This window comes from Streptomyces sp. NPDC007896 (assembly GCF_042959425.1).
Classification (GTDB): Bacteria; Actinomycetota; Actinomycetes; order Streptomycetales; family Streptomycetaceae; genus Streptomyces.
Genome location: NZ_JBIBKX010000025.1, coordinates 56,625 through 112,938, shown reverse-complemented (window position 1 = coordinate 112,938; position 56,314 = coordinate 56,625). Strand labels below are relative to the sequence as shown.

Genomic DNA, 56,314 nt, shown 5'->3' with positions numbered 1-56,314 from the left:
CGCCGGCCTGCGTACCGACGGCCACCACCACGGCGGGCACGAGGAACGCGAGCCCGGTCGCGACCGCGCGGTACCCGTGGACCGTCTGGAAGTAGAGCGTCAGGAAGTACGGCACCGAGCTGAACGTCGCGCTGAACAGGGCGGTCACCCCCATCGCCGCGAGCAGGCCGCGGTGGGCGAACAGCCGTGCCGGTACGAGCGGATCACGGGACCGCCTCTCCACGACGGCGAAGAGCGTCAGCAGGCAGACCGACAGCACCGCGCTCGCGAGGGCCGCGGGCGTGTCCCAGCCCTCCGCGGGTGCCTGCACCAGCAGGAACACCAGGAGCGTGATCCCGCCCGTCGCGGTCAGCGCACCCGCCACGTCGAAGTGCCGTGAGCGGTCCCACGGACCGTCCGCGGGGAAGAGTAACCGCCCTGCCACCGCGAGGGCTCCCGCCACGGGCACGTTGACGAAGAACACCGACGGCCAGCCGAACGCCTCCACCAGGACCCCGCCGAGGAGGGACCCGAAGCAGAGCCCGCCGGCTCCCGCGGCACCCCACACCGCCAAGGCACGGTTCCGGTCCGGCCCTTCGTCGTACAGGGTGGTGATCAGGGACAGCGTCGCAGGGAACAGCAGGGAGCCGCCGATGCCCTGGACCGCCCTGACGGCGACCAGGACGCCGGGCGTCTGGGCCAGGCCGCCCACCAGGGACGACCCCGCGTACAGCAGCGCCGCGACGACGAACATCCGACGCCGGCCGAGCAGGTCGGCGGCCCGGCCGCCCAGCAGCAGGAAGCCTCCGCTGGCCACGACGTAGGCGCTCACCACCCACTGCAGGTCGTGGTCGGAGAATCCCAGCCCGGCGCCGATGTCGGGCAGGGCGACGTACACGATGTTGTAGTCGAGCGAGATGACGAGCTGCCCCAACGCCAGAACAAGCAGAGGGAGTCCGATTGACTTTCGGAGCGGATCCTTTGCCGACTCTGTCGTGGACATCATCGATCACCTCCCTCGGGATCACAGTTTTCGGAATTCCCGCGGAATGAATTTCCGGCAGACCGACGGTTTTCCGTCACCGTAGCAGCCCGATTCGGACTTGGGAATGGGCAACTTCTCGACGCTCATTGCGTATTCATGGAATATCAGGGCAGCACTGGGAACCGACAGTCGAAAGCTGCCGGGTCGACGAGAACAGGTAATTCTCCAAACGAATTCTTTACCCCCGCGTCAGTTCTCCCCCATGAGCCGACGGATCTCGGTGATGAGGGCGACCAGCGCCCGGCGCTCCGGAACGGTGGTTTCCGGATGCCAGAGGTCGATGAGCAGGCAAGTCCGCGTGCCGGTACCGGCGTTGCGTGCCTCGTGCTCGAAGGAGTAGTCGAAGAGCAGGCACTTGCCCTCTTCCCAGGAACGCGTCTCCCCGGCGACCGTGATGCTGCACCCGTCGGGGATGTCGACGGCGAGATGCAGGTTGATGCTGAAGTTCCACAGGTCGCAGTGGGGTTCGATGACGGCACCCGGCAACAGAGTGGAGAAATGACATTCCAGGAGAGGGCATATCTTTCCCGTGTCGACGGCGACGTCTTTCAGCACCCGATAAGCGGTGGGAGCCGTGGCGGCCGCCTCTTCGACGAGACTTCCGTCACGGAAGAGGTAGAGGGCCTGCCAGTTCTCCTGGCGTGTCAGATAGTGCTCGTAGTCCGAGAACACCTCCCGCCGCCCCGCCCATGCGGCATTCAACTCCTTCTTGATCGCGTGATGACTGGCCTCCAGTTCATGGACGACGGGGGCCAGTTCGGGGTAGGCGTACGGGTCGTGCCAGGGAGTGGCGGATAGCCCCGGCATGATCCACTTGGCTGCTCTCTGCAGCGGATGTCGTTCACTCCCACCCGGCTCCAGCATCTGCTCGACCCGAGCGATCGATTCCGTACCGAACTCGCCTCTGATCGCGGCGAAGGCGTTCCCTATCTCTGGCGTCATGCGGTTCTCCGGAGTTCGGCGGCCGGGTCACGGGGATGCGGTGGACGCCCGCAGTGCCGTTCCCCGGCGCTCGAACGTCACGATCGCCGCCGTGTACATGGCGGCAACGCTTCGAATCTCGCCTTCCAGCAGATGTCTGCGTTCCACGTGTGCCGAACCACCTTCGCCCGAAGTTCCACGCTTCGACCTGCCGACCTCACACGGTGGTCAGCGGGTGTCGAGCTGCGCTGTCGAACTAGTAGTCGGTCGCGGGTGGGCTCGAGTTCCCGTGTTCTCCGGGCCGATTTCCCTTGCTTCGGCGACACTTGACGACCCCTCAAGAGCCCCGGGCGGCCTGACGAACAGCTAGTCGCGCCGACGGGCCTCCGCCGCACCGCGGCCTCTGCGGTGAGCCGCCGTGGGCCCGAGACCGCCGAATTCACCAACAGGTGGAGCAACCCGCTCAGCACCAGCCCCGAGGCACAGCCCACCAGGGCTCCTGGGACACCCTTCACGACGAATCCCAGCCAGGCGTAACCGCCCGCCAGCACGGCCAGGGTGGCAACGCCCAGGGGCCAGGCCCCGCCGATCCTCGTCCAGCGGTGTTCGGCCCGGGTGGTCTCCTGTTCCCACGGCCAACCCCGTGGTGCCCCTTCTCTCGGCTTTCGCGCGAGACCCCGCACGTGATCACCCCTCCCCCACCGCGGTCCGCGCAGTTCCGCAACCACGTTCGATCCGGGCTCCGGAGGGGTCCTTCCCCGCCGCCAAAGGGCGGAACCGGTCAGCTCGATGGGAGCCGGGAACCAGTGGGGAGCGCGCCCCGACCCCGGACGTATGGAGCCGAGAAGCCTGAGGTCAGGGCCGGCCTGATGCCGGGACGGGTGCCGGTGTCCCCCGCTCGCGGTGGCCACCGGCACCCATTTCGTCACGCGGCGACGACGGCAGGAACGCGCGGCTCCTCGGCCTCGACCAGGAGTTCGACGAGGGTCGCCCGGGCTCGTGCCACCCGCGAGCGGATCGTCCCGACGGGACAGCCGCTGGCCTCGGCGGCCTCCTTGTAAGGAAGTCCCGTCAGCTGGGTGAGGACGAACGCCTCACGGCGCTCGGGGGGCAGCGCGTCCAGCAGGTCGAGCAGCGCCACACCGTCGTCGAAGCCGGGCAGACCGCTCGGCTGGGCCCGCTCGGCCCACATCGTCCAGTCGTCCGTGTCGGCCAGCCGGGGCCGCGTGGCGGCGTACCGCCAGTTGTCGACCACCGTGCGACGCGCGATGGACAGCAGCCACGTACGCGCCGAAGAGCGCCCCTCGAACCGGTGCAGGCTGCCAAGCGCCCGCAGGAACGTGTCCTGCGTCAGATCGTCGGCGAGCTGGCGGTCGGAGGAGAGGTACGTGATGTAGCGGACGACGTCGGGGTGCAGGGCCCGCACGAATCGGTCGACGGCGTCGGGGTCACCGGCGCGGGCGGCGAGGGCCCAGGCGGTGGCCGGATCGTCGGGCGATGCCGTCGCGCCGGGCCGATCCGCCGCGTTGTGCCCCGCGTCGCGCTTCCCTCGCGACGCGGGGACGACAGGAGTGATCACCTGATGTCCTTCTCGGTTGTCCGGGATCCGGCACCGCGGCACGGCGGCACGCGCGACCGCGCGCTGGTACGCCGCCGGGCGTGAGTTCGCCGCTGCGGAAACGTCCCGGTACGGGAGGTGGGATGGGGCCGTACGACGTGAACGGCCCGTGCCCGAAGCCCTGGCACCGACGACGCGGCGCCCATGGGGACGGCTTCGGGAAACCAGCTGTCTCAGGCGACAGCGATCCCGGCCGGAGGCCCCCGAGAAATGATCGTGTGCGCGAGCGGCAGCCGCGGCACTCGCTCCGAACGTTCGCGCGTCGGCCGCAGGCGCGGCCGGCGCGGCGGGGCGGGCAGCGCGAGCGACAGCCGCAGCGGAGCCGCCAGCCATCCCGCGACGGCACGCAGCACGCGGAACGCGGCCCTCTCGCCATAGGCCAGCCACAGCCCGCTGAGCACGGCGGCCAGGGCGTGGGCGGCAAGCATGCCGAACGACGACGTGCCGCCCATGCCGTGAGCCAACTGACCGAGGTGCCCCGCATGCTCCGAACGCCCCATGGGCATGGACCCCATGGAACCCAAAGACCCCATGTCCATCGCGTCCATGGACACGGAGCCCATGGACCAACCGCTCATGCCGTGCGTAACGGAGCCCGTACCGGCGCCCGATGCCGCCGACTGGGCCGACGAGAAGGCCGAGTGGAGCGCCCCCTGTGCGACGACCGCGGCGGACACCACCAGCGCGAGCCCGCGCTCACGGCCCGCCAGACACCAGCCGGCGCCGGTCGTGGCGGCGAACCCGGCGGCCATCGTCCACCAGGGCACGGTGGAGCCCGACATCAGTACGTGACCGAGGGCGGCGAGCAGCACGCAGACCGCGGCGAACACCACGGCCCGCATCGTGCGCGCACCCCACCCAGCAGTCATGACGGCCTCATCCTCGCATCTGGGCTTCGCTCATCGCGGGTGGGTACGCACAGCACCCGGGCCCGCCACTCACCCTGAAGAGAGTGATACAGGACACGGCGCCCCGCCGGAACTCGACGGGCGCTCGAGCCGACCTCTACGGCTGAGGGATCACGTGCCGTCCTGGCCCGGACGGACCACCACAGCCAGGGTCTTCACAGCCCCGCTGCGTTCGAAATGCAACGTGAACGAGACGAGATCACCGGCCTGTCGGCCCGCCTTGGCCGGGACCGTCACATCAAGCCCGTACGGGGACATGGCGAGGCTGCCACCGGCCGGGACGACGACCGACGCCACCGTCTGCGCGGAGGCGGAGCGAGCGCCGGTCATGCTGTGTCGGCTGAGGATGCCGGCACCGTCGACCCCGCTCGACGTCACCTTCAGCAGCCGGTCCGCCGAGCCGCCGCTGTTGGTGATCCGGAAGAAGGCCGCCGTGTCCCGGGCGTCGCCGTAGGGCAGGTACACCTGTCCCGCGGTGACCGTGATACGGGCCGGGCTGCCCGCGTTGCCGTACGCGGTCCACGTGCTCAGACCGCCGAGGGCCAGGCCGCACACGGCGACGGGCGCGAGCGCGGCGAGCAGGGTGTCGGTGAGCCGGCGGCGTGTCGGACGCCAGGCCTGTTGTCCGGTCATCGGGTACGCCTCCGGGCGGGTGAGGGCCGGCGGCCGCGCAGCCGCAGGCTGTTGCCGACCACCAGCACCGAGCTGGCGGACATGGCCGCCGCGGCGAGCATGGGGTTGAGCAGGCCGACGAGGGCGAGCGGCACGGTCACGACGTTGTAGCCGAAGGCCCAGACGAGGTTGACGCGGATGGTGCCCAGGGTGCGCCGGGCCAGCAGGACGGCGTCCGCGAGGGCCTCGATGTCGCCGCGTACGAGGGTCACGTCGGCGGCTGCGATGGCCACGTCGGTGCCGATGCCCATGGCGATCCCGAGGTCGGCGCCGGCCAGCGCGGCGGCGTCGTTCACGCCGTCGCCGATCACCGCGACCCGCCGGCCCTGCTCCTGCAACTCCCGTACGAGCTGGGCCTTGTCCTTTGGCGTGCAGCGGGCGTGCACCTCGTCGATGCCCAGGGTCTCGGCAACGGCCCGGGCAGGCGCCTCGCGGTCACCGGTGGCGAGCACGGGCCGCACGCCGAGCCGCCGCAGCCGGTCGACGGCACGGTAGCTTCCGGGGCGTACGACGTCCCCGATCTCGATCAGCGCCTCGGCCACCCCGTCCACGCGGACCAGTACGGGCGTGTGTGCGGAGGCTTCGGCCTCCGGCAGGGCATCCGCGAGCGCGGCGGGCAACTCGTCGTCCGGGGCGAGGACTTCGACCAGCCGCCCCTCGACCCGGCCGCGCACCCCCCGCCCCGGCAGGGCACTGAACTCGCTCACGTCCGGCAGCCGCTCCTCGCGCAACTCCCGCCGGGCGTAGGCGCAGACGGCCCGGCCGAGCGGGTGTTCCGACCCCTGTTCGACGCCCCCGGCCAGCCGCAGTGCCTCGTCGCGGCCGAGTCCGTCCGGTACGGCCGTGACCCGGACGACGCTCATGTGGCCGGTGGTGAGCGTGCCGGTCTTGTCGAGGACGACGGCGTCGAGGTGCAAAAGCCCCTCCAGCGCCTGCGGGCCGGTGACGAGGACGCCCAGCTGGGCACCGCGGCCGGTGGCGGCCATCAGAGCGGTCGGAGTCGCGAGGCCCAGCGCACAGGGGCAGGCCACGACCAGGACGGCCACGCACGCGGTGACCGCCGCCTGCGGATCGGCGCCGGCACCCAGCCAGAACCCGAGCGCGGTGACGGCCAGCGCCAGCACGACCGGCACGAAGACACCGGCGACCGAGTCGGCCAGCCGCTGGGCGCGCGCCTTGCCGGCCTGCGCCTCGGTGACCAGACGGGTGATGCGGGCGAGCTGCGTGTCGGCACCGACGGCCGTGGCCCGTACGAGTAGCAGCCCACCGGCGTTGACGGCCCCGCCGACCACGGCCGCGCCCGGCCCGACCTCTACCGGCTCGCTCTCCCCGGTGACCAGGGAGAGGTCCACGGCCGAACTGCCCTCCACCACCTGTCCGTCGGTGGCGACCCGCTCGCCCGGCCGTACGACGAAGACCTGACCGCGCTCCAACTCATCGATGGGAACGAGCCGTTCGGAATCTCCGTCCCGGACCGACACGTCCTTGGCGGCGAGTTCGGCCAGCGATCGCAGCGCCGCCCCGGTGCCACGCCTGGCCCGCGCCTCCAGGAACCGCCCCGCCAGTACGAACAGCGGTACGCCGACGGCCGCTTCGAGATAGATGTGCGCGACGCCGTCCGAGGCGGAGGGAACGAGGCTGAACGGCATCCGCATCCCGGGATCACCGGCGCCCCCGAGGAAGAGCGCGTACACCGACCACGAGAAGGACGCCACCACGCCCAGCGACACCAGCGTGTCCATGGTCGCCGCCGAGTGCCGCAGTCCCCGTACCGCCCGCACATGGAAGGGCCGGGCGCTCCATACCGCGACCGGCGCGGCCAGCATGAAACACAGCCACTGCCAGTCGCGGAACTGCAGCGCCGGCACCATCGAGAGCACGAGCACCGGCACCGCGAGCACCGCGGTGACCAGCAGCCGGTCGCGCTCCTGCCGCGCTTCCTCGGTCTCCCGCCCGCCCTCACGCGGCTGTTTCTTGGGCGGCTCGGGGACCGCGGCCGTGTACCCGGCCTTTTCGATCGTCGCCACGAGTTGCCCGAGGCCGACCTCCGTCGGATGGCTCACGCGAGCCCGCCCGGTGGCCAGGTTCACGCTCGCCGTCACTCCGTCGAGCTTGCCGAGCTTCTTCTCGACACGGGTCACACACGCGGCGCAGGTCATGCCGCCGACGGTCAGATCGGTCGTCACCAGGGTGCTCACCGGTTCGGCGCCCATCAGCCGTGTCCCCCCTGCATGTCGCCCATGTCGTCGTCCACGACTCCGCCTCCGCCACCATCGCCGCCGTCGCGGCTCGTGCCGCTGCCGTGCATACCGGGTGCGACAGGACCGGCGCCGGCACCCACCGCGTAGGACACGGTGAAGATCAGGGCCAGCAGCAGGAGGAAGCCGCAGAGTACGGGCGGGGGCGCCGCCTTCCGCAGGACCGCACCCGCGCCGGTCAAGGAGGATTGCCGGGACTCATCCATCAACCGCGTCTCCAGGTCACGTCGGACGGCGTCGGTCGGATCGCGCCGTACCGGTTCAGGAGTCGGATCGGCCACCGGCCGGGTTCCGGAGGAGACATGTGGCGCCCGTCACGCGAGGACGGACCGTCCGGTACGCCACGTCGGCGGACGGACGGTCTGCCCTGCCGACGGATGTGCGTCGGCAGGGCAACGGGCCTACTCGGCCCGAGATCCCGCGGAGCGGCTGCGCAGGACCGCGAACACGGCCGCGGCAAGCCCCAGCACACCCACGATCAACCCGCCGATGCCGAGCCCGCGAGCCGTCGAATCGCTGCTCGACGCGGTCGACTTGGAGCTGTCGGAGCTTTTCGGGGTCGCCGACGAGTCGGTCGAGGCACTGCCGCCCTCGCCCTCCGCGCTCTTGGCCGTGAGCTTGAGCACCGGCGCCGGGTTCTCCGGCTCCTCGCCACCGGACGCCTCCTCGATCCAGCGAACGGTCTTGCCGTCGGAGTACGTCTGCAGCGTCTTGAAGGTCAACTGGTCCGTGTCGTCGGGCAGTTGACCGAAGGCGACGTTGAAGTCCTCGTACTGGCCGGCCCCGATCTTGCCGCCGGTCCAGCTGATCTCGGAGACGGCTTCGGTGATGGTGCCGTCGTCGGTCTTGACGGGCGTCTTGAGCTTCGTGGTCGTCACCTTGGCGGTCCAGCCGTCCTGGGGGGTGACGAGCACGCCGAGGACGGGGTGGTCGGTGGGCAGGAAGACCTGGACCTTGGTGGTACCTGCCGTGTTCTCCTCGTTGGGGACGCGGAAGGTCAGAACACCGTCGGTGGCGCCCTTGGCGTAGCTCTCGGGGTGGACGGTGACGTGTGCGGAGGCGACGCCGGCGGCGGTGAGGACCCCGGCGGCGGCGAGAGCGGTGACGAGGCCGGCGCGGCGCAGAGTGGTGCGTGTCGTGGACATGAGTGAGTGGATCTCCGTACTGACGAAGCGAGGTCGAGGGTCAGATCGCGTACGACGTCCCCGTCGGCGGTCCGCGCCGGTGCACGGCGTACCGCAGCCGCATCCGCCACAGCGTCCACGTCCCGTCGGCAGCCCGGCGCCCCGATTCCGGTGCGTTCGAGACGCGCCGGAACCCTCTGATCGCCTGCCACCAGGCGCCAATGCCCGGCACGAACGCCACCGCCCAGCGCAGCAGCGACCACAGCGCGGCCTCGCCGCGCCGCAGCCACCAGGTCAGCACAAGGGCCGCCGCGACATGAGCGGCGGTGGCGTGCGGCGTCAGCGCGTGGGAGTCGGGATGCGAATGGGACATGCGCATCCCGTGCATGACCATCACGGCATGCGGCCGACAGGCGTCGAACGCCAGGTGCAGCCCTCCTTGGGCCGCAAGCGTCCCACCGCCGATGCCGACCAGCGAGCGCTCCCGCCCGCCCAGCAGACAGCCGACCACGAAGACCGGCACGGCGCCGACGACCTGCACCCACACGGGTGGCGCCGCGCCCATGGCCAGCAGGTGTCCTCCGGCGGCGAGCAGCACACACAGCACGGCGAACACCGCCGCGCGCAGACTCCGTACCGCCAGGGACACCCTCACGCCACCCGATGCCGCCATGCAGCCATGCAGCCAGAGGATCTCTCCCCTTCACCGCGCATACGCACCACCGCCACGTCCTACCTGGTCAGACCTGCCCCCCTTTACGAGTCGGACGCGGACACCGTTCAGTTCCCGGCTCGGCTGAGATCTTCCGCGCATCGCGCCGGTGTAGCCCCTGCCGGCTGAAGGTCCGCAGCCGTAGCACCCGGTGGGAGGTCGCGCCATGTCCGCCGTCGAGGGACCTTCGGCGCCAAGGAATCACTGGTTCGGGACGGTGGGTAGGTCATGCCGTGCCCTCGCGCCTGCCCGCCCGAAAGGTCGCGGCCATCGCACGCCGTCCGCCGCGGTCACCGCCGGCGCGCCCAGGAGTGCGAGTACGGCGGCCGGCACGAGGACGGTCCAGGGGGCGCGCTCGGCATAGCGCTGGTTCTCGGCGAGCAGCAGGCCCCGTTCGGGGGACGGGGGCTGGGCGCCGAGACCGAGGAAGCCCGAGGGCGGCGAGGGCGATGCCGGGAAGCCGGAGCAGCGCGTGCCTGACCGGCGGTACGACGGCGGGGAGCGGGTCGCGACGCAGGAGTTGGAGCGGGCCGGCACCCAGGGCGCGGGGGGCGAGCACGTGCGTGGTCGCCCGTTCCTGTCGGAGCAGAGCGGCGGTGTGTGCGGCCGGCAAGGCCCAGGCGACGGCGGCCACCGCGAGCGCGGGCGTCGCCGAATCGCTCCCCGCCACCGCCGTGACGAGGAGCGCGACCAGGACCGGCGGCAGGGCGTTGACGGTGTCGGCGAAAGGTCCCGAGAAGCGGGGTACGAGGCCGAGCACCAGACCGGTCAGCAGGGCGACGGCGCTGATCGCGAGGGCGAGCGTGTCAAACGCGCCGTGGGCGATGTGCGCGAGGACGTCACGGCTCAGCGCTTCGGTGCCGAAGGGGTGCGCCCAGGAAGGGGGTTGAAGACGCAGGGTCGTATCGAGGGCGAGCGGGTCGGTGTCGAGCAGGGTGTTGCGGGCGGAGATGAACGCGTCGAACTTCCCTGCCGGCACATCACTTTCGAGCCGTGAGTACTCACGTACCGTCAGCTTGATCTTGAAGCCTGCCTTCTCCAGCTGCTGCTTCAGCACCTGGGCAATCTCCGGCAGCTCGGGCCGGTTGTCGTAGGTGGCCAGGGAGACCGAGACGCCGTCGGCTTCCGCAGCCTTCGGCCGCCCGGCCGGCTTGAGGCGCTTGCTCTCGGCCCAGGTCACGGCAGGTCCGAAGACACCCACGCCGGGGTCGGCGCGCCCCGCGCAGGGCGTTCGTGCGCGCCGTGCCGTCGTCCAGGAATAGCCGCGACCCGCCCCGCGTTGCCGCGGACATGACGACGAATGCGCCGCGGCCCGAGGTACTGCGATACACCGCCTTCTCCAACGCCCCTGACGGCGGAAACCCGGCCGGCGTCGTTCTGGATGCCACCGCCCTGGACGACGGCGACATGCTGGCTATCGCTGCCGACCTCGGATACTCGGAGTCCGCGTTCCTGACCGCGCCCCCGGAGAGTCTCGGCGGCCAGGAGGGACGGGCGTACAGCATCCGTTACTTCAGCCCCAAGGCCGAGGTGCCGTTCTGCGGGCACGCCACCATCGCGACCGCCGTCGCGCTCGCCGAGCGGATAGGACCCGGGGAGCTGGTATTCGCGACGCGCGTCGGCGCCGTACCGGTGGAGGTGGCCGAGGAGGGCGGGACCGTCAGGGCCACACTCACCAGTGTCGAGCCGCACATCGAGGAGATCGCCGACGCCGACCTCGCGGAGGCGCTCGCCGCGCTCGGCTGGCCGGCCGCCGATCTCGACCCGGCCTTCCCGCCCCATATCGCGTTCGCCGGTGCCCGCCATCTCGTTCTCGCGGCGGCGACACGCGCGCGCCTCGCTGATCTCGCGTACGACTTCGCGCGCCTCGAAGCCCTGATGCACCGCTTGGACCTGACCACGGTCCAGTTGGTGTGGCGAGAGTCGGCCACCGTCTTCCATGTCCGTGACCCGTTCCCCGTCGGCGGCGTCGTCGAGGACCCGGCTACCGGCGCCGCGGCCGCCGCGTTCGGTGCGTACGCCCGTGAGCTCGGCCTGGTCCCCGAGGACGCCGTCCTCACCCTGCGTCAGGGCGAGGACCTGGGCCGCCCTGGCGAACTCACGGTGACGCTGCGCGCGGGTGACCCGCGCGTCCGTGTCAGCGGCACGGGAGCTCGCATCAGCTGAAGCGCCAGCCATGACGCTGGGCAGACACAAGTCTGCCCAGTCGTCACAGAGGCGCTCCTCACCCTTTTGATCACGTTTCGGACAGGCTCGTTGATGAAAGCCGGAAACCGGGACCTCAGGAAACATCCTTCCGCAACGACGCGATGAGGCGGTCAAGGTCTCCGCGTGCCGTGTACGTACGGATCGGGTCGATGTAGTCGCGCGACTCGACAATCCGACCGTCCCGGACACGCATGACGAAGACGCAGGGCACCTTGGTCATGGAGTCGTCCGGCAACGTGAACTCATAGGCGAACTCGGCGACGATCACTTCAGGATCGGCGGTCTCGTGAACGACGACATCGACGACCCGCCTCTTCGGCAAGGACTCCCGAACTTCCGGCGGCACCGTGAAGTGCCCCTGGAGCGCACGCCGACTCGTCAACGGCTCGGACTCCGGCGTCGCCATCGGATGCCGGACATCGGTGACCTCGCCATACAGGTCAGGCAACTCGTCGACGTTCCCGCCAGCGACCCCATGAACAAGCCGGAGAAACACCTCACGCGGACTCAGACTCACAAGACCTCCCCAAGTAATGCGTATAGGCGGCTAGTGATCATTGTCGCGTGATCCAGGCCGGTCTTGCGGACTGTTTCGACCAGCAGCACCCCGCCTGCCCGACCAGCCGGGCGGGCGGCAGCGGCAGCGGCAGCGGCAATGAGGGGCATGGCACCCGCAGGGACCTGGACCTCGACGTACGGGCGGCGCGGCGGACGTCATTTGACAAGGCGAATCCGCGAAGGTTGTCATGAACACATGCTGCGATGCCTTGGGACCTGCTGCACTCGCCGAGCCGAGGGCTCAGATCTGGGCGCCGGTCGCAACCCGTCACTGGGCGCGGCGTGCGCGAAGACCGTGGGTGCCACCTCCAGGGCAATGGGTGGGCGGCTGCCATGGGAGTACGGTCATTGACCGGGCGCCGCGAGCTGCTCGACACCGCCCGGGCCGAGTTGACTGCCCGCCCCGGAGTGCTCTTCCACGGTCCCGCGGGGATCGGCAAGTCCATGCTCGTTGCCGCCCTCATGGCGTCCTTGGCCGCGCATGACCGGCCGGGCGGCACGGTGCTGCACTGCTCGCCCGCGGAGGAGGACGCCCGGCTCCCGTTCGTCGGCCTCATCGACCTGTTCTCGCGGCTGCCGGAGAGCTGCCTGGAGGCCCTGGCGCCCGCGCCCCGGGCGGCTCTGAGGGAGGCCCTGCTGCGCGGCCGGGAACCGGTCGGCGAGCAGAGCCGTCTCGCCGTGCGCGTCGCCGTCCTCGAAGTGCTGCGTTCCCTCGCCGCCACCGACCCCGTTCTGCTGGTCGTCGACGGACTCCAGTGGCTCGACGAGCCGAGCGCCGCTGTGCTCGCCTTCGCCGTACGCAGGGTCGAGGGCCTCGACATACGGATGGTGGCCACCGAGCGGGTGGCCGACGGCGAAGAGCCCGAACGGCTGCGCTGCTGTCCGCCGGGCACGGTCGAACTTCCCGTGCCGCCGCTGGCGGAAGGCGAGGTGGCACACCTTGTGCGCACCAGCATCGGCGGCGACCTACCACCAGCGGTGCTGCGCGCGATCCAGGACGCCGCTGCCGGGAACCCGTGGTACGCACTGGAGTTGGGGCGGGCCGCCACGCGCGACGGAGGGCCCGTCGGCTTCGGACGGGCGCTGCCCGTACCCCGAAGGCTGCGTACCCTGCTGCTGGAGCAGGCGCGTACGCTGCCGGAAGCAACGCGGCACACCCTCCTCGTCACGAGCGCCGCCGCCCGCCCCAGCCTCACTCTGCTGCGGGCCGCCGGACTCCATGACCCCGCCGCGGACCTCGCGGAGACCGAACGACTCGGTGTCGCGACGGCCGACGCCGACGGGACCGTACGTTTCCGCCATCCGCTGATCCGGGCCGCTGTCTATGCCGACGCCTCGGAGTACAGCCGTCGGCAGGTGCACGCCCTGCTGGCTCGCGCGGTCACCGAACCCGTGGAGCAGGCCCGCCACCTCGCTCTCGCCCACCCGCACGAGGACGAGACCACCGCCCGCACACTGATGTCCGCGGCCGAGTCCGCCCGCCGCCACGGCGCACCCGATGCCGCCTTCGAACTGGCCGAGCTCGCTGTCCGACGCACCCCCGGCGACCGCTCCGCGGATCGCGCCGACCGGCTGCTGACCGCGGCCGAGTACGCCTGCGACGCCGGACAGCTGGAGGAAGCGGGGCAGGCGGCCGAGACCGTGCTCGCCGAGTCGGGCTCGGCGCGGCAGCGGGTGCGGGCCCGGCTGATCATGCTGCGCAACGCCGGGCAGGCGCTGGAGGGCGCCCATGAACTGATCGAGGAGGGCCTCCGGGACGCTGCCGGCGACCCGGAGGCCGAGGCCTGGCTGCACCACTGGGCGGCGGTACGCGGCCTGCTGTGCGGGGAGTTGGAGGAGGCGGCCCGGCATGCCCGGCGCGCTGCCCGGCATGCGGCCCGGGCGGGCGACACGGACACCCGGATCGGGGCGCTCGCCACCCTCGCCCGGGTGCAGTCCCTGGCAGGGGAAGCCGTCGCCGCCGGCGCCGCGCTCGAGGAGGCGCTCACGCTGGTCGGCGGCGCCGACGCCGGCCCGGAGAGCTGGGGACTGATCCGGATGCGGGCGATCCTCGCCCTGGACTCGGACAAGGTGACCGAGGCACGGGACCAGGTCGCCGGACTCCTTGCGGAAATCGGCGAGTTCGCCGGGGTCGAGGAGGTCATGGCGACCTTGGTGTCGCTGACCCGTATTCAGGTGCGCTCCGGGCACTGCCGGGAGGCGCTGCGCACCGCCGCCCGCTGCTCGCGCGCCATGGCCGAGACGGGCGTACAGGCGGCTCCGGCGCTGTACGCGGCGGCGCTCGCGGCGACCGCGGGCGGCACCGCCGACGATGCGCGCCACCTCGCCGAGCAGGCGGTACGGGCCTCGGAGGCGGACGGCGACCGGTTGTTCCTGCTGCGTGCGCTGGCGGTGCTCGGGCAGGCCGAATTGCTCGTCGGCGACCCACGGGGGGCCGCGGCCGCGGTCGAGGCGCTGCAACGCGCCAAGGAACTCGGGGAGGCCATGTCCGCCGCCGACCCGCCCTTGCTGCACTGGTACGGCGATTTGGCCGAGGCCCTGGTCGTCCTGGGCGAGACGGACGCGGCCGGGGCTGTGATCCGCGAGGCCCGCACGCGTGCGTCCGGCGATGCGCCCGGGAGCGTCATGGCAGCTCTGGAGCGGGCGGAGGGGCTGCGTGAGGCGGGGCTCGGCCAGGCGAAGGAGGGGGCGGTACGGCTGCGTTCGGCCGTGGACCGCCTGCGTCAACTTCCTCTGCCCGTGGAGCTGGTGCGCACTCTGATCGCGCTCGGCGCGGTCGAGCGCCGCGCGCGCCGCAGGAACGCGGCGCGAGCGGTCCTCGGCGAGGCCCTGGAGACCGCGACACGGATCGGCGCCGCTCCGCTGGCGGCGCGGGCCAGGGACGAGCTGGCGCGGCTGGAAGCCGGAGAGCGGAGCGGTGAGGCAGGCGCGGGCAGGCCCGAACTCACCCCCACGGAAGCCAGGATCGCCGGACTGGTCGGCGGCGGGGCCACCAACCGGGAAGTCGCCGCGGAGCTGTTCATCAGCGTCAAGACGGTGGAAGGTGCCCTGTCGCGGGTCTACCGCAAGGTCGGGGTGCGCTCGCGCACCGCGCTCGCCCATGCGATGGCGGTCGCCGTCATCGCGTCCGGGGCGGCCGTGGATTCCGGCGACGACGACCAAGTGAAGCCCCCGACCCAGGCGGTGATGACGAGTCAGGCCGGCCGGGTGCGGATTCCCCGGCGCCTCGACACGCGCCGTTGATGTGACATCCGCAGTTCACGCGACATCCGCAGTTAACACGTGACGCAAGGGTTCCCCCGCTTATGCGGGTGGGGCTGATGTTCCTACGGTGAAGCCGTTCCGCTTCCGGGACACCACCCCCACTCTCCGGAGGACCTCAGTGAAGTCACGCCTGAAACTGCTCGGCCTGGTCGCCGTGCCGGCTCTGCTCGCCGCCGCCGTCCCCACCGCTTACGCCGCCGGCACCGCCCAGCCGCACTCAACCCGCGCGGCGATCACCGGAGATGTCCTGAAGGGCCTGAACCACAACGCGACCCACACCGGCAACGTCGCCGCCGGGAAGCGGATATCGGTGGCGATCAGCCTGGCCCCCAGAGACGACAAGGCGCTCGACACCTTCGTCGCGAAGGTCAGCAACCCGCGGTCGAGCTCCTACGGCCACTACTTGACGAAGCGTCAGTTCGCGGCCCGCTTCGGCCGGACCGACGCCGAGATCAAGAAGCTCAAGGACTACCTGCGCGCGCAGGGGCTGACCGTAGGCACCGTCCACTCGGGGAACCTCCTGGTCGACGCCAGCGGCACCGCCGCCCAGCTGGAGAAGGCCTTCGGCACCAAGCTGTCGACCTGGAAGGACGTCGCGTCGGGGCGCTCGTTCTACGCCAACGACAGCGCGCCGACCCTGCCGACCGCCATCGCCTCCCTCGTCAGCGACGTGTCCGGCCTCAACAACCGCGCCCAGCTGCACCACCAGGCGCCCTCCACCGTGACCCCGCACAACGGCCCGGGCGGCGGCTACACCCCGGCCCAGATCAAGGGCGGCTACAACGTCTCCGGTACGTACACCGGCAGCGGCCAGAAGATCGCGCTCCTCGAGTTCGACGGCTTCCAGCAGTCGAACATCACCAAGTACGACACCAACTACAGCCTGGGCTCGCCCACCCCGACAGTGCAGAAGGTGGACGGCGGCTCCGGCGCGCTCGGCGACGGCCAGGTCGAGGTCGAGCTGGACATCGAGGTCCTGCACGCGATCGCCCCGAAGGCGAACGTCACCGTCTTCGAGGGGCCCAACTCCGACGCCGGTGAAGTCGACACCTACCAGGCCATCGTCGACAGCGGTATCCCGACCACGTCGATCAGCTGGGGCGCCGCCGAGAGCGCGCGCACCACCTCCAACATCAACGCCGTGGACGCCGTCTTCAAGGCGGGCGCCGCCGAGGGCCTCGGCTTCTACGCGGCCTCCGGGGACGCCGGCTCCGACGACGCGGGCGACGGCGGCACCTCCGTCGACTACCCGGCGAGCGACCCGTACGTCACCGGCGTCGGCGGCACCAAGCTGACCGTCACCTCGGCCAACGCCTGGAGCAAGGAGGTGGCCTGGTCCGGGGGCGGCGGCGGCAAGTCCTCCGTCTTCAAGATCCCCAGCTGGCAGACCGCGGTGCAGAAGAGCGCCGGTGGCGGCTACCGCCAGGTGCCGGACGTCTCGGCCCACGCCAACCCCAGCCCCGGTGTCTCGATCTACTCGCAGGGCTCCTGGTCCTCGGTCGGCGGCACCAGCGCCGCCGCGCCCGAATGGGCGGCGTTCGCGGCGCTGTACAACCAGCAGGCCACGGCGGCCGGGAAGGCCAACCTCGGATTCGCCAACCCCGCCCTCTACACGGCGAGCGGCACCGGCTTCCACGACATCACCAGCGGCAGCAACGGCGACTACTCCGCCGCCACCGGCTGGGACTTCACCACCGGATGGGGCTCGTACAACGCCGCGACCCTGGCGAGCAAGCTGCTCGGCTGACCCCCAGCGGCTGAAGGCCAACCAGTAGAGCGCGGGCCGGGATCACTCCCGGCCCGCGCTGCGGGTCTGCCTGCGTCCCTGCGGCCCGAACCGTCCCGACTCCGTCGCACATGAGTCCGCTCGTGGGCCCGGCTCACGAAGTAGGCTGCGCGGCAAGCCTTTCAGGGGGGCCGCCATGGCGAAGGTCACCATCAGGACGTGACAGTGGCCGCGCGCCGGCTGGTCATGTGGTCCGGCTCGCCGCCTCCGACGGCACCAGCTTCGGACGGGACGGCTGTCCGTCACACCACGCTCACCGGATGCCGCACCACCGCGTCGAACAGGTAGCCCTGTGTGTTGGGCACGGCGATGTCCGGCTGGGTACGGCCGGCCGTGTCCGTGGCGCGGGCCAGCAGGTGGGTGGCGCCTGGGGCGGCGGGCTGCCAACTGAGTGACCAGCGGGTCCAGGTTCCGGCACGGGGCCGGTCGTGCAGGCAGGCGTGCCGCCAGTTCACCCCGCCGTCGGTGCTGACGTCGACCTTGGCGACGGCGCCCGCACCCGACCACGACCGTCCGTGCAGTACGTGCCTGCGGCCCGCCGTGAACGTGGCCCCGCTCGCCAGCTCGAAGGCGCTCTTCGTGGCCTGCCGGGTGAGCGGCCCACTGCCACCCTCCGGGTAGGAAGGGCCGAACAGCCGGTAGAAGGTGGTGTTCCAGGGCGAGTAGAGCGGCTGCGCGGACACCTCGATGTCGCCGACCCACTTGATCGACGCGATCCCCACCCAGGAGGGCACCAACACCCGCACCGGGTAACCGTGGTCGTACGGAAGCGGCTCACCGTTCATCTCGTACGCGAGCAGTACATCGTCCAGCGCCTTGGCCAACGGCAGCGGACGGCGTACCCGGCCCAGACTCTCGCCACCGCTGACGTACTCGGCGTCCAGGCCGCGCGGCTGCACGTCCGCGGCGTACGGGGACAGCCCGGCCCTGCGCAGCACGTCGGCCAGGCGCACCCCGCGCCAGCGAGCGACGCCGATCGCTCCCAAGGTCCACGGGGTGCCGGTGACCGTCTCGCCCTGCTGTGTCGTGTAGGAGGAGCGGCCGTTGCCGGCGCACTCGACAAAGGCCGTACGGGTGACGGCCGGCATGGCTCGCAGATCGTCGTACCCGAACTCCACAGGCCGGTCCTCGCCGGGCGTGCCGCGCAGACCGCTCCCCCACAGCCTCAGCCGCCAGTCGTCGGCTTCCAGGACGGGGGTGGCGGTGTGGTTGCGTACGAAGAACAGCTCGTTGGGGGTGTGGTGGCCGGTTCCCCGCAGCGCCTCCCAGCGGGTCTCGGCGTTGGTGCCGCGCGCGATGAACCACTCGGGCGGCAGGGGCTTGACGATGGGACCGTCGGCGGCGTGGGCGGGCCGTGTGGCGCCGAGCGCGGTCCCGGCGGCGGTGGCGGCGAGCAGGGTGAGCAGCCGACGGCGGGTGACCCCGTCGGCCCTGGCCTCACCGGCGAGCCACTGGCGCAGTCTGCGACGGTCGTAGTCGGTCTCGTGGTGGTGACCGGCGGGGGTGGGTGAAGGCATGGCGGGTCCTCGTCATGAGGGGGGCGATGAGCACGAGAGGGGCCGGCGCGGGCCAGGGCACGGGCATCCGCGGGTGGGGCCGGTGCGTGCACAACTGGCCTGTTCAGCCGAGCTGTTGCCAGAAACGTGAGGGGGTGCGTGATCAGCCGGTCGTCCGACACAGCGCGGTGGCCACCCGGAGGAGGTCCACGGCGCGGCGGCGAGTCAGAGGCTCTGACAACGGCATGGCGGGATGCAAGCATGTGGGGCGGAAGGTGTCAACGGAGCCCTCGGACGACCTTCCGCCAGGCGCGAGCGCCGTCGCCGTGGTCACCCACGGCGTAGTGCCGGTTGGCGCGACGCCCGCACGGCCCATGGCCGAGGCACCGAGGAACGTTCGCCTCGACCGCGGCCTTCTTGCCACCCTGCGCACGGCTCTCGGCGTTCGAAGCAGGTTGCCGCACTTGTACACGAACTCAGCTCCCGGCGAGGGCCGTTCAGGTCCACAGCGATGATCGTCTCGGATGCTGGCAGTCCGTTGACGCCTTCGAGTCACCCATGCTTGCATCGCCGCATGCCGCGCCAGTCGCTGACCTGCCGCCGCTGCGTCGACCTGGTACGTGTCGCAGCCGCGCTCTGTTGCGCCGCCATCCGCTGACCACCCGTCAGTCCGGGCGCTGAACGCCTCGCGCGTCACGCCGAGTTCCTGAGCTCGCCCCACCGGTGCGCCGCCGAAAATGTCTGCGCCCCGAACCCTCCTGTCGACTGTGCGAGGAGACACTCATGCCCGTACCCGGGGAGTCCTGATCGGCCTTGCCGTCGGCGCCTCGCTCGGTCTGCTCCTTGGCGGCCTGGTGGGCCTCTCCTGGACCGCTCGGGCCGTCGTGACCGGGCTGGACTCGGGCTCGCACAGGACTGGCTGCTCCTCGCGATCCGGCTGCTGGCCCTCCTCGGCAAGGCGAGCGACGCCCTTCTGAGGGCGGCGGAACACCACGTCGTACGCCGGTGGAGCCAGCGCCGCGGCGGCCGCACCCGAACTGCCACCAAAACCCATCACAGGAGGACACGTCATGCGCGCGATCGGATTCGAAGAGAACGGCGGGCCCGAGGTCCTGCGCACGGTAGAGGTGCCGATCCCTGAAGCCGGTCCCGGAGAGGTGCTGGTCCGGGTGGCCTACGCGGGAGTGAACTACGCCGAAGTGCAGCACCGCCTCGGCGACTTCGGCCCGCCGAACCCACTCGACATCCCCGGCATGGAAGCCTCCGGGCATGTCGCCGCGCTCGGCGAGGACGTCAGCGGACTCGCCGTCGGAGACCCGGTCGCCGTGTACCTGCCCGACGGCGGCGGCTACGCCGAGTACGCCGTCGCCCCGGCCCGCTTCACCTTCCCGCTGCACACCTCACTCGGCGAGATCGACCTGCGGACCGCCGGCGGGGCCGCACTCGTCCTGCCCACGGCCTATGGCGTCCTCGCCGGAGCGGCCCGGCTCCACCCCGGCGACAGCGTCCTGATCCATGCGGCGGCCGGAGGCGTGGGTTCCGTCGCCGCCCAGATCGCTCGCGCACTCGGCGCGGACACCGTGTACGGCACCGTCGGCAGCAGCGACAAGGCCGAGTACGCCAAGCGTTTCGGATACGACGCGGTCTTCCCACGGGAGGACTTCCCCAGCGCGGTGCGCGACGCGACCGGCGGGCGAGGCGTGGACGTGGTTCTCGACCCCGTGGGCGGCCCCACGCGCCTTGCCAGTCTGGACCTGCTGGCCCCCTTCGGCCGTGTCGCCTTCTACGGCGAAGCCGCTCGCCATCCCGACCTGAACCTGCCGCTCCTCCCAGTGTGGAAGAACAATCGCGCGCTGACCGGCTACAACATCGGTGACGTCTCCCGACGCGCCCCCGACCTCCTGCGAACCCATGGTCTGGCAGCCCTGGAACTCGTCGCCTCGGGAAACGTGCACATCGATGTCACCGACATCCTTCCGCTGGCTGCCGCGGCCCGGGCACACGAGCGGATGCAGGCGGGACGCAACGTGGGGAAAACTCTGCTGGCCGTATGAAGGGGCGGCTGAGGCAGCCGGGAATGTGGCCGCGGCGGCGGTAGCAAGTCGCGGAGGACCCATCGAAGCCGTCCGACGGCAGCACGCACACCAGCGTGCCGGGACGCTCGCCGCGGCTGATGGCTTCCACTCCGTCGAGGCCGGTCCACATCTCGGGACGGGGTACGGGTGGGAGCGACCCCGCAACCGGCACGGACACCGCGCGATCCGCGCAGGGACCATGGCGAGGGGTGATCGGCGCCCAGCAAGCCAGCCTCTGACTGCTCGTGCCGAGTATGTGTCAGTCAGCCGATCCGCTGGCTAGCCTCACGCGTACTTGGCTCCTGCATCGCGGAGCAGCCGCTCGAGGCCGGCGTCGTCCGGGCGGCGTCCCTTGAAGTGAAGGCGCGCTGGTGAGCTGAGCAGCCGGAGTGTGATGGTCGCGGCCGGTGCGGGGCTCACGGCGGGACTGGTCATCGGAAGCGTCCCCCTGCCGGATCACCCCCAGCGATGAGGAAGTGGCCCCACTCGACGCCCGGCCTGGACTCTGGACTTTATGTCTACACCCTGGACTTTTAGTCTACGCTTCGGCGTGAAGGTGTACGGCGGTGTGGAGGTGGGCTGATGTCCGATCGAGCAACGGATGCGATCCTGGCCGCTCTGATGCCTGTCGTCGAAGGGCTGGCGGCGACGTTCGGTCCTGCGTGCGAGGTCGTCCTGCACGACTATCGCCGGGGCGACCGGTCCGTCGTCGCGGTGGCCGGGCAGGTGACCGGCCGACAGGTCGGTGGGGCGCTGAGCGAGATCGGCCTCTCCATGCTGGCCAAAGGCGACGATGCAGCCAATGACCTCAACTACGTCACGCATACCCCGGGCGGTCGTGTCGTCAAGTCGTCGACGATGCCGCTGCGGGACGAGAAGGGGCATCTGTTCGGTGCGCTCTGCGTCAACCTCGACGTGACCGCGCTGCGCCAGGCCGGCGATCTCCTCTCGGCGCTGGCCGGAGCCGCGCCCGCGCAGATCCCGACCACAACGTTCGCCAACGACTTCGACGAGGTGGTCGATGTCATGGTCCGCGCGGAGGAACTGGCTCGGGGAAAACCGATCGACAGCCTCACCCGGGGTGAGCGGCTCGACCTGCTCCGCGCCTTCGACGAACGCGCGGTGTTCGCCGTGCGGAACGCGGTCCCACGGGTTGCCGCGAGGCTGGGAGTTTCCCGGTCTGCCATCTACGCGGACCTCGCGAAATGCCGCGGAGCCGTGATCGAGGGGCCGGAGAGGGAAGAGTCATGAATCATGATCCGACAGGGGGCGCCCCGTCTGCGGGCACTCTGGACGAGCCCGGAACACCGTTCCTGGCGCTGGACCCGGGCAAGGCCGAGGCGAACATCGCCCGACTGCGCGGACACCTGGACGCTCTGGGTGCGGAACTGCGCCCGCACGTCAAGACAGCCAAGTCCGTGGACGTCGCGCGGATGCTGTTCAACGGCCGGCCGGGGCCGATCACCGTGTCCACACTCGCGGAGGCCGAGGCGTTCGCCGAGGCGGGCTTCACCGACATCCTCTACGCGGTGGGAATCGCCCCGGACAAACTCGGCCGTGTGATCGCCTTGCGTGAGCGCGGGGTGGATCTCGTCGTGCTGCTGGACAGCCTGGAACAGGCCGCCTACGTCGCCCGCGCGGCCCGCTCCGGCGAAACGCGGGTCCCCGCGCTCATCGAAGTCGACTGCGACGGTCACCGCGGCGGTGTCCTGCCCGCAGACCCGGCCGCCAGACAGATCGCGCAGGCTCTCGTGGACGGCGGAGCCGAACTGCGCGGGGTGCTCACCCACGCCGGCGAGTCGTACTTTGCGGACGGCCCGGTGGCGCTCGCCGCCGCCGCGGACAACGAACGCCGTTGCGCCCTCAAGGCCGTCGAAGACCTGCGCGCGGCCGGCCACCAAGCCCCTGTCGTGAGCGTAGGTTCCACCCCGACCGCGCACTTCGCGACCGACCTCACCGGAGTGACCGAGGTCCGGGCGGGGAACTTCGTCTTCTTCGACCTCGTGATGGCCGGCATCGGGGTGTGCACCATCGATGATCTCGCGATGACAGTCGTCACCACGGTCATCGGACATCGCCCGGACAAGGGATGGATCGTCACCGACGGCGGATGGATGGCGACCTCACGCGACCGCGGCACCTCCGTCCAGCGCGTGGATCAGGGGTACGGTCTCGTCGCGGACCTCGACGGCCGCCTGTACGAGGACCTGGTGATGACTGACGCCAGCCAGGAACACGGCATTCTCTCGATCCGTCCGGGAAGTGGCGCCGAACTGCCGGACATCACGGTCGGCACCCGGGTGCGCATCCTGCCCATCCACGCCTGCGCGACCGCCGCGCAGCACGACGTCTACCACGTGACCGCCCCTCGGTCCCGGACTGTGCGCTCCCGGTGGCAGCGCGTCCGGGGCTGGTGAAGGAGAGACCGTCGTGCGTTTCATATCCGAGGCCGAGTCCGCCGCCCTCATCAGCGAAGAGCTCGCCTTCACCGCTGTGCGGGAGGCGCTGATCGCCGCGGCCGAGGGGGCCGACTCCTTTCCCACCGTGCTGGGACACGGGTCGGATTCCGAGAACCGATTCACCGTCAAATCGGCCGCGTCGCGGGAACTCGCCGGGGTGAAGATCGGCAGCTACTGGCCGGGCAACGCGGACCGGGGCATCCCCCGGCACAACTCGATCGTCCTGCTCTTCGACCAGACCGTCGGCCGGATCGCCGCCACGATCGAGGCCGGAACGGTGAACGCCTACCGCACGGCCGCGGCCGACGCCGTCGCCGCCGACGCACTGGCGCGTGCCGACGCGTCGACGCTGGCAGTCTTCGGGACGGGGCACCAGGCACTGTACGAATGTGCCGCCGTGAGCAAGGTCCGTCCTTTTGACACGATCCACGTCGTCGCCCGGTCCGCCGAGCGCGGTGAGCGGTTCCTCGCCGAACTCTCCCGCAAGGGCCTCTACGGCCGGCTCACGACGGCGCGCGAGGCGTGTCTCGACGCCGATGTCATCGTGACCGCCACCACCGCACGCTCCCCCCTCTTCGACGCGGACTGGATCAGGCCGGGAACTCACATCGCCAGCATGGGCTCGGACGCGCACGGGAAACAGGAACTTCCGCCCACGCTGCTGAAAAAGGCCCGCCTGTTCTGCGACCTGCCCACCCAGTCAGTGGCCATCGGCGAGTTCCAGAACATCGCGGACCTCGTCGCCGACGGCACCCTGCGACTCGACGCGCTCGGCGACGTCCTGACCGGCAAGGCCGAGGGGCGGTGTACACCCGAGGACATCACCGTGTTCGACAGTTCCGGCATCGCGCTGCAGGACCTCTGCGTAGCGACGGCGCTGCTGAACGCGGTCCCGAACGCCCCAGAGGCGTGCACTGACAGCAGCGGATGACACCCGCGCAGCGTCTGAAGCTGTTCCGCAGTCTCGCTGAGCGCGGCGTCTCCCGCGCCTCCGCGACTACCTCGCCGACTTGAGAGCCAGGTCCACCGCGTCCGTCACGGACGGCATGCAGCCCGCCAACACCACCCCGGATGGAGCACAGGCATGACCAACACCCCGCCAGTAGCCCTGGATGACGTCCGCGACGCCGCCGCGCAGATCAAAGGCGTCGCGCACCGCACCCCCGTACTGCGCTCCCGCACCCTGGACGAACTCGTCGGCGCGGAGGTCCACCTCAAGTGCGAGAACTTCCAGCGCATCGGCGCGTTCAAGTTCCGCGGCGCCTACAACGCCGCCTCCCGACTGTCACCGGAGCAGCTGGCCAAGGGCATCGCTTCCTACTCGTCGGGCAACCACGCCCAGGCCGTCGCCCTCGCCGCGCGGGAACTGGGCACCAGGGCAGTGATCCTCATGCCGGAGGACGCCCCGCAGTCCAAGGTGGACGCCACCGCCGGCTACGGCGCGCAGATCGTCACCTATGACCGCTACACCGGTGACCGGGACGCCATCGGCCAGGCCCTGGCCGCCGAACACGGCATGGCGCTCATCCCGCCTTACGATCACCCGCACGTCATCGCCGGGCAGGGTACCGCGACGCTGGAACTGATCGAGGAGTCCGGTGAACTCGGCGCGCTGGTGGTCCCGGTCGGCGGTGGTGGCCTGATCGCCGGCAGTGCCACCGCTGCCAAAGGTCTCCACGGCGGGATCCGGGTGATCGGAGTCGAGCCGGTGGCCGGAGACGACACCAAGCGGTCCCTGGAGGCGGGCAAGCGCGTCTCCATCCCCGTGCCGCGAACAATCGCCGACGGTCAGGCGATCGAGATTCCCGGCGAGCTGACCTTCTCCATCAACCAGCGACTCGTCGACGAAATCGCCCTGGTCACCGACGATCAGATCCGTGACGCCATGCGGCTGGCCTTCGAACGCCTGAAGATCGTCATCGAGCCCAGCGGCGCCACCGCACTTGCCGCCCTGATCGCCGGCCACATCGACCAGCTCCCGCCCCGGGTCGGCCTGATCATCTCTGGCGGCAACATCAACGCGCAGCGCTTCGCCGAACTGTGCGCAGAATGACCAGGCCATCCACCCGTGAGCCGCAAGGCGACCTCCCGGCCTCGGCCAACGCCGTTGATCGGCTCGCGGTCCAGCTACGGGGCCGTTCGGCGAGGCCGGCGAACGCGTGACGGCGTCAGGTAAGTGACGCTCCGTCACGCTTCACGCATCTCTTGCCTGCACCAGATTCAGGGAGCGCAGGGCGCGTCCGGCTCCACGTGCGGCCCGCGGTTCGGGCCCGAGGAGGGGCACCACTCACAGCTTCCCCTCCGAGGCGCTCCGGCGCTCCTCGCACCGCCGCACTGCCCCGGCCGCCGCAAGGGATCCCGCGGCCGCCCTTGACGCGAACCGGTGGCAAATCATGGCAATATTCCGGGACATGCAAGTATATTTCCGACGACTGCCCCGAGATGTCACCGCCAGACGGGCCAAAGGGTGAGCAGGGACGACCGCGTCGCGGTGTCGACCGGGATCGCCCGACTGCACGCGTCGCCCGGACTTGCCGGGCCCGGCCGCCTCGGGCTGGTGACCAACCACACCGGCGTCCTCCCCGACCTGCGCCCCGCCGCGCCCGCGCTGCTCGACGCCGGCGCGCGGCTGATCGCCCTGTTCGGTCCCGAGCACGGGCTGCACGGGACCGGTCAGGCCGGCGAGAGCGAGGCCGCCCAGGCGGACCCCACCACCGGCCTGCCGGTCCACGACACATACCGGTGCAGCGGCGAGCGCCTCGACAAACTGCTGGTCGACAGCGGCGTCGACGCCCTCGTGTACGACCTGCAGGACATCGGGGCCAGGTTCTACACCTACGTGTGGACCATGTTTGACCTGATGGTCTCGGCGGCCCGTACAGGCGTACGGTTCGTGGTCGCCGACCGGCCGAATCCCCTCGGTGGACTCGTCAGCGAGGGCCCTCTGCTCGACCCGGCGTGGGCCAGCTTCGTCGGGCGCGCCGCGGTACCCGTCCGCCACGGCCTCACCTGCGGCGAACTCGCCCGGCATCTCAACAACTCGTCCGTGCCCCAATTGGCGAGCAGCGCCGCTGACTTGACGGTGATCGAGGCTGCCGGCTGGCAGCGCGCCATGGACGCGGAGGCCACCGGCCTGCCGTGGGTCGCGCCCTCGCCGAACATCCCGACGCCGGCCACTGCCACGCTCTACCCCGGCACCTGCCTGTTCGAGGGGACGAACCTCTCGGAGGGCCGTGGTACCACGCAGCCCTTCGAGATCGTCGGGGCCCCGTACATCGACGCGCGGTTCGCACCCTCGCTCGCCGAGCTCGCCCTGCCTGGAGTGCACTTCCGTGATCTGCGGTACGTACCGACCTTCCACAAACACGCCGGACGGCCGCTGCGCGGGGTCCAGCTCCACATCACCGATCGCAAGGTGTTCGCGCCCGTACGTACCGCCGTCGCGATGCTCGCCACGCTGCGGCGGCTGTACCCGGACGACTTCGACTGGCGCACCGCGGACGGCGACGTGGAGGGGACCGGCCACCGTCACTTCATCGACCTGCTGTGGGGGTCCGACCGGTTGCGGCGCGCCGTAGACGCGGGCGACGATCCGCTGCCGCTGTGCGATCCGCCGGCGCCGCCCGGCCGGTGGGCCGGCGACGACGTACTGCTCTACTCCTGAGACCTCCTGGTCCGCCGCCGCGACGCGTTGCCCGTCGCCGATGCCGCGGGCGACGTTCGACGCCGCCCGCGAGCTGCGTATGGAAGGACAACCCCATTGATGACGACAACCCCGTCGATGACCGATCGCACAACGACATCCCGGGTCGAGGTTCGTGGCTTTCGCGCCGGCGACGGCCCGCGGTTGGTGGAGGCGTGGCGCCGAAGTGCGCCGGCCGACGCCATCACTCCGGACCGCTTCCGCACGCTGGTGCTGCTCGACGCCAACTTCGATCCGGAGGGGCTTCGGGTCGCCGTCGACGGCGACCGTGTCGTCGGCGCGGCCTACGCGGTGCGCCGTCTGACGCCGATGACCGGGACCGACCTGGAGCCGGAGCAGGGCTGGATCCCGTTCTTCTTCGTCGACCCGGCCGTCCGTGGGCGCGGCCTCGGCCGCCGGCTGCTGACCGAGGCCCTCGACTGGCTGCACAGCCACGGCCGCACCCGGGTGGACTTCTCCTCGTACACGCCGAACTACGTCCTCCCCGGCCTGGACGCCGAGGCATACCCGGAAGCGGCCGGACTGCTTGAGTCCCTGGGCTTTCGCACTCTGTACGAGGCGGCGGCGATGGACCGCGGCCTGGTCGGCTATCGCATCCCGGAGGATGTCGCGTGCCGCTTGGACGAACTGACGGCGCAGGGCTACCGCTTCGCCACCCCGTGCGACGACGACCTGGTGGACCTGTTCGCGCTCGCCGGGAACCACTTCGGCCCGGACTGGGCGTGCACGATCCGGCAGTGCCTGGCCGCGGGCACGCCGCACGACCGGATCGTCGTCGCCCGGGACCCCTCGGGCCGCCTGGTCGGCTGGGCGATGCACGGCACGTTCGATTCGGTGGACGAGCGGTTCGGGCCGTTCGGCGTGCTGGAGGAGATGCGCGGCACCGGACTCGGCAAGGTCCTGCTCCACCTCGTCCTGGAGCGGATGCGGGCGCGCCGTGCGCACTCCGCGTGGTTCCTGTGGACCGGCGAGCAGTCCCCGGCGGGCCACCTGTACCGCAAGAGCGGTTTCACCACGACCCGGGTGTTTCGCGTGCTGCGCCGTGAGGCCGCCCGATGACGCCGTCACACCGCACCGGCGGCCTGAGCCGCCGTCACTTCGCGCTCGCGCTCTCCTCGGCGCTGCTCGCGTCCGGATGCGCCGCGCCGTACCAGGGCACCGGGCAGCCCGGGGATCCGATCGTCCTCACCCTGCTCTCCCACTACGCGAGCGGGGAGCTCAAGGAGGCACTGCAGGGCCCGGTCGACGAGTGGAACGCCACTCATGACCGGGTCAAGGTGCGGACGAAGGCCGTCGAGTTCACGGACCTGCTGACCACGTTCATGGTCCGGCAGGCCGCGGGCCAGGGCGCCGACATCCTCCACCCGTACTGCCTGTGGAACGGTCAGCTCGTCCAGGCCGGCGTCCTGCGGCCCGCTCCGTCCGAGCACGCCGAGGAGATCAGGCGCGGCTACGGCGAGGCCACGGTCGGCGCGTCGTCGGTGGGGGGCAAGGTCTATGGCTACCCCACCGAGGTGCAGACGTACGCCCTTTACTACAACAAGCGGCTGCTGCGCGAGGCCGGTATCGAGGGCCCTCCGCGCACCTGGCGGGAGCTGGAGGAGGCGGCCTACCGGACCGCCAAGCGGGACCGGTACGGCAACACGCTGGTCCAGGGGTTCGGGCTGTCGACCTACGACGACTCCACCACCGTCGGCCAGACGCTCGCCCTGCTCAACGCCGCCGGCGGAACGTTCGTCTCCGCTGACGGCAGAAGCACCGCCATCGACTCGCCGGCCGGCCGGGCCGTGTTCGATCTGGAGCACCGCCTCGTCGTCAAAGGTGCGAGCGCCCCCGGCGTCAACGTCTACAAGGCGTTCCAGTCCGGGCAGGTGGCCATGGTGGTCAGCGCCGGCTGGTGGACCGGAAGCCTCAAGACCCAGATGGGCCATGACTACCACGACGTCGGCGTCGCGCCGCTGCCCGTCCCTGAGGCGGACGACAAGCTCGCCACGCTCTCCACCGGCTTCATGCTGGGGGTCAACGCGACCAGTAAGTACCCGCGCGAGGCCTGGGAGTTCCTGCGCTGGCTCAACACCGAGAAGGTGCGCGTGAAGAGCGCCAAGAAGGGTGCGACGGCGACCCGGATGAGCTCCCTGCAGGTGTCGGTCGGCTCCCTGAGCGGCCGCGCCGACGACATGCGGACACTCCTGAGCGAGGGCGGCGATCCGAACCTGCGCCCGTTCCTGGACGCGCTGGCGTACGCGGTGCCGGAGCCGAACGTGCCGGGCGCGCAGCAGGCCAAGTCGCTGCTGCGCAAGAACATCGAGGCGTTGTGGACGGGTCAGCAGTCGGTCGACGAGTCACTGCGCACCATCCGCCGTCAGGTCGATCAGGAGGTGTCGCGGTCATGGTGAACGCCTTGGCACCGGAGACGACCGAGCGGGTGCACAGCCCGCGGGACGCCGGGTCCACCGGGTCCGCCATCGACGGCCGCCGCCGGACCCGGCCCCGGCGCCGCCAGGCCCTCGTCGCCTATCTCTTCCTGGCGCCGACGTTGCTGTTCTTCGCGGTCTTTCTGATCCTGCCGCTCGGCTTCGCGCTGCTGCTGTCCATGTCTCGCTGGGCCGGGTTCGACCTCGGCGACATCGATCCGGTCGGGCTGGACAACTTCACCGGCCTCTTCGTGGACGGATCGACGTTCCTGGCGCCGATCCTCACCAATACGCTGCTGTTCGCCCTGGGCACCGTGGCCCTCGCGCTCGCCGGCTCCGTGCTCGTCGCCACCTGCATCGACAAGCTGCGGTTCCAGGGGCTGTGGCGCACCCTGTACTTCCTGCCGATCGTCACGACCGTCGTCGCCATCGGCAACGTATGGAAGTACATGTACGAGCCGGGCGGCCTCGTCAACGGCGTCCTCAACACCCTCGGGCTCGGCTCGGTGACGTTCCTCCAGGACCCGGACACCGCGTTGCCCTCGGTCGTGGTCGTACAGGCCTGGGCCTCGGTCGGCACGGCGATCCTCATCCTGACCGCCGGGCTGAAGTCCATTCCCGAGTCGTACTACGAGGCCGCCGCGCTCGACGGGGCCGGCCCCGTCACCGTCTTCTGGAAGATCACACTGCCGCTGCTGCGGCCGTCCCTGCTGTTCGTGTGCATCACCCAGTTCATCACCGGCCTGCAGTCGTTCGCGCTGATCATCGTGATGACCAAGGGCGGCCCGGGTGACGCGACCAATGTGGCCGCGCTGGAGATGTACCGGCAGGCCTTCTCGTACGGCGGCTGGGGCACCGCGAGCGCCGCCGCCTTCGTGCTGTTCGTGGTGGTCCTCGTGGTCACCCTGGTGCAGTTGTGGATCTTCCGGCGCAAGGGGGAGGACGCATGATCCGCCGCCGTTTCCCGTGGTTCTCGTATCTGGTGGTCGTGACCGGCGCCGTACTCACGGTGGTGCCGTTCCTCGACATGGTGATGACGTCCTTCAAAGGGCCCGGCGAGTCCGGCACGCTGCCGTACCGGTTCCTTCCCGAGGCCTTCGACCTGTCCAACTACCGGGCGGCGATCGACCAGCTCAACCTGCCGGTGCTCTTCCGCAACAGCGTGATCGCCACCGCCGTGATCACCGGATCGGTGCTGCTCACGTCGTCGCTCGCCGGCTACGCGCTCGCCAAACTCCGCTTCCCCGGACGGCACTTCATCTTCCGCCTTGTGCTGTCGACCATGATGTTCCCCCCGTTCCTCTTCTTCATCCCGCACTTCCTGATCCTGGTGCACTGGCCGCTGGCGGGCGGCAACGACCTGTTCGGGCGCGGCGGCGCGGGCCTGACCGTCAGCATCACGGCGCTCGCCATGCCGTTCCTCGTCAACGGATTCGGGATCTTCCTGATGCGCCAGTTCATGGTCTCGATCCCGGACGAGGTCCTCGAGGCCGCGCGCATCGACGGCGCCGGCGAGTTCGCCGTGTGGTGGCGGATCGTGGTGCCGCAGACCAAGCCGGTCATGGTAACGCTCGGACTGCTGACCTTCGTCGACGCCTGGAACGAGTACATCTGGGCGCTGCTCGTCTCGACCGCCAACCCGGACGTGATGACCCTGCCCGTCGGCATCCAACTCCTGCAGGACTACGTCGACCCGACCCGCACGATGCCCATCGTCATGGCCGGCCTCGTCCTGAGCATCCTGCCGGTCCTGATCCTCTTCCTGCTGCTGCAGAAGTACTACATCCGCGGCGTCATGCTCAGCGGCCTCAAGTGAAGAGCGCATCCGCCGACCCCCTGGCCGCCCTCCCCGGCGTCGGCAGGCCGCCTCAGGTCGCCAGACCTATCGTGGAGGGGAGGAAGGGGCGACTGCACATCCTCGATGTGTACGCCCAGGGCTGCAACGTCAAGGAGCGCGTCATGTCGCGCAGCAGCAACGCCGCCGTCCTGGAGGGCTTCGGATCAGCGGTGAACACTGACCACCTCGGCGAGCTCGAGGAATACGTGGCGCCCGACTCTGTGGACCACGACCCGGCCCCAGGACAGGTTCCGGGACCGGAAGGTTATGAGGAAATGTTCGCCACGATGAGGCGGGCCTTCCCCGATCTGCACATCGAGGTCGAGCACGTCATGGCCACCGACGACGAAATCGCGTTCGCATACACCATCACGGGCACACATCTCGGTGAACTGATGGGGCACAGTGCGACCGGAAAGACGGTGAGTTACCGGGGCATGCAGATCAGCCGGTTCGCCGACGGGAAGATGGTCGAGCGCTGGGGTAGCAGCGATGAGCTCGGCATGCTGCGGCAGCTCGGTCTCACCTGATCACCGCACGTCCATCCGTAGACGAACCTCGCACCCAAGAGCTCGTGCGCGTCACCCAGTTCGGCTCACCACCGGCGGGTCGGGGGGTTGTGCGGTCGGCCTCCACTCGGGCCGAGCCGACTCTCCCATCCGGTCGTTGGCTCCCAGGGGCGGGCGCATCGCGCCTGTGGCGGAACCGGTTGCGCGATCCCGCCGGGGCCACCGCGTTCGCGCCGGTCAGACCTTCCGGGCATGTCCTGCGGGTCGAACTGACCCGCTGTGATCTGGGCGAAGTCGGCCTCGATGTCGTCTTCGGAGGAGAAGTCGACCGCGTCGTCGTGCCAGCGGTAGGTCGAATCGGCCATGCGATCGTTGAAGCCGGTGTCGTAGGGGCCGGGGTTGATGGTCTGGACGGTGATTCCGGTGGGCGCGAGCTCGTCGCGCAGGGTCGCGGCGATGGCTTCGAGTGCGTGCTTGCCGGCGCACTGGACCGCGCCAAGACGGTAGGTGTGTTCCGGCGGAACGTAGCTGTCCTCGGCGGTGTGCCAGAGGAAGAACGGAGGCGACGACGGAGTCACCAGCGCGTCCAGTGAGGTTGCGCGGCGCAGGTCCGGCGAGGCGTCCTCACCGAGCAGGATCATCCGTGAAGGCCGGTAGGTCTCGGTCTCCATCGACGTGATCGCATGGCCGAGGACCGCGAACTGTACGGATGCGTCCTTGGCGGCATCCGGGGCGAGCGCGGCGAGGCCCGCGAGGTGTCCGCCCGCTGAGAAGCCGATCACTCCGACGTGTTCGGCCCCGTGGTGCCGAAGCCTGCGGATATCCGTCCGCAGGGCCTCGAGCGGCGCGGGATGCCGCGCGTGCAGTGGGTACCGGAAGACACTCGATTCCACACCCAGCCCGTTGAGCCAGTCGACGATCGGCTCCGCTTCGTTCGGGGCATGAGTGGCACAGCCCCCTCCCGGCAGGACGATCACATGGGTTGCTTCGGCTGGGTCCTCGAAGGTGGCATTGACGGCCGACCGCGCCGTCGGTGGCGAACTGTTCACGACAGATCTCCCGGTTCCGCGTTCATGGGACAGCTCGGTTCTGAGGGGTTGCCCGATTGAGCGACCCGGAGTTCGGTGACGAAGGCGGTGATGTGCGAGGCGACCTCGTCGGGGACTTCCAGCGGCGAGAGGTGACCGGCAACAAACACGCCCTGGCCAAGGAGCTCGCCGAGACGATCACGCGGGCGCCCTCGACCGCGAGCAGCAGCTCGGACTTGTGAAGGAGATTTCCGCCCTCATCGCCGAGGCAGCCGGAGACGCCTCCCTCGCGGGGCGCACCTGGGTGGCCCTGACCGAGGCGGTTCCAGGCGGCTGGGGAATCGGCGGGCACGCCTACACCAACGAGGAGATCGTGCAGACCGTCAGACCTACATTGGAGGTCAGACCTACGGCGACGACTTCCCCGAGGAGCGCTGAGACCCACTACGGGTGCGCGCGGCGGCAACTCCCGGCGCACCCCGTGTCAGCCTGGGTCGGCGGGTTTCCCTGCGGTACGGCCCCACAGCCTCACTTGATCTGAATCATGATCTGAATCAAGCGGAGCGGTCGCAGAGTTCGTCGACGTACGCGCGCGCGTCCACCTCGGGCAGCGTCCAGGGCAGGAAGATGGCCCTGTAGATGATGGGCGCCACCAGCAGGTCGATGACCTGGTCGCCGCTGAAGGTGCTGCCGGGCCGTGCGGCGAAACCGACTGCTTCTGCCCGCCGGTCCCGCAGGCAATCCGACTCGTTCTCACCGGCCGCGGCGGCCCCACCGCGCAAGAGGGAGGCGTTCACCGAGATGCTGTAGTGACTGATCAGCTCCTGTGCCCATGTGGTCAGATCGGCACGCAGGTCTCCGGTGTCGGGAAGACCGCGGTCCGGGTCGAGCCGGTAGGTCGCCAGGTCGTTGATCATGGTCCGCGCGTCGCCCCACCGGCGGTAGATACTCGAGTGATTCACTCCCGCACGCTCGGCGACCATCGGGATGGTGACGGCGTCACTGCCCCGTTCGGCAATCAGTTCCTCGACGGCCTTCCTGATGGACGCCAGCACCAGGGCACTGCGGCCGCCGGTGCGCCGCCGCGGAGACGATTCTGCAACCATGCCCTCCACTATAACGCACAAGACTTTGCATTAAGTCTCCTTTGCGTCACGCGCCCTCTCAGTCGCCTTGCCGGTCAGGCCGAGTCGCTCGCATCCGAGGCCGCCCGGCCTGGCCATGGTTCCGCCCTGCTTCACCCCTCCAGCAGCGGGTAATCGGTGTAGCCGGCGGCATCCGGACCGTAGAAGAGGTCCCTCTTCGGTTCGGCGAGCGGCGCATGAGAGGCGATCCGGGCCGGCAGATCCGGGTTGGCGATGAACGGCTGCCCGTACGCGACCAGATCCGCCAGGCCGTCGTCCAGAATCGCGTTCCCTCGGTGCTGGTCGAACCCGACGTTCGCCATGATGGTGCCTTGATAGATCTTCCGGAAGTGCCGGAACATGCCGTCGCCGGCCAGCTCCTCCAACGGTCCTCCGGTGGGGTCGACCATCATCCCCATGAGCAGGAGATGTGACAGTTCATAGTCGTTGAGCCGTCCGAGCACGTACTCGCTCTCAGCCAGCGCCTCGACCCCGGAGACGAATTCTCCCGTCTCGGACCAGGCAGGTCCGGCTTTCACACCGACGCGCCGAAGGTCGACGAACTCGCCGACGGCCTCGATGATCTCGAAGAGGAAGCGAGCGCGGTTCTCGATCGAGCCGCCGTAGCGGTCCGTGCGCACATTGGTGCGGGGATTCAGGAACTGGCTGATCAGGTAGTTGAAGCCTGCCTGCAGCTGCACACCGTCGAATCCCGCCGCCATGGCGTTGCGAGCCGCCGTCGCATAGTCGGCGACCGTCCGACGGAGGTCGTGAGCCGACATCGCCCGGGGCTCCACGGTGGGCTTGCGGCCAGTCGACGTCGGGGCCAGCAGCCCCGGGTTGACGGCCGAGGGCGCAAGAGGCGGGCGGCCGTCGAAGAAGTCGGGGTGAGAGGCGGACCCGGTGTGCCACAGCTGAGCGAAGATGACCCCACCTGCGAGGTGGACCGCGTCTGTCACCTGCTTCCACTGGGCGACCTGCTCATCGGTGAACAGCCCCGGAACGTCATGCCATCCGACCGCGTCGCGGCTGATCCACACACCCTCGGAGATGATCAGACCAGCTGACGCCCGCTGAGCGTAGTACTCGGCATGCAGATCAGTGGGCAGGAGGTCGCGATTGCGTGCACGACTCCGCGTCAACGGGGCCATGACCAGGCGGTTCGTCAGAGAGACGTCGCGCATCCGATAGGGCAGAAGCAAGGACTGTGTCGAACTCATATTTGGCTCCTGACGCAAGGGCGGGACAGGAAGATCCCGGGGGAGGCGATCGGCGGCATCTCGTGCGGCGCCACATCGACCCTTAAGGCACGGGCATGTGCTTTAGCTCGATCGTAACACTCATCCACCCTAAAGCAAATATCTGTGCCACAAGGTGGCCTCTGCCGCGGCTTCATCGACCGATAGCCGCCGGGCCGACCCGCGGGGTCGACCTGGACGGCTACGCATGGGGGACCGCACCGCGACTCAACCGCTCGAAGCGAATCAGAGAGGCTGGTACGAGCTTCAACCGCGAGCTCGTGTTCCGCGCCCAATGGCTGTCGTGCCCCGCACCCTTAGCGTCGTGTTCACGGATGCGATCCGATCGCACGCACCCACAAGGAGCGAAAGATGAACGCGACTTCGTCCGTGGACACCCCAGAGCTGTCACCCCTTGAGGTTCCCGACGTGCCCCGAGGCCCGCCCGCCCAGCACGCTGTCGACATTGCAGTCCGCTACCGGCCCGCACGATCACAGGCCACAGGCGACTGGATCGACATCATCGCGCTGCCTGAGAATCGCGTGGGTTTGACCATCGGCCGCATTGCGGGCTCCGGCCCACATACCCGGGCCGCGATCCCCCTGCTCACCTGCCTGTATGCGATCTACGACCCGGTCTCCCGGCACTGCGTGGTGGCCGGGCCGGGCATCGGCCGCCCGCCGTCATAAGCCCCGATGGCCAGGTGGACTTCCCCGATGCGCCCGCCGGGCCACCCCTCGGCCTGGGTAGCGGGCCCTTCGCCACTGCGGAGTGGGAGGTGGCCGAGGACAGCCAACTGGTGCTGTACGGCCACGGTCTGATGGAACGTCGAGTAACGGGCGCCGATGCCGGTTTCGCGCTGCCGCGCGGGGCCCTGAGCCGAGCTGCCGCCCGAACCGACGCCGTGGGCCCGGAGGAGACCTGCGCGGCCGTGCTCGACGCACTGCCCCCAGTCCGCCCCCGTGGCGCCGTCGCGCTGCTGGTCGCCCGTACCCGCGGCATGTCACCTGATCAGGTCGCGGACTGGGATGTGCCCGCAGGGCCGGCAGCGGTGGCGGACCTGCGCACCGCGGTCACGCACCGGCTTGCGCATTCGGGCCTGGACGACCTTGCCCTCACGACCGAGTTCATCCTCAGCGAGCTGGTCAACAACGCCATCCGCTGTACCACTGACCCCATCCACCTTCGGCTGCTTTGTGACCACACCCTTACGTGTGAAGCGTTCGACTCGAGCTCCGCATCCCGCCCATCCGCGTCAAGCGTCCACCACGGACGAGGACGGACGCGGCCTCCTGCTTGTCGCCCGGCTCGCCGAGCGTTCACACGGCAGCCGGACAGGCCCTCGCGACCCCTGCCCGGATTGACGAGGGACCAGTCTCCTCGCGTCGACCTTGGCGCGGATACGCCGTTGCAGACTCCGGCCTATCCGCCTCGAGCTGTTGTTCTCACGCGTGCGGCACGACGGCGCCGCGGCCCTCACCGAGCCGTGCTGCGAGGCTGACGGCCAGGGAACGTCTGACTAGTCGGTACAAGAACACCAAATTGTCAAGAAATGTGGTACTCCGCGCCCAGTGGCTACACCTCTGCTTCCTCCTAGCGTCGTACGTACTGACGCCATCGGATCCCCGATCTGAAGGAGCAGAACATGAAGGCGACACAGAGTTCAGCGGTCGACCCGGGCCAGGCCGTGCCGCCCGGCGCTTCCCCGAGCGGCAACGGAGAACGGTCCGGGGTGGAGCCGCCGGTACTGGGCGGACCGGAGCACTCCGACTACTACCTGCTGGACAACCTGCTCACCGACGAGCAACGGGCCCTGCGGAAGAAGGTCCGCGCGTTCATGGACCAGGAGGTCACTCCGATCATCAACCCGTATTGGGAGCGGGCCGAGTTCCCCTTCGAGCTGGTGCCCAAACTGGCGCAGCTGGACATCGCGGGCTTTCAGATCGCCGGCCACGGCTGCCCCGGGATGAGCAACCAGACGGCCGGCCTGGTGATCCTCGAACTGGCCCGGGGCGATCTGAGCATCTCGACGTTCATGGGGGTCCACTCGGCCCTGGCCATGACGTCGATCGGACTGCTCGGCTCCGAGGAGCAGAAGCAGCGCTTCCTGCCGCCCATGGCGCGCCTGGAGAAGATCGGAGCCTTCGGCCTGACCGAGCCCGCGCACGGCACGGACGTGGTCAAGCTGGAGGCGACCGCGCGCCGGGACGGTGATTCCTACGTCCTCAACGGCTACAAGAGGTGGATCGGCAACACGAGCTTCGCCGACTACGTGATCATCTGGGCCCGTGGCGACGACGGGCATGTGGGCGGCTACGTGGTCGAGAAGGGCACACCCGGGTTCGACGCCCAGGTCATCAAGGGCAAGACGGCTCTGCGCTGTGTCCAGAACGCACAGATCTCCCTCTCCGACGTCCGGGTGCCCGCCGAGAACCGGCTGGCGAACGTGAACACCTTCCGCGACACCGAGAAGGTCCTGCTGGCCTCGCGCTTCTGCGTCGCCTGGGAGTCGATCGGCGCCGCCATCGCGGGCTACGAGACGGCTCTGGCCTACGCCAAGCAGCGCAAGCAGTTCGGGATGCCGCTGGCCGCCTTCCAGCTCATCCAGTACCGGCTCTCCCGGATGCTGGCGGACATCACCGACATGCTGTGCATGCAGTTCCGGCTCAGCCAACTCCTGGACGAGGGCGAATACTCGATGCCCCGGGTCGCGCTGGCCAAGATGCACTACACCGAACGGGCCCGGGCCATCCTCGCCGACGCCCGCGACATGCTCGGCGGCAACGGCATCCTTCTCGACTACCACGTCGCCCGGCACCTGTGCGACATCGAGGCGATCGACACGTATGAGGGCACCGACACCGTCCAGGCCCTGATCGTCGGCCGCGACATCACCGGCTACAACGCCTTCGTGCCCGTGGCGCCGAGCCACTGACCCCGGCGTGCATCGCGGCGCCCCGTGACAGCGGGTCAGCCCCGGGCGCCGCGCGCGACCCCACCGAGGACAAGGAGTAGTCATGAGCAACACGCCCCTCCTGGAGGGACTGCACGTCGTCGATCTCGCGAGCTTCATCGCCGGGCCCGCCGCGGCCACCGTCCTCGGTGACTTCGGCGCCGACGTCGTCAAGGTGGAACCACCTCACGTGGGCGACGCATACCGTTCGCTCAGCCGCATCCCTCCCAACCCCCAGGTCGAGGGGGTCAACTACCCCTGGCAGCTGGACAACCGCAACAAGCGCAGCATCGCGCTCAACCTCAAGTCGCCCGGCGCCCGGCCCGTGCTCGAGAGTCTGGTGCGGTGGGCCGATGTGCTGATCACCAACTTCCCGCCGCATACGCGCGAGAAGCTGGGCCTGGACTACGACGCTCTTGCCCCGCTCAATCCCCGGCTCATCTACGCCGATGTCACCGGCTTCGGCGAGGAAGGCCCGGATGCGCATCTGCCCGGCTTCGACGTGACGGCGTACTGGGCGCGCAGCGGCCTGATGGACCTCACACGCCAAAGGGACGTGCCGCCGGCCACGAACGCGTTCGGATCGGGCGATCACTGCACGGCGATCACCCTGTTCGCCGGGATCATGACCGCGCTGTACCGGCGGGAGAAGACCGGTCAGGGGGCACGGGTGACGGCCTCGCTGCTCGCCGAAGGAGCCTGGGCGGCGAGCATGTGGCTGCAGGCCGTACTGGTCGGGGCGAAGCCCCCCCGCCCCATCGACCGGTCCGACCCGCCCAACGCACTCGTGAACATGTACCGCACGGCGGACGACCGCTGGATCGTCCTCGGCTTCGCCAACGAGAACAAGCAGGTCCCGCTCTTCCTCAAGGCCATCGGTCATCCCGAGGCAGTGGAGAACCCGCACTACGCCGACACCCCGAGCCGCCGCGCCCACGCCGCCGAGATCGTCGCCGTGCTGGACAAGACATTCGCGACTCGCTCCCTGGCCGAGTGGCGCGAGGTGCTCGACGCCGCGGGCCTCACGTACGGAGTCGTCCAGACGCTCGAAGAGTGCGCCCAGGACCCCCAACTCCTCGCCAACCGGGTGTTCGTGCCGATCGACGACGGCAGCGACAACCCGCACCTGACCATCGACAGTCCCGTCCAACTGGACCAGGAACAGAAGGTCCGTCCGGGCCCTGCCCCCGATCTGGGCGAACACACCGAGTCCGTACTCCACGACCTCGGCTTCGACGCCGCCGGAATCGAGGAGCTGCGCAAGGCCGCCGTCGTCTGAAGCCACAGCTCAGCAGACGCTCAGCAGCAGCTCAGCAGCGCGACGGAAGAAGGGAAACATCATCATGACTACGGCCAATGACACGCCGACCGTACGAACTGAGGAAACCGACGGCATCTTCGTGATCACGATCGACCGGCCGCAGGCCCGCAACGCCATCAACGGGGCCACCGCCAGAGCCCTGGCGGCTGCCGTCGACCATCTGGAGTCCCGCGACGACCTCCTGGTCGGCATCCTCACCGGTGCCGGCGGCGTCTTCAGCGCCGGCATGGACCTCAAGGCCTTCGCGGCCGGAGACAAGCCCATCGTCGAAGGACGGGGCTTCGCCGGCATCACCCGCGCCCGGATCAGGACCCCGCTCATCGCCGCCGTCGAGGGCTACGCGCTGGGCGGCGGGACCGAGATGGCGCTCGCCTGCGACATGATCGTGGCCGCACGGAACGCCACGTTCGGGCAGACCGAGGTCCACTACGGCATCGTGCCGCCCGAAGGGGGCATGGTGCGCCTGCCCGAGCGCATCCCGCGCAACATCGCCCTGGAGCTTCTGCTGACCGGCGAGCCTCTGCCCGCCGAGCGCGCCGAGCGGTTGGGCCTGGTCAACCACCTCACCGAACCGGGCCAGGCTCTGCAACGGGCCCTGGAACTGGCCACCAGCATCGCGCACAACGCTCCCCTGGCCGTAGCAGCCGTCAAACGCGTCGTCAACGAACGACGGGTGTTCAGCGACCAGGAAGCCTTCGTCGAGCAGGACCGCATCGTCGCACCGGTGATGGCGTCCCACGACGCGCAGGAAGGCGCCCACGCCTTCGCGGAAAGGCGCTCACCACACTGGCAAGGCCGCTGACTGCAGCCCCGGCTCCGCCATCGCGATGACCTTGCCGCGCCGTGGGGCTGCCGCCGGACAGCGGACGGCAAGGTCGTCTGGACGGCACAAGATCTGCCCCGTCCTGTCGAGGGCGAGAGCGACGCGGCATCCCTCCCGATCCCGCTGGGGCTGCGCGGCCGAAAGACCCAGAAAGCCGAAAGACCCGGAAAGTCGAGGAGAGGAGCTGGCATGAACCTCGCATCCCACGTGGTGAGCAGCGCCCGGACTCATCCGGATCGCGCCGCGCTCCGTCTCGAGGACGCCGCCGTGTCCTATCGCACGCTCGACCAAGGCAGCGCCCGCATGGCCGGACTGCTCCACAACCGTGGCGTGAAGCCCGGGGACCGAGTGGCGATCATGCTGCCCAACGTGCCCGAGTTCGCCCTCGCGTACTACGGCGTACTCCGGTCCGGCGGCATCGTCGTCCCGATGAACCCCCTGCTCAAGTCCCGCGAGGTCGCCTACTACCTCGACGACTCGGGCGCCCGGCTCCTGTTCGCCTGGCGCACCTTCGCCGACGAGGCCCGAACCGGTGCGCAGCAGGCCGAGGCCGAGGTGGTCGTCGTCAGTCCCGGCGCATTCGACTCTCTGCTTGCGTCCGCCCCCTCCGTCGAGGACCTGGCCGACCGGCACGAGGACGACACCGCGGTGATTCTCTACACCTCGGGAACGACCGGTCAGCCGAAGGGTGCCGAACTGACCCACGGCAACCTCACCCGCAACTGCGACATCGTGGCCAACGAACTGCTCCGGCTCACCGCCGACGACGTGATCTTCGGCGGGCTGCCACTCTTCCACGCGTTCGGACAGACCTGCACCCTCAACGCCGCCGTCGCCACCGGCGCGTGCCTCACGCTGCTGCCGCGCTTCGACGCCGGGAAGGCACTGGGAATCCTCGGCGAGCACGGGGTGACCGTCTTCGCCGGGGTGCCGACGGTGTTCGGCAGGCTGGTGCGGCAGCCCGACCGGGACGCCTACCCCGTCCCCCGGCTGCGCCTGTCCCTCACCGGCGGCGCGGCGATGCCGGTCCAGGTGCTGCACGACTTCCAGGCCGCGTTCGACTGCGTCGTGCTCGAAGGCTACGGACTGTCGGAGACCTCGCCTGTCGCCTCGTTCAACACCGTGCAGGCCGGACCCAAGCCCGGTTCGGTCGGCATCCCGATCCGGGGCGTCGAGATGCGGGTGGTCGACAACAACACGGAGGTGCCGCACGGGGAAAGCGGCGAGATCGCGATCCGCGGGCACAACGTGATGAAGCGGTATTGGCAACGCCCCGAGGAGACCGCCGCCGCGATCCGGGACGGTTGGTTGCACACCGGCGACATCGGCCGGGTCGACCAGGACGGGTACTTCTGGATCATCGGACGGACGAAGGACGTGATCATTCGGGGCGGCTACAACGTGTACCCCCGCGAAGTCGAAGATGTGCTGTACGAGCATCCGGCGGTCGCCGACGCCGCGGTCATCGGCCTCCCCAGCTCCGATCTTGGTGAGGAGGTCGGCGCGGCGGTCGTTCTCAAGCCGGGCGCCCGCACGACAGCCGAGGAACTGCGTGAATACGTCAAGCATCAGGTCGCCGCCTACAAGTATCCGCGAAAGGTATGGATCACGGACGCGCTGCCGAAGGGACCGACCGGCAAGATCCTCAAGCGGCAGATCGCCCCGCCGCCCGAGGTGGACAGACGATGAGACGACTGGGCCGGGGCGGGTCTGCGATCTGCCCGACGTCCGAGCCGGTGCCTTCCTCGCTCACGGAGCAGGGAATCGCCGGAGGTGCCGTTGATCTCCCGGCGCAGGCCGCCCCCGCGGGATCGGCGAGGCCGCGACTGCCGTTGGTACACAGCTCGCATGAGCACGGGTCAGCGGAAACGGCCGAGGGCGAGGCACGTTCCCGTCTTGAGAGAGGCAGACCCTCCGTACGCCGGGCGTGCGTGCCCCATGAGCACGCCGGGCATGCGTGCCCCTGAGGCCGCTACTCGCCGGCGGCCTTCGGCTCGCTCATCCGGCGGGCGGCCTCGACGACTGCCGAGCGGTGCGCGGCCAGCCGCTGCGGCGACCAGGACCGGCTGACCTCCTCCGGACCGACGTCCTCGGCGGCCCAGAACCACGCCTGGGCCGCTGCGAGAACCATGATCAGGAGATCGGCGGGCTCCATCCCCGGGGCGAGCTCGCCACGCTGCTGCGCATCGGCCACTTCGGTCGCTTTGCGCCCGAAGGCGTCCGGTTCGAGTCCGGTGGCGGAGGGGCGCTCCAGCAGTTTCCATAGGCGTAGGCGCATCAGGTCCGGCCGGGCGACAAGGTGGTCGAAGATCGCGCCCGCGTATCCGGGCAGGTCCTCGACGTCGAACGGCACCGACTCCGCTCCCGCCGTCATCGCCCGTCGCAACACCTCGTCGAACAACTGCTCCTTGTTGCCGAAGTAGGCATAGATCAGTCGCTTGTTCGCCCCCGCGGCTTCCGCGATGCGGTCCACTCGGGCACCGGCGATGCCGTAGGCGGCGAATTCGGCGAAGGCGGCGTCGAGCAGCCGGGCCTTGGTGGCGCTGGAGTCCCGTGGCATACGCGTCACCCTAGCAAGTAACTATCTAGTTATTGACACGGGCGACCCTGCGGGCCTACGGTGATGTATCTATCCAGTTAGTTACGGAGAGGAACCCTCATGGAACACCGCGCACTGGGCAGCCAGGGCCTGACCGTCGGAGCCCAAGGCCTCGGCTGCATGGGTATGAGCGCGTTCTACGGCGCCACCGACGAGGCCGAGTCGCTGGCCACCATCGACCGCGCGCTGGAACTCGGTGTCACTCTGCTGGACACCGCCGAGAGTTACGGCCCCTTCATCAATGAGCAGCTTCTCGGCAAGGCGCTTGCGGGGCGCCGGGGTGTCGCCGTGGTCGCCACCAAGACCGGCGTCGAGATCACCGACGACGGCCGCGCGCTCGGCCTCAACGGCCGGCCCGAGTACGTCCGCCGGGCCCTCGAACGCTCGCTGCGGCACCTGGGCACCGACCACGTCGACCTGTACTACCTGCACCGCATCGACCCCAACGTGCCCATCGAGGAGACCGTCGGGGCGCTGGCCGAGCTGGTCGCCGAGGGCAAGGTCGGCCACATCGGCCTGAGCGAGGCCTCCGCGCAGACCATCCGGCGTGCCCACGCCGTCCACCCGCTCGCCGCCGTCCAGACCGAGTACTCCCTCTTCGAGCGCGGCATCGAGCACAACGGCGTCTTCGAGACCCTGCGGGAGCTCGGGATCGGCCTGGTCGCCTACTCCCCGCTGGGGCGCGGCTTCCTGTCCGGTGCGATCACCAGCCCCGACGACTTCGCCGAGGACGACTGGCGCCGGACCGACCCCCGGTTCCAGGGCGAGAACTTCGACCGCAACCTGGACGTCGTCCGCGAGGTCCGTCGCATCGCGGCCGACAAGAACGTCACACCCTCCCAGCTGGCGCTCGCCTGGGTCCAGCATCAGGGCGCGATCGCCATTCCCGGCACCAAGCGCCGCCGCTACCTGGAGGAGAACGTCGCCGCGACCGAGGTGACTCTCAGCGCCGACGACATCGCCGCGATCGAGGCGGTCGCCCCGCACGGCGTGGTCACCGGCGACCGCTACGCACCCGAGCTGATGGGGACGCTCAACGGCTGAGGCGCCGCCCGGCGCCTCACAAAATCCCATCGCGGGGCCAGAAGACCCCCGCCCCTCCCCCACGCAATTCCCAAGCCCCCACGTCTCGAAAGGCCCCCCATGCCCCAGCCGGCCGTACGGTCCCGCATCACCATCGGCGGAACGACGATCACCTATCTCCCCGACGGTTTCGGCGCGCACAATCCAGACGTCCTGTTCCCGGGCGTGGACTGGACGACGCACCCCGGGTTCCTCGAAGACGGGCAGCTCATCCTCTCGTTCGGCTCCTTCCTGATACGCGCAGGGGACCAGAGGATTCTCGTGGATCTGGCCGTAGGGAAGATCGACGTGGACGTACCCGGCGTCGCTCAACTCAAAGGCGGTTCGCTTCTGCGGAACCTCGCCGAGGAAGGACTGTCCGCCGACGACATCGACACGGTGGTGTACACCCATCTGCACCTCGATCACGTCGGCTGGACCAGCGATGTCGCGCCGCTCCCGAACGCGCCCACGACGGACTCACCCACGCGCCTCACCTTCGCCCGGGCACGCCATCTCATGTCGGAGGACGAGTGGCAGTACTGGTCGACCAGGACGGCGACCATGGGCGGACCGGACGCCGAGGCAGTGCTCAAGCCGCTCGACGGCGTCGTCGAGTTCGTCGGGAGCGGCGACAGCATCGCGCCCGGCGTGACCGTCGAGGCCACACCCGGGCACACGCCCGGACACCTGGCGATCGTCGTGCGGGATCCGTCGGGTGGCAGCACCGAATCGGCGTACATCGTGGGAGACGTCCTTCACTCCCCGGCTCAGGTCGGCGACCCCGATCTGGTGTTCTCCTCCGACGTCGCTCCGGACCAGGCGCGAGCGGTGCGCGACCAGGTGCTCCAGCGGCCGGACACCGTGATCGCCGCCGGGCACTTCACGGACAACGTGTTCGGCCGTGTCACGTCGGTGGGCGACACGCACGCGTGGGCCCCTGTCGGCGAGGCGCCGACCACGATCGGCAAGTGAGCCACACCCACCGCGGCCCTCGCACTTCTCAAGCCACTAAGCAACTCAAGCAACTCAAGCAACTCAAGTCATTCACATCAGGAGACTCACCTCATGTCCGTGCCTCAGACGCCCCACATGTTCGGGGCAAGTACCACCGCCGCCGAGGTAATCGATGGTGTCGACCTGCACGGCCGCCGGGCCGTGGTGACCGGGGCCAGTTCCGGAATCGGGGTGGAGACGGCCCGGGCGCTCGCCGCGGCGGGCGCCGACGTCACCCTGGCCGTGCGGGACACCGACGCGGGTGCCCGCGTGGTGGCACGGCTGGAAGCCGAACTGCCGCCCAAGTCGGGCCAGTTGACAGTCGGGCGGCTCGACCTGGCCGACCGGTCGACGGTCGCGGCGTTCGTGGCGGCCTGGCACGGCCCGTTGCACATCCTGGTCAACAACGCCGGAGTGATGGCCCCGCCGGAACTCATCCGCACACCTGACGGCCGGGAAACGCAGTTCGCCGTCAACCACCTGGGCCACTTCGCCCTCGCCGTCGGCCTCCACCCGGCACTCGCGGCGGCTGACGGCGCACGGATCGTCTCGGTCGCCTCGATCGGACACCTCTTCTCCCCGGTCGTCTTCGACGACCTGGACTACCGCTTCCGCCCGTACGACCCCTGGACCTCCTACGGGCAGTCGAAGACCGCCAACGTCCTGTTCGCCGTCGGTGCCGCCGAGCGGTGGGCCGACGACGGCATCACCGCCAACGCGCTGATGCCGGGCAACATCGCGGACACGTCCCTGGCCCGGCACATGGACATGCAGCAGGTGGCCGACTTCATCGCCTCGGGCGAACTCGCACTGCCACCGCAGAAGACCGTGGAGCAGGGCGCCGCGACCTCGGTGCTGTTGGCGGCCTCACCGACGGTGGAGGGCATCACCGGCCGCTATTTCGAGGACTGTGCGCAGTCCGAGCAGGTCACCGAGCGAGCCGGTGCCGTCGCCGGCGTCGCACCGTACGCCCTGGACCCGGAGAACGCCGCCCGGCTCTGGGCGGTGTCCGAAGCGCTCGTCCGCTAGAGCTCTACGCTGCCGACATGACCTCACGACACGAGCAGTGGACCCGGCTGCGCCGTCAGCTGTGGCAGCCTCCGCGCGCGCATGGCGAGCAGCCGCGCGAGCGCGTGGTCGGTCCGCTCGAACTGTTCTACGACCTGGTCGTGGTCGTGCTGGTCGCCCAGGCCGCCCATCACTTGGCCGGGGACCTCGACGGGCACGGTCTGGGTCTGTTCGCCGCGGTGTTCGCGCTGGTGTGGATCGCCTGGTTCAACGGCACCCTCCACCACGAACTGCACGGGCGCGAGGATGCCCGCGGCCGGAGCATGTTCCTGCTGCAGATCCTCGTGCTCGTCCCGCTGGGCGCGTTCATCCCCGAGGCAGGCGGCGCACGCGGAGTCGCGTTCGCCGTGACCGCGGGGGTGCTGTTCGCGGTGCTGGCGGTGCTCTGGCTGCTCGCCGCACGCGGTGACAGCCCCGAATTCCGCCGCCCCAGCAGGCTGTTCGTGACCGGGACGGCAGCCTGCGCGGTCGTCCTGGCCGCGAGCGCCGCCCTGCCCGCGGACGTCCGCGTGCTGACGTGGGGCCTTTTGGCCGTCGCCTACCTGGCGGGGTTCGCGGTCATGATCGGTACGGCCACTCCGGTCCAGGCTGTCGCGCTCAGCGTGACCGACGCGCTCACCGAACGGTTCGGGCTGTTCATCATCATCGTGCTCGGCGAGACCGTGACCGGCGTCGTCGACGGACTGGCCCACGAGCCGACCAACGCGCTCACCCTCGCCGTCGGGCTCGTCGCCGTCGTCATCGGCTTCGGTGCCTGGTGGACGTACTTCGACTTCGCCGGACACCGGCGGCCGCGGCCCACCCGCGCGAGCACCGTGCAGTGGATGCTGGTTCACATGCCGCTCACGGCCGCGGTGGCCGCCATGGGCGCCGCGATGGTCGGCCTCGTCGAGCACGCCCACGACAGCCGGACCCCCACCGCCACGGCCTGGGTACTCTGCGGCGGCGCGGCCGTCGTGCTCTGCGCGACGATGGTGCTCGCCGCCTCCCTGCGCGTCTGGCGTGAGGAACGCGGGCTCTACCGGCCGCTGGCCCGCACCTGCCTCATCGTGGCCGTCGTATGCCTGGCACTCGGCGCCGCGCACCCGGCACCCCTCGTTCTCGGCCTCGCCCTCGTCCTCGTCTTCGGTGTCCCCTGGGGACTCGCCGTGGCATACCGCCTGACCCACGAAGAGGAATCCACCGCCGAGGAAGTGCCGGCGGTTGCGGAACATCAGAACGACAACCGGCACTGAGCCCCGCGCTCGAAGCACCCCGGACGGTCCCCTCCGGGGGACTCAGTCGATCACGGCGCCCCGCCAGGTCTCCTCGTCGGCGTCCAGGAGCGCCGCGACGAGGGCGGGGTCCGGCAACGGGCCGTGGTCGGCGGCGACCCTCAGGGCCGAGGCCGCGGTCAGATGGCCCAGCCGCAGGGCGCGGTCCACAGGCAGCTGCCGCAGCAGGCCGCTGAGGAATCCCGCGGCGAAGGCATCGCCGGCGCCGACCGGCTCGGCGACGCGCACGGTCAGGGCGGGCACGCTGTGGGCCGCGGCCCCCACAAAGGCGGTGGCGGCGCGGTCCCCGTCCTTCACGACGAGGACGCGCGGGCCGGACAGGAGGTCACGGACCTGTTCGGCGTGGGTGATCCCGTCCCCCCACAGGGCCTGGGCCTCGTCGAGGCCGACGAGCACGATGTCGGCCTGGTCCGCGAGCGGCCGCAGCACGTCGGCGGCGGACCGGCCGTCCCACAGCGCGGGGCGGTGGTTGACGTCGAAGCTGACGGGCCACGGGCGGTCGGGGCGCAGCGCGCGTTCGACGAGGGCGCGGCAGCCGGGCGACAGGGCGGGGGTGATGCCGCTGAGGTGGACGAGCGCGGCGCCCGCCACCGCCGGGTCGTCGAGCACGTCGGGGGTGAGGGCCGAGGCGGCGGATCCGGCGCGGTGGTAGCGGACGCGGGTGCCGTGCCCGCCCGGGCTCGGGTCCTTGAGCAGCAGTCCGGTGGGCCGCCGCGGGTCGGTGCGGACGCCGCTCACGTCGACGCCGCCCGCGGCGATCCGGGCGCGGACGCGGCGGCCGAAGGGGTCGTCGCCGACCGCGGAGACCCAGCGGGCGGGGACGCCGTGGTCGGCGAGGTAGAGGGCGACGTTCGACTCGGCGCCCGCGATGTCGACACGCAGCAGGTCGGCGCCGTCCAACGGCCCGAGGGGGTCGGGGGCGAGGGCGGCCATGGTCTCGCCGACGCAGACCACGGGGCCGGGGCGCAGTGGCCAGTGGGTGCTCATGGTGGGCTTCCTAGGGAGTGCCGGCGCGATCCGCCGGGGCCGGAGCGGACGGGAACGCAGGGCGGTACGGGGCGGCCGGGGCGCCGGGAACGTCCACCCGGACCGCGAAGACGGCTCCGTCGAGGGGGCCCGGAACGGGCAGGCCGATGTGCGCGCTGGTGACGAGGAGCGTACGTCCGTCGGGGCCGCCGAGGCAGAGTCCTGCGGGCTGCCCGGCGGGAAGGTCGACGATCCGGTCGAGGCTGCCGTCGGGGCGGTAGCGGTGGACCTGCCCGGTGCCCCAGACGGCGGTCCACAGGCAGCCTTCGATGTCGGTGGTCATGCCGTCGGGGCTGCCGGAGCCGAGGGTGACGAAGGGTTCGGGGGTGCCCGGGTCGCCGCTCACGGGGTCGACCGGGTAGCGGCGGATGACGCCCCGGGCGCTGTCGGCGAGGTACATGACGGTGCCGTCGGCGCTGAAGGCCGGGCCGTTGGGGATCGTGACGTCCCGCAGGACGCGGGTGACGCGCCCGTCGCGGTCCAGGCGGTACAGGGAGCCCGCGTCCTCGGTGGCCTCGTACGCCATGCTGCCCGCCCAGAAGCGGCCGTGCGGGTCGGCGGCGCCGTCGTTCATCCGCATCGGCACGGGTGCGCCCTCTTCGGGGCGCGCGATCCAGTCGGCGTGGCCCGTGGGGTCGATGCGGCAGATGCCGGGGCCCGCCGCCGCGATCCAGTGGCCGGGTTGCCCCTCCACCGGTGCGACGGCACCCAGTGGGCAGGGCAGTCGGGTGATCGGGGCGAGCGGCGTGTCGGGTCCTTCGGGCACGGCGAGCAGTCGGCCGGTGAGGATGTCGGTCAGCACGGCGCGGCCGTCCGTCCAGCGGATGCCCTCGCCCAGTTCGAGGCGGTCGGTCCCCAGGACCGCGGGGGCGGTCACGGGCGGGCGTCCGCGCGGACGACGTCCAGGAAGGCGCGGGCGCGCTCGCGCAGGGCGGTGAGGTCGCCGCCCTCGGCGGCGTCGCCGATCAGGGGCGATCCGACGCCGACGGCTATGGCTCCCTCGCGCAGGTAGTCGGCGGCTGCCGCCGCGTCCACTCCCCCGACGGGTACGAAGGGCAGGTCCGGGAAGGGTCCGCGCAGGTCCCGCAGATATCCGGGGCCCCCGGCGCTGCCTGCCGGGAAGAGCTTGAGGGCGTCGGCGCCGAGCCGCTGTGCCTGGAGGATGTCGGTGGGGGTCATCACGCCGGCGAGCACGGGGAGTTCGAGTTCCCGCCCGGTGGCGATGCCGTCGCTGACCCCCGGGGTGACGAGGAAGGCGGCGCCGGCCTTCTGGGCGGCTCGGGCGTCGTCTGAGCCGAGCACGGTTCCGGCGCCGAGTGTGGCGTCGGGGCCGAGCGCGGCGCGGGCCCGGGCGATGACGTCGAGTGCGTCGCGCCCGGAGAGGGAGACCTCGATGAGGGTGACGCCCTCCTCTGCGAGGGTGAGCACGGTGGTCAGCGCGGCGTCCGGGTCGCTGCCGCGGACGATGGCGAGGAGCCGGTGGGCGCGTAGCGCGGCGAGCAGGTTCATCCGACATCCCTTCTGGTGATGAGGGTTCAGGTGCGGCGGGTCGCGGTGACGGTGAGCCGCCAGGTGACCTCCCCGGTCGGCGGCACGACGGCGGTGTCGCCGGCGTCCGCCGCGGCGCGGTCGAAGACGCGGCCGAGCATCGGCTCGACGCCGATCGAGCGGTACGGCGCGCCCTGGGGGAAGCCGCCGAGGTTGCGCCAGAGGGCGACCGCGACCGGTTGCCCGTCGGCCTCGACGGACAGGTGCAGCGTGTCTGCGCCGTCGTGCACGGACACCCGGGAGGTGAGGACGACCGCTCCGACGGCGCTCCCGTCGTCCGGGCCGATGCGGTCCAGCGGTACGCCGTCGACGCTGGGCCAGTTGCCGGCGACCCAGCGGTCGCCCTCGTCCGGGTAGAGCCGGGTCACCGCCGGTCCGACGACGCCGATCCGGGCGGCCGGGGAGAGGTCCAGCAGGGCGTGGGCGGCCCACACGAAGCGGTAGCCGGGCTCGGCGGCGAGCGTGTAGTCGGCGACGAGCGCGTCCCCTCGCTCGCCGATGCGCCGGGTCAGGCGGAAGTCGGGGCACTCCGCGACGTCCTCCTCCCCCGCCCTCCGCCAGGGCCGCGACCAGGTGTCCCCGTGGTCGGGCAGCCCGCGCACGGTGGGCACGCACTCCTCCAGACCGCCGGCGTCGGCGAATGGGTCACCGGGCCGGACCACGCGGCGGCGGGGCTCGTCGCGGTGCCACAGCCACTCGCGGCCGCCCGCGGTCAGCGACGTCCAGCGTCCGCCGTGGTCCGGGTCGGTGGTGACGTGGACGGGCAGCCGCGTGGCGCTCACCATTCGGCGAAGGAGCCGTCGGCGTGCCGCCAGACGGGGTTGCGCCAGGCGTGGCCGGACCGGTCTGCCGCGCGGACCGCGTCCTCGTCGACGGCGATGCCGAGTCCGGGCCCTCCGGTGCGGTGCGCCTGGCCGTCGACGAAGCGGAAGGGCTCGGTGTCGACCAGGTAGGACAGCAGGTCGGCGTCCTTGTTGTAGTGGATGCCCCGACTCTGCTCCTGGATCAGGAAGTTGGGCGTGGCGAAGGCGACCTGGAGGCTGGCTGCCAGCGCGATGGGACCGAGCGGGCAGTGCGGCGCCAGGTGAGCCCCGAAGGTCTCGGCGAGCGAGGCGATCCGGGTGACCTCCGATATCCCTCCGGCGTGCGACAGGTCCGGCTGGGCGACGGCGACGCCCGCGGTCAGCACCGGGAGGAAGTCGGCCCGCCCGTACAGCCGTTCGCCGGTGGCCAGCGGCACGGACGAGGCGGCGACCAGCCCGGGCAGCAGGTGTGCCTGCTCGGGCAGGACGGGTTCCTCGACGAACAGCGGGTGCAGCGGGGCCATCTCGTGGAGCACGCGCCGCGCGTTGGCGGCGCTGAAGCGGCCGTGGAAGTCGACGGCGACGTCGCGGTGCGGGCCCAGGGCCTCGCGGGCGGCCGCCACGCGCTCGACGACGGCAGCCGTCTCGGCGGGGGTGCCGATCGGCGGGGTGCGCCCGGCGGCGTTCATCTTGACGGCGGTGAAGCCGGCCTCCACCTGGGCGGTGACCTCTTCCTTGAGCCGCTCGGGTTCGTCGCCGCCGACCCAGGCGTACACCCGGACGGTGTCGCGGACCGGGCCCCCGAGCAGGGTGTGCACCGGCACCCCGAGGGCGCGGCCGGCGATGTCCCACAGGGCCTGGTCGATGCCGGCGACGGCGCTGGAGAGGACCGGGCCGCCCCGGTAGAAGCCGCCCTTGCTCAGCACCTGCCAGTGGTCCTGGATGCGCAGCGGGTCCTGGCCCACCAGGTACTCCGCCAGCACCTCGACGGCTGAGCGGACCACCTCGGCCCGGCCCTCCACCACCGGTTCGCCCCAGCCGACGACGCCGTCGTCGGTCTCGATGCGGCAGAACAGCCACCGGGGCGGGACGAGAAAGGTCTCGACGCGCGCGATCTTCACTGTGCCTGGCCGTCCTTCTCATCGGCGGAGCCGTCCTCGCCCGCGGGCGTGGACGGACCGCTGAGCTTGTCGAGGTCGCGCGTCGCCTGGTCGAGCAGGGCACGCATGGCGTGTTCCGCGCCGTCGGGGTCCCGGTCGCGCACGGCGTCGAGGACGGCTCGGTGGCTGGGGACCGGGTCCTCGCTGTGGGGGGCGCTGTGCACGAGCCGGTCGCGCTGGGCGAGACCCGACTCGATGACCATCTCCATACGTTCCAGCAGTTCGTTGTGCGTGGCCGCGAGCAGCGCCCGGTGGAAGGCGAGGTCGGCCTCGACGGCGTCGCTCGCGCCGCCCTCCTGGCCCATTGCGGTCAGTGCCGCCTCCAGTGCCTCGAGGTCGGAGTCGGTGCGGCGGGCCGCGGCCAGCCGCACGGCGGCGGGTTCGATGATGCCGCGGACCTCGCCGAGGTTGCGGAGCAGCGCGAGGTCGGCGCCGGTGCCGTTGTTCTCGGAGAACTGCCAGCGCAGCACGTCGGCGTCGAGCAGGTTCCAGTCGGAGCGTGGCCGGACGAACGTGCCGCGCTTCTGCCGGGCGTCGACCATGCCCTTGGCCGCGAGCACCTTGAGCGATTCGCGCAGGGCCGTCAGGCTGACGTCGAGTTCGCTCTGCAGGGCCGCCATGTCGAGCGTCGCTCCCTCGGGGATCTCGCCGCTGAGCACCCGGCGGGCAAGTGTCTCCACGGTCTGGCCGTGCACTCCGCGGCGCGCGTATGGCGTCATGTGTTTGCCTTTCTGGCTGGTCGGTCGGTGGCTGGAGCGGTCGGTTCCGTCAGGCGGAGGCCTTGGTGACGCTCCAGCCGCCGTCCACGAGCAGGCTTGATCCGGTGATGTAGGAAGCCTCGTCGGCGGCGAGGAAGGCGACGGCGGCGGCGGCCTCCTCGGGGGTGCCGAAGCGGCGGGCCGCGGTCTCGGCGACGCTGACCTCGCGCTCGGCCTGCGGGACCCGGTCCCAGGCGGCGGTCAGGATCGGTCCCGGCAGCACGGCGTTGACGCGGACCTCGGGGCCGTACTCGACGGCGAGCTGACCGCACAGCGACAGCAGCGCTCCCTTGCTCGCCGCGTACGCCGGGTGACCGGGGATCCCCCGGTGGGCGTGGACGGAGGAGACGAGCACCACGGCCCCCTGGTGCTCGCGCAGGTCGGGCAGTGTCGCCCTGAAGCCTAGGAAGGCGCCGGTGAGGTTGACCGAGAGCTGCCGTTCCCAGGAGGCGAGGCTGGTCTCGTGGGCCGGTGCGACCGTCACTGTGTACGCGTTGCTGACCAGAACTCCCACGGGCCCGAAGGTGTGGGCGGCGGTGATCACCCGCTGCCAGTCGTCCTCGCTCGCGACGTCGGCGGCGACGAAGTGGGTCCGGGCCCCGTCCTTGCGCAGGCGCTCGGCGGTTTCCTCGCCGCGTTCGGCGGCGATGTCGACGAGGACGACGGCCGCGCCCTCCGCGGCGAGGCGTGCCGCGGTGGCCGCGCCGATGCCCGACGCGGCGCCGGTGACGACGGCGACGCGGTTGGTGAAGCGGGCGGCTGGGTTCATGAGGTGGGTCGTCTCCTTTTCGAGGGGGAGGTGGAATGCAGATGTTCGAGAGGCGGTGCGGATTCTTCCGTGGTCGTCACTGCCGGGCCAGCACGGTCAGCTCCGCGTCGTGTCCGGCGGTCCAGGCGAACGGCAGCCCCGAGTGGAGCAGGTACGCGCCGCTGTAGCGGGTGCCGGTGGCGGTGTCGGTGTAGCCGGCCTCCGGCCTCAGACCGCGCAGTCGGAGCCGGGCGGCCCGGCCGGGCACCAGGGGCGCGCCGTCGAGCGGTCCGGTGTTCCAGGCCGTCACCACCAGGCGGGCACCGCCCGGTTCCTCGTACTGGATGCCGCAGGTCGGGTCGGCGGGGCTGCCGAGCAGGCTCACCTCGCCGTGGTGGACGATGTCGCGAATCTCCTTGTAGCGGGCGATCCACTCGGTGGCCTCGGCGTGCTGCTGCGGCGTCCAGTGGCGTATGTCGGCGCCGATGCCCAGGACTCCGGCGATGGAGTTGACGAACCGGAAGGCGAGGGAGCGGGGGCGCGGGTCGAAGACGCCGGGGGCGTCGGTGACCCAGGAACTCATGGTGTGCGGGGCGTGTGCGTGGAGGTAGCCGTACTGGATGCGCAGCCGGTCCATGGGTGCGGTGTTGTCGCTGGGCCACATGACGTCGGTGCGGGCGAGGGTGGCGTGCTCGACGCGGGCGCCCCCGCCGGCGCAGCCCTCGACGGTGACGTGCGGGTGGGCGGTGCGCAGGTGCTCCAGGACGCGCAGGTAGCCGGCGACATGGGCGGCGTCGAGGTCCTGGAGCTCGGGGTCGGGACCGGCGGGGTGACCGGGGCGGCCACGCTCGGTGGGTGGCCGGTTCATGTCCCACTTGAGGTAGCTGATGGCGTACGAGCCGAGCAGCCGGTCGAGGGTGGCGATGACGAACTCCTGGACGTCCTCGCGGCCGAGGTCGAGCAGAAGCTGGTTGCGTACGAGCCTCGCCGGTCGGCCCTCGATCCGGTACACCCACTCGGGGTGCTCGGCGTAGAGCCTGGAGCGGGGGCTGATGCCCTCCGGCTCCACCCAGAGGCCGAAGTCCATGCCGAGGGCGCGGATGTCCTCGACGAACCGGTCGAACCCGCCGGGGAATTCGGCCGGGTCCGGGTCCCAGTCGCCGAGGCCGCCGGTGTCGTCGGGGCGCCCGGTGAACCAGCCGTCGTCGACGACGAAGAGTTCGGCGCCCAGGTCCGCGGCCGTCTTGGCGAGCTCCAGCTGTCCTGCGGCGTCGACGTCGAAGCCGGTCGCCTCCCAGGAGTTGTAGAGGACCTTGCGCTGCCGGTGGATGCGCTCGCCGGTGAGGTGCCGCTCGTAGCGGTGCCAGACGCGGGCCAGTCCGTCGAGCCCGTCCGGGCTGAAGGCGCAGGCCAGCCGGGGTGTGACGAGGGTGGCGCCGGGGGCGAGGCGGACCGCGCCCTCGTGCGGCACGCGGCCGGCGCGCACCCGTACGGCGCCGCCGGGCTCGGCGTCGGCGGTGATCCGCCAGTTGCCGGACCACTCCAGGGCGATGCCGTACGTGGGGGTGGCGCCCTCGGCGGGGGCGGCGGCGTCCTGGACCGCGAGCCAGGGGTGGTACGCGTGCCCGGCCGAGCCCTGGGTGCTCTCCATCTCGAAGCGGCCGCGCTCCAGCTCCATGTGCTTCAGCTGGAACTCCTGCGACCACTGTCCGGCCAGGTACGTCAGCCGCGCGCCGCCCTGGACGGGCACGTTGACGGCGGCGGAGTCGAAGCGCTCCAGGCGTACCTCGGTCTCGCCGGTGCAGGTCAGCTCCGTCCAGCGCAGGACGACGTCCGTGCCGGGCACCGTCTCGTAGCGGAGTGTCGTGCGCAGCCCGAGGACGTCGTCGGCGAACTCCAGGCGCAGCGCCCGGTCGCCGTCCTGCGTGGCGCCGGTGAATCGCCACCAGCTGCCGCGGTCGCCGCCGGGGCGGGAGGCGACCAGGTCGGCGCCGGTGAACGGCCGCAGCCCGTACGGGATGTACTCGGCCGGGGCGGCGTCGGCGGGGACGATGAAGTGGGTGCGCCGCGACCAGTCCATGGGCGACGGCCCGTCCTCGACACCGTGCGGCCCCCAGTCGGCGAGTTCGGCCCAGCGGTCGTCGCCGCCGAGGGTGACTGCGTAGGTGGTGGTGTCGGTGCGCAGCAGCCACCGGTCGTGCACGGTCACTTGACGGCTCCGAGGTTCAGTCCGGCCACGAAGTGGCGCTGGAAGCGGAGGAAGACGGCCACCGTCGGGGCGGCGGCGATCACCGAGCCGGCCGCGATGACGTTCCACATGGACACGTACTGGCCCTGCAGCCCGATGAGGGAGGCGGTGATGGGCATCTGGGTGTCGGTGCGCAGCACCGTGATGGCCCACAGCAGGTCGTTGAAGATCCAGGTGAACGACAGGGCGGTCAGCGCGGCCAGCGCCGGGCGGGCCAGCGGCAGGATGACCCGCCAGTAGATCTGCCACGGGTTCGCGCCGTCGATGACGGCGGCCTGCTGGATCTCGCTGGGGATCGCCCGCATGAAGCCGTGCAGGACGAAGACGTAGAAGCCGACGCCGAAGCCGACCTGTACGCCGATCAGGGCGTACAGCTGGTCGTAGATGCCGAGCAGTTCGCTGAGCTTGGAGACCGGGATCAGCAGGATCTGCGGGGGCAGCAGGTTGCCGCCGAGCATGAGCAGCAGTAGGACGCGCCGGAAGGGCAGGTCGTAGCGGCTGAGCGCGAAGGCCGCCATGGAGGCGAGGCCGAGCGAGAGCAGCACGGTGGGGATGGTGACCAGCATGCTGTTGATGAGGGCGCGCTGCTGGCCGCCGTCCACCCACGCCTGCCGGAAGCTGTCGAAGGTGAACGAGTGCGGCCAGCTGCCGACGCCGTGCGCGGCGATGTCGTCGAACGTCCGGGTGCTGGTGACCAGGACGAGGGCGATCGGCAGCAGCCACAGCGCGGACAGCAGGCCCGCGGAGAGGTGGAAGCCGGCGGTACGCAGGGCGCGGCCGCTCAGGGCGGGGCGGCGGGGTTCCGCGGCCTTGGCGGGGCGGAGCTCGCCTGCCGGGCCCTCGGAGTCCTTGGCGTGCGCGGTGGCGTGGGTGGCGGTCATGAGTCGGCCTCCCGGAAGGCGCGCACGAGGTAGCTCGCGATGACGCCGAAGGCCAGCACGAAGATGACGACGGCGAGTGCGGAGCCGTATCCCAGGCGCAGAGACTGGA

At 70.7% G+C, this 56,314-nt stretch carries 51 protein-coding genes and 1 pseudogene (2 of these 52 only partly in view); 25 read left to right on the top strand and 27 right to left on the bottom strand.

What is annotated here, in order from left to right; translation table 11 throughout:
- The 10 genes and pseudogenes from ACFZDJ_RS48795 to ACFZDJ_RS48750 all read right to left on the bottom strand — a co-directional run.
- Positions 1-982: the 5' portion of an MFS transporter gene (locus ACFZDJ_RS48795; RefSeq protein WP_391069364.1), read on the bottom strand. 428 nt of this gene lie to the left of the window's left edge; the window shows 982 of its 1,410 coding nt (coding positions 1-982); it begins with the start codon at positions 980-982; its stop codon lies off the left edge, out of view.
- A 231-nt stretch (positions 983-1,213) separates the two neighbouring features.
- The gene (locus ACFZDJ_RS48790) at positions 1,214-1,966 is read right to left on the bottom strand and encodes an aspartyl/asparaginyl beta-hydroxylase domain-containing protein (RefSeq protein ID WP_391069308.1); all 753 of its coding nucleotides are present in this window, start codon (positions 1,964-1,966) and stop codon (positions 1,214-1,216) included.
- A 904-nt stretch (positions 1,967-2,870) separates the two neighbouring features.
- Entirely contained in the window at positions 2,871-3,524 is a 654-nt protein-coding gene (locus ACFZDJ_RS48785) for a sigma-70 family RNA polymerase sigma factor (RefSeq protein WP_391069306.1), read from the bottom strand.
- A 212-nt stretch (positions 3,525-3,736) separates the two neighbouring features.
- Complete coding sequence (locus ACFZDJ_RS48780) at positions 3,737-4,432, bottom strand: hypothetical protein (RefSeq protein ID WP_391069305.1); 696 nt, start codon at positions 4,430-4,432, stop codon at positions 3,737-3,739.
- A 150-nt stretch (positions 4,433-4,582) separates the two neighbouring features.
- Positions 4,583-5,104 (bottom strand): copper chaperone PCu(A)C, encoded by a 522-nt coding sequence (locus ACFZDJ_RS48775; protein WP_391069303.1) that lies wholly within the window; start codon positions 5,102-5,104, stop codon positions 4,583-4,585.
- Positions 5,101-7,356 (bottom strand): heavy metal translocating P-type ATPase, encoded by a 2,256-nt coding sequence (locus ACFZDJ_RS48770; RefSeq protein ID WP_391069301.1) that lies wholly within the window; start codon positions 7,354-7,356, stop codon positions 5,101-5,103. The genes ACFZDJ_RS48775 and ACFZDJ_RS48770 overlap by 4 nt, the downstream gene beginning before the upstream one ends.
- Positions 7,356-7,607, bottom strand: coding sequence for a hypothetical protein (locus ACFZDJ_RS48765; protein WP_390939738.1), 252 nt, complete (start codon positions 7,605-7,607; stop codon positions 7,356-7,358). Before ACFZDJ_RS48765 ends, ACFZDJ_RS48770 begins: the two co-directional genes overlap by 1 nt.
- A 195-nt stretch (positions 7,608-7,802) precedes the next feature.
- A complete protein-coding gene (locus ACFZDJ_RS48760; protein WP_391069299.1) occupies positions 7,803-8,546 on the bottom strand; it encodes a DUF1775 domain-containing protein in 744 nt (247 codons plus the stop codon).
- Positions 8,547-8,586: 40 nt separating this feature from the next.
- Entirely contained in the window at positions 8,587-9,198 is a 612-nt protein-coding gene (locus ACFZDJ_RS48755) for a hypothetical protein (RefSeq protein ID WP_391069297.1), read from the bottom strand.
- A gap of 240 nt (positions 9,199-9,438) precedes the next feature.
- Positions 9,439-10,168: pseudogene (locus tag ACFZDJ_RS48750) on the bottom strand (ABC transporter permease); the annotation flags it as partial.
- Positions 10,169-10,527: 359 nt separating this feature from the next.
- On the opposite strand from ACFZDJ_RS48750, the gene ACFZDJ_RS48745 reads away from it, so the two are divergent.
- Entirely contained in the window at positions 10,528-11,403 is an 876-nt protein-coding gene (locus ACFZDJ_RS48745) for a PhzF family phenazine biosynthesis isomerase (RefSeq protein ID WP_391069296.1), read from the top strand.
- Between the two features lie 115 nt (positions 11,404-11,518).
- Here the strand turns inward: ACFZDJ_RS48745 and ACFZDJ_RS48740 are convergent, their stop codons facing one another.
- Positions 11,519-11,962 (bottom strand): nuclear transport factor 2 family protein, encoded by a 444-nt coding sequence (locus ACFZDJ_RS48740; protein ID WP_390939730.1) that lies wholly within the window; start codon positions 11,960-11,962, stop codon positions 11,519-11,521.
- A 389-nt stretch (positions 11,963-12,351) separates the two neighbouring features.
- On the opposite strand from ACFZDJ_RS48740, the gene ACFZDJ_RS48735 reads away from it, so the two are divergent.
- Together ACFZDJ_RS48735 and ACFZDJ_RS48730 are read left to right on the top strand one after the other, a co-directional pair.
- Positions 12,352-15,246 carry an AAA family ATPase gene (locus ACFZDJ_RS48735; protein ID WP_391069294.1) on the top strand — a complete coding sequence of 965 codons (2,895 nt, stop codon included), beginning with the start codon at positions 12,352-12,354 and terminating at the stop codon, positions 15,244-15,246.
- Positions 15,247-15,385: 139 nt separating this feature from the next.
- Entirely contained in the window at positions 15,386-17,014 is a 1,629-nt protein-coding gene (locus tag ACFZDJ_RS48730) for a protease pro-enzyme activation domain-containing protein (RefSeq protein ID WP_391069291.1), read from the top strand.
- A gap of 281 nt (positions 17,015-17,295) precedes the next feature.
- Here ACFZDJ_RS48730 and ACFZDJ_RS48725 read toward each other — a convergent pair whose 3' ends face one another.
- Positions 17,296-18,570 (bottom strand): molybdopterin-dependent oxidoreductase, encoded by a 1,275-nt coding sequence (locus ACFZDJ_RS48725; protein WP_391069288.1) that lies wholly within the window; start codon positions 18,568-18,570, stop codon positions 17,296-17,298.
- Positions 18,571-19,619: 1,049 nt separating this feature from the next.
- On the opposite strand from ACFZDJ_RS48725, the gene ACFZDJ_RS48720 reads away from it, so the two are divergent.
- Positions 19,620-20,603, top strand: coding sequence for a zinc-binding dehydrogenase (locus ACFZDJ_RS48720; RefSeq protein WP_391069285.1), 984 nt, complete (start codon positions 19,620-19,622; stop codon positions 20,601-20,603).
- A gap of 306 nt (positions 20,604-20,909) precedes the next feature.
- Here ACFZDJ_RS48720 and ACFZDJ_RS48715 read toward each other — a convergent pair whose 3' ends face one another.
- Entirely contained in the window at positions 20,910-21,059 is a 150-nt protein-coding gene (locus ACFZDJ_RS48715) for a hypothetical protein (protein WP_391069282.1), read from the bottom strand.
- A 186-nt stretch (positions 21,060-21,245) separates the two neighbouring features.
- Here ACFZDJ_RS48715 and ACFZDJ_RS48710 point away from each other — a divergent pair, with 186 nt between their 5' ends.
- The 10 genes from ACFZDJ_RS48710 to ACFZDJ_RS48665 all read left to right on the top strand — a co-directional run bounded on the left by ACFZDJ_RS48710 (position 21,246) and on the right by ACFZDJ_RS48665 (position 31,567).
- Positions 21,246-21,875, top strand: a complete 630-nt coding sequence (locus ACFZDJ_RS48710) for a PAS domain-containing protein (protein WP_391069279.1) — start codon at positions 21,246-21,248, stop codon at positions 21,873-21,875.
- A complete protein-coding gene (locus ACFZDJ_RS48705) occupies positions 21,872-23,041 on the top strand; it encodes an alanine racemase (protein WP_391069277.1) in 1,170 nt (389 codons plus the stop codon). Before ACFZDJ_RS48710 ends, ACFZDJ_RS48705 begins: the two co-directional genes overlap by 4 nt.
- 13 nt (positions 23,042-23,054) lie before the next feature.
- Positions 23,055-24,014: an ornithine cyclodeaminase family protein gene (locus tag ACFZDJ_RS48700; RefSeq protein WP_391069274.1), complete on the top strand. Its 960-nt coding sequence runs from the start codon at positions 23,055-23,057 to the stop codon at positions 24,012-24,014.
- 153 nt (positions 24,015-24,167) lie between these two features.
- A complete protein-coding gene (locus ACFZDJ_RS48695; RefSeq protein ID WP_391069271.1) occupies positions 24,168-25,136 on the top strand; it encodes a pyridoxal-phosphate dependent enzyme in 969 nt (322 codons plus the stop codon).
- A gap of 414 nt (positions 25,137-25,550) precedes the next feature.
- Positions 25,551-26,747, top strand: coding sequence for an exo-beta-N-acetylmuramidase NamZ domain-containing protein (locus ACFZDJ_RS48690; protein WP_391069269.1), 1,197 nt, complete (start codon positions 25,551-25,553; stop codon positions 26,745-26,747).
- Between the two features lie 117 nt (positions 26,748-26,864).
- On the top strand, positions 26,865-27,845 hold the full coding sequence (locus tag ACFZDJ_RS48685) for a GNAT family N-acetyltransferase (protein WP_391069266.1): 981 nt from the start codon (positions 26,865-26,867) through the stop codon (positions 27,843-27,845).
- Entirely contained in the window at positions 27,842-29,182 is a 1,341-nt protein-coding gene (locus ACFZDJ_RS48680) for an extracellular solute-binding protein (protein WP_391069264.1), read from the top strand. The genes ACFZDJ_RS48685 and ACFZDJ_RS48680 overlap by 4 nt, the downstream gene beginning before the upstream one ends.
- Positions 29,176-30,150: an ABC transporter permease subunit gene (locus ACFZDJ_RS48675; protein WP_391069262.1), complete on the top strand. Its 975-nt coding sequence runs from the start codon at positions 29,176-29,178 to the stop codon at positions 30,148-30,150. The genes ACFZDJ_RS48680 and ACFZDJ_RS48675 overlap by 7 nt, the downstream gene beginning before the upstream one ends.
- Positions 30,147-31,016, top strand: coding sequence for a carbohydrate ABC transporter permease (locus ACFZDJ_RS48670; protein ID WP_385377771.1), 870 nt, complete (start codon positions 30,147-30,149; stop codon positions 31,014-31,016). Before ACFZDJ_RS48675 ends, ACFZDJ_RS48670 begins: the two co-directional genes overlap by 4 nt.
- A complete protein-coding gene (locus tag ACFZDJ_RS48665; protein ID WP_390939704.1) occupies positions 31,013-31,567 on the top strand; it encodes an ester cyclase in 555 nt (184 codons plus the stop codon). Before ACFZDJ_RS48670 ends, ACFZDJ_RS48665 begins: the two co-directional genes overlap by 4 nt.
- A 65-nt stretch (positions 31,568-31,632) precedes the next feature.
- Here the strand turns inward: ACFZDJ_RS48665 and ACFZDJ_RS48660 are convergent, their stop codons facing one another.
- On the bottom strand, positions 31,633-32,595 hold the full coding sequence (locus ACFZDJ_RS48660; RefSeq protein WP_391069259.1) for an SDR family NAD(P)-dependent oxidoreductase: 963 nt from the start codon (positions 32,593-32,595) through the stop codon (positions 31,633-31,635).
- Between the two features lie 56 nt (positions 32,596-32,651).
- Here ACFZDJ_RS48660 and ACFZDJ_RS48655 point away from each other — a divergent pair, with 56 nt between their 5' ends.
- A complete protein-coding gene (locus ACFZDJ_RS48655) occupies positions 32,652-32,816 on the top strand; it encodes a hypothetical protein (protein WP_391069256.1) in 165 nt (54 codons plus the stop codon).
- Between the two features lie 312 nt (positions 32,817-33,128).
- Here the strand turns inward: ACFZDJ_RS48655 and ACFZDJ_RS48650 are convergent, their stop codons facing one another.
- A complete protein-coding gene (locus ACFZDJ_RS48650) occupies positions 33,129-33,680 on the bottom strand; it encodes a TetR family transcriptional regulator (protein WP_391069253.1) in 552 nt (183 codons plus the stop codon).
- Positions 33,681-33,811: 131 nt separating this feature from the next.
- Positions 33,812-34,918, bottom strand: coding sequence for an alkene reductase (locus ACFZDJ_RS48645; RefSeq protein ID WP_391069250.1), 1,107 nt, complete (start codon positions 34,916-34,918; stop codon positions 33,812-33,814).
- A 390-nt stretch (positions 34,919-35,308) separates the two neighbouring features.
- On the opposite strand from ACFZDJ_RS48645, the gene ACFZDJ_RS48640 reads away from it, so the two are divergent.
- The 6 genes from ACFZDJ_RS48640 to ACFZDJ_RS48615 all read left to right on the top strand — a co-directional run bounded on the left by ACFZDJ_RS48640 (position 35,309) and on the right by ACFZDJ_RS48615 (position 41,723).
- Positions 35,309-35,626 carry a hypothetical protein gene (locus ACFZDJ_RS48640; RefSeq protein ID WP_391069247.1) on the top strand — a complete coding sequence of 106 codons (318 nt, stop codon included), beginning with the start codon at positions 35,309-35,311 and terminating at the stop codon, positions 35,624-35,626.
- Between the two features lie 14 nt (positions 35,627-35,640).
- Complete coding sequence (locus ACFZDJ_RS48635) at positions 35,641-36,438, top strand: SpoIIE family protein phosphatase (protein ID WP_391069244.1); 798 nt, start codon at positions 35,641-35,643, stop codon at positions 36,436-36,438.
- Between the two features lie 144 nt (positions 36,439-36,582).
- Positions 36,583-37,872, top strand: coding sequence for an acyl-CoA dehydrogenase family protein (locus ACFZDJ_RS48630; RefSeq protein WP_391069241.1), 1,290 nt, complete (start codon positions 36,583-36,585; stop codon positions 37,870-37,872).
- A gap of 82 nt (positions 37,873-37,954) precedes the next feature.
- Positions 37,955-39,169 carry a CoA transferase gene (locus tag ACFZDJ_RS48625; RefSeq protein WP_391069238.1) on the top strand — a complete coding sequence of 405 codons (1,215 nt, stop codon included), beginning with the start codon at positions 37,955-37,957 and terminating at the stop codon, positions 39,167-39,169.
- 64 nt (positions 39,170-39,233) lie between these two features.
- On the top strand, positions 39,234-40,013 hold the full coding sequence (locus ACFZDJ_RS48620; protein ID WP_391069235.1) for a crotonase/enoyl-CoA hydratase family protein: 780 nt from the start codon (positions 39,234-39,236) through the stop codon (positions 40,011-40,013).
- A gap of 210 nt (positions 40,014-40,223) precedes the next feature.
- Positions 40,224-41,723 (top strand): long-chain-fatty-acid--CoA ligase, encoded by a 1,500-nt coding sequence (locus ACFZDJ_RS48615; RefSeq protein ID WP_391069232.1) that lies wholly within the window; start codon positions 40,224-40,226, stop codon positions 41,721-41,723.
- Positions 41,724-42,006: 283 nt separating this feature from the next.
- Here the strand turns inward: ACFZDJ_RS48615 and ACFZDJ_RS48610 are convergent, their stop codons facing one another.
- Positions 42,007-42,594: a TetR family transcriptional regulator gene (locus ACFZDJ_RS48610; RefSeq protein WP_391069229.1), complete on the bottom strand. Its 588-nt coding sequence runs from the start codon at positions 42,592-42,594 to the stop codon at positions 42,007-42,009.
- A gap of 99 nt (positions 42,595-42,693) precedes the next feature.
- Here ACFZDJ_RS48610 and ACFZDJ_RS48605 point away from each other — a divergent pair, with 99 nt between their 5' ends.
- The 4 genes from ACFZDJ_RS48605 to ACFZDJ_RS48590 all read left to right on the top strand — a co-directional run bounded on the left by ACFZDJ_RS48605 (position 42,694) and on the right by ACFZDJ_RS48590 (position 46,994).
- Positions 42,694-43,677: an aldo/keto reductase gene (locus ACFZDJ_RS48605; RefSeq protein WP_390939679.1), complete on the top strand. Its 984-nt coding sequence runs from the start codon at positions 42,694-42,696 to the stop codon at positions 43,675-43,677.
- Between the two features lie 99 nt (positions 43,678-43,776).
- The gene (locus ACFZDJ_RS48600; protein WP_391069227.1) at positions 43,777-44,670 is read left to right on the top strand and encodes an MBL fold metallo-hydrolase; all 894 of its coding nucleotides are present in this window, start codon (positions 43,777-43,779) and stop codon (positions 44,668-44,670) included.
- 93 nt (positions 44,671-44,763) lie between these two features.
- Positions 44,764-45,720, top strand: coding sequence for an SDR family NAD(P)-dependent oxidoreductase (locus tag ACFZDJ_RS48595; RefSeq protein ID WP_391069224.1), 957 nt, complete (start codon positions 44,764-44,766; stop codon positions 45,718-45,720).
- A 17-nt stretch (positions 45,721-45,737) separates the two neighbouring features.
- A complete protein-coding gene (locus ACFZDJ_RS48590; protein WP_391069221.1) occupies positions 45,738-46,994 on the top strand; it encodes a low temperature requirement protein A in 1,257 nt (418 codons plus the stop codon).
- A 42-nt stretch (positions 46,995-47,036) separates the two neighbouring features.
- Here the strand turns inward: ACFZDJ_RS48590 and ACFZDJ_RS48585 are convergent, their stop codons facing one another.
- From ACFZDJ_RS48585 to ACFZDJ_RS48540, 10 genes are all read right to left on the bottom strand, one after another.
- Entirely contained in the window at positions 47,037-48,020 is a 984-nt protein-coding gene (locus ACFZDJ_RS48585) for a PfkB family carbohydrate kinase (protein ID WP_391069218.1), read from the bottom strand.
- Positions 48,021-48,030: 10 nt separating this feature from the next.
- The gene (locus ACFZDJ_RS48580) at positions 48,031-48,936 is read right to left on the bottom strand and encodes an SMP-30/gluconolactonase/LRE family protein (protein WP_391069215.1); all 906 of its coding nucleotides are present in this window, start codon (positions 48,934-48,936) and stop codon (positions 48,031-48,033) included.
- A complete protein-coding gene (locus ACFZDJ_RS48575; protein WP_391069212.1) occupies positions 48,933-49,568 on the bottom strand; it encodes a bifunctional 4-hydroxy-2-oxoglutarate aldolase/2-dehydro-3-deoxy-phosphogluconate aldolase in 636 nt (211 codons plus the stop codon). The genes ACFZDJ_RS48580 and ACFZDJ_RS48575 overlap by 4 nt, the downstream gene beginning before the upstream one ends.
- Positions 49,569-49,594: 26 nt before the next feature.
- The gene (locus ACFZDJ_RS48570) at positions 49,595-50,392 is read right to left on the bottom strand and encodes a hypothetical protein (protein ID WP_390939665.1); all 798 of its coding nucleotides are present in this window, start codon (positions 50,390-50,392) and stop codon (positions 49,595-49,597) included.
- Positions 50,386-51,531: a galactonate dehydratase gene (gene dgoD / locus ACFZDJ_RS48565; RefSeq protein ID WP_384920894.1), complete on the bottom strand. Its 1,146-nt coding sequence runs from the start codon at positions 51,529-51,531 to the stop codon at positions 50,386-50,388. The genes ACFZDJ_RS48570 and dgoD overlap by 7 nt, the downstream gene beginning before the upstream one ends.
- The gene (locus ACFZDJ_RS48560) at positions 51,528-52,289 is read right to left on the bottom strand and encodes an FCD domain-containing protein (protein ID WP_390939661.1); all 762 of its coding nucleotides are present in this window, start codon (positions 52,287-52,289) and stop codon (positions 51,528-51,530) included. Before ACFZDJ_RS48560 ends, dgoD begins: the two co-directional genes overlap by 4 nt.
- A gap of 49 nt (positions 52,290-52,338) precedes the next feature.
- Complete coding sequence (locus tag ACFZDJ_RS48555; protein ID WP_391069208.1) at positions 52,339-53,097, bottom strand: glucose 1-dehydrogenase; 759 nt, start codon at positions 53,095-53,097, stop codon at positions 52,339-52,341.
- A gap of 76 nt (positions 53,098-53,173) precedes the next feature.
- The gene (locus ACFZDJ_RS48550) at positions 53,174-55,285 is read right to left on the bottom strand and encodes an alpha-galactosidase (RefSeq protein WP_391069205.1); all 2,112 of its coding nucleotides are present in this window, start codon (positions 55,283-55,285) and stop codon (positions 53,174-53,176) included.
- Entirely contained in the window at positions 55,282-56,205 is a 924-nt protein-coding gene (locus tag ACFZDJ_RS48545; protein ID WP_390939655.1) for an ABC transporter permease subunit, read from the bottom strand. The genes ACFZDJ_RS48550 and ACFZDJ_RS48545 overlap by 4 nt, the downstream gene beginning before the upstream one ends.
- Positions 56,202-56,314: the final stretch of a carbohydrate ABC transporter permease gene (locus tag ACFZDJ_RS48540; RefSeq protein WP_168504689.1), read on the bottom strand. Its footprint extends 787 nt past the window's final position; only the last 113 of its 900 coding nucleotides appear in the window; its start codon lies off the right edge, out of view; its stop codon occupies positions 56,202-56,204. The genes ACFZDJ_RS48545 and ACFZDJ_RS48540 overlap by 4 nt, the downstream gene beginning before the upstream one ends.

What these genes read in the sequence shown, in the direction of transcription:
- ACFZDJ_RS48610 (WP_391069229.1), bottom strand. Translation starts at nt 42,594, where the DNA reads ATGCCACGGGACTCCAGCGCCACCAAGGCCCGGCTGCTCGACGCCGCC.
- ACFZDJ_RS48590 (WP_391069221.1), top strand. Translation starts at nt 45,738, where the DNA reads ATGACCTCACGACACGAGCAGTGGACCCGGCTGCGCCGTCAGCTGTGG.
- ACFZDJ_RS48650 (WP_391069253.1), bottom strand. Translation starts at nt 33,680, where the DNA reads ATGGTTGCAGAATCGTCTCCGCGGCGGCGCACCGGCGGCCGCAGTGCC.
- ACFZDJ_RS48720 (WP_391069285.1), top strand. Translation starts at nt 19,620, where the DNA reads ATGCGCGCGATCGGATTCGAAGAGAACGGCGGGCCCGAGGTCCTGCGC.
- ACFZDJ_RS48670 (WP_385377771.1), top strand. Translation starts at nt 30,147, where the DNA reads ATGATCCGCCGCCGTTTCCCGTGGTTCTCGTATCTGGTGGTCGTGACC.
- ACFZDJ_RS48560 (WP_390939661.1), bottom strand. Translation starts at nt 52,289, where the DNA reads ATGACGCCATACGCGCGCCGCGGAGTGCACGGCCAGACCGTGGAGACA.
- ACFZDJ_RS48710 (WP_391069279.1), top strand. Translation starts at nt 21,246, where the DNA reads ATGCCTGTCGTCGAAGGGCTGGCGGCGACGTTCGGTCCTGCGTGCGAG.
- ACFZDJ_RS48680 (WP_391069264.1), top strand. Translation starts at nt 27,842, where the DNA reads ATGACGCCGTCACACCGCACCGGCGGCCTGAGCCGCCGTCACTTCGCG.
- ACFZDJ_RS48620 (WP_391069235.1), top strand. Translation starts at nt 39,234, where the DNA reads ATGACTACGGCCAATGACACGCCGACCGTACGAACTGAGGAAACCGAC.
- ACFZDJ_RS48575 (WP_391069212.1), bottom strand. Translation starts at nt 49,568, where the DNA reads ATGAACCTGCTCGCCGCGCTACGCGCCCACCGGCTCCTCGCCATCGTC.
- ACFZDJ_RS48625 (WP_391069238.1), top strand. Translation starts at nt 37,955, where the DNA reads ATGAGCAACACGCCCCTCCTGGAGGGACTGCACGTCGTCGATCTCGCG.
- ACFZDJ_RS48775 (WP_391069303.1), bottom strand. Translation starts at nt 5,104, where the DNA reads ATGACCGGACAACAGGCCTGGCGTCCGACACGCCGCCGGCTCACCGAC.
- ACFZDJ_RS48640 (WP_391069247.1), top strand. Translation starts at nt 35,309, where the DNA reads ATGAACGCGACTTCGTCCGTGGACACCCCAGAGCTGTCACCCCTTGAG.
- ACFZDJ_RS48790 (WP_391069308.1), bottom strand. Translation starts at nt 1,966, where the DNA reads ATGACGCCAGAGATAGGGAACGCCTTCGCCGCGATCAGAGGCGAGTTC.
- ACFZDJ_RS48605 (WP_390939679.1), top strand. Translation starts at nt 42,694, where the DNA reads ATGGAACACCGCGCACTGGGCAGCCAGGGCCTGACCGTCGGAGCCCAA.
- ACFZDJ_RS48685 (WP_391069266.1), top strand. Translation starts at nt 26,865, where the DNA reads ATGACCGATCGCACAACGACATCCCGGGTCGAGGTTCGTGGCTTTCGC.
- ACFZDJ_RS48585 (WP_391069218.1), bottom strand. Translation starts at nt 48,020, where the DNA reads ATGAGCACCCACTGGCCACTGCGCCCCGGCCCCGTGGTCTGCGTCGGC.
- ACFZDJ_RS48715 (WP_391069282.1), bottom strand. Translation starts at nt 21,059, where the DNA reads ATGACCAGTCCCGCCGTGAGCCCCGCACCGGCCGCGACCATCACACTC.
- ACFZDJ_RS48780 (WP_391069305.1), bottom strand. Translation starts at nt 4,432, where the DNA reads ATGACTGCTGGGTGGGGTGCGCGCACGATGCGGGCCGTGGTGTTCGCC.
- ACFZDJ_RS48755 (WP_391069297.1), bottom strand. Translation starts at nt 9,198, where the DNA reads ATGGCGGCATCGGGTGGCGTGAGGGTGTCCCTGGCGGTACGGAGTCTG.
- ACFZDJ_RS48555 (WP_391069208.1), bottom strand. Translation starts at nt 53,097, where the DNA reads ATGAACCCAGCCGCCCGCTTCACCAACCGCGTCGCCGTCGTCACCGGC.
- ACFZDJ_RS48600 (WP_391069227.1), top strand. Translation starts at nt 43,777, where the DNA reads ATGCCCCAGCCGGCCGTACGGTCCCGCATCACCATCGGCGGAACGACG.
- ACFZDJ_RS48695 (WP_391069271.1), top strand. Translation starts at nt 24,168, where the DNA reads ATGACCAACACCCCGCCAGTAGCCCTGGATGACGTCCGCGACGCCGCC.
- ACFZDJ_RS48760 (WP_391069299.1), bottom strand. Translation starts at nt 8,546, where the DNA reads ATGTCCACGACACGCACCACTCTGCGCCGCGCCGGCCTCGTCACCGCT.
- ACFZDJ_RS48675 (WP_391069262.1), top strand. Translation starts at nt 29,176, where the DNA reads ATGGTGAACGCCTTGGCACCGGAGACGACCGAGCGGGTGCACAGCCCG.
- ACFZDJ_RS48765 (WP_390939738.1), bottom strand. Translation starts at nt 7,607, where the DNA reads ATGGATGAGTCCCGGCAATCCTCCTTGACCGGCGCGGGTGCGGTCCTG.
- ACFZDJ_RS48745 (WP_391069296.1), top strand. Translation starts at nt 10,528, where the DNA reads ATGACGACGAATGCGCCGCGGCCCGAGGTACTGCGATACACCGCCTTC.
- ACFZDJ_RS48725 (WP_391069288.1), bottom strand. Translation starts at nt 18,570, where the DNA reads ATGCCTTCACCCACCCCCGCCGGTCACCACCACGAGACCGACTACGAC.
- ACFZDJ_RS48705 (WP_391069277.1), top strand. Translation starts at nt 21,872, where the DNA reads ATGAATCATGATCCGACAGGGGGCGCCCCGTCTGCGGGCACTCTGGAC.
- ACFZDJ_RS48630 (WP_391069241.1), top strand. Translation starts at nt 36,583, where the DNA reads ATGAAGGCGACACAGAGTTCAGCGGTCGACCCGGGCCAGGCCGTGCCG.
- ACFZDJ_RS48645 (WP_391069250.1), bottom strand. Translation starts at nt 34,918, where the DNA reads ATGAGTTCGACACAGTCCTTGCTTCTGCCCTATCGGATGCGCGACGTC.
- ACFZDJ_RS48595 (WP_391069224.1), top strand. Translation starts at nt 44,764, where the DNA reads ATGTCCGTGCCTCAGACGCCCCACATGTTCGGGGCAAGTACCACCGCC.
- ACFZDJ_RS48615 (WP_391069232.1), top strand. Translation starts at nt 40,224, where the DNA reads ATGAACCTCGCATCCCACGTGGTGAGCAGCGCCCGGACTCATCCGGAT.
- ACFZDJ_RS48770 (WP_391069301.1), bottom strand. Translation starts at nt 7,356, where the DNA reads ATGGGCGCCGAACCGGTGAGCACCCTGGTGACGACCGATCTGACCGTC.
- ACFZDJ_RS48545 (WP_390939655.1), bottom strand. Translation starts at nt 56,205, where the DNA reads ATGACCGCCACCCACGCCACCGCGCACGCCAAGGACTCCGAGGGCCCG.
- ACFZDJ_RS48570 (WP_390939665.1), bottom strand. Translation starts at nt 50,392, where the DNA reads ATGGTGAGCGCCACGCGGCTGCCCGTCCACGTCACCACCGACCCGGAC.